Raw genomic sequence first — 57,671 nt, 5'->3', positions numbered from 1 at the left:
GACTGGCCTTGCCACAGGCGACTATCGTGGGTGATGAGGATCCTGACTACGCGGGTGGCAGCTATGTGGTGATACAGAAATACTTGCACAATATGGCCGCCTGGCGCGCACAGAAGGTGGAAACCCAGGAAGCCATTATCGGACGCACCAAGTTTGATAACGTTGAGTTGCCGGATGCGACAGAGGGACAAAAATCACATAAGACTCTGTGCACCATTGAAGACGAGCAGGGTGAACACGACATTTTGCGCGATAACATGCCCTTCGCCTCTCCGGGGCGCGGCGAATATGGCACCTATTTTATCGGCTATTCACGTCACCTCTGGGTGATTGAGAAGATGCTTGAGCGTATGTTCATTGGCAATCCAGCCCCATTGCATGACCGGATCCTTGATTTCTCCACGGCCGTCGCCGGCGTTAACTTCTTTGTTCCTGCCCGGAAATTCTTAAGCGATCTGGCTGATTGAGTTCTCAAAAGTGAGTTTTTGCGTATGAGGCATACGTCCTATATATTTATTAACAGGCCGATAGGCCGTTAGGGAATTGTGATACTTGATCCAACTAATCACCGATTACTAGGAAGCTATCATGCATAAAAGAACACTGGCGACACTGCACTACGAGAAAATGCCTTACGATGGAGTGTATTACCATATCTTGAAACGTGAGGCGCAAGGGCACACGGCGCTGCTGAAACTTGATGCTGGCAGTCATCAGTCAGCCAGAATGCATCCGGGCTGGGTCAAGCTGATGGTCCTGTCGGGTGAGCTAAAAATTGGCGATCAGACTCTACAGGCTCATGAGATGTTGATGATCCCGGCCAAAACCGCCTACACGGTGGATGCCATCACTGAAGTATTCTGTCTGGCAATTTCTGAACTCGATGGCGTGGAACTGGCCCGCCAGGGTTGACAGCAGATAAGCCAGGTTGGTGCCCACATTGGCTTATCTGGTGGAATTCCCCGTCACTCAGCGGGGAGTTCTGATTCAAAACGTATTTCCAATCCTGCCGTGACGACGTAACTTTTTTGACCATTTTCCCTCATAAGTAAAAATGTGCTGATAAAAGGGGTTAGGGCGATGGAGTAATATATACTTCCTATCCCACCTTCATTTAATCATGATTAGCATAAAATAATTTCCAAATTATCTGTCGGTTAGGACTTTTTACTTCAAATAAGTTTGACTTTATTTATAAAGAGGCCAAACTTCATCCCACAATAAAATATCAACATTAAAATAACTTGTTAACGTCACCTTGTTTATTGATTAGCATTGCAATTAATTAAATGGCATTTATTCCCTGGTGGGAATTTATTTTTGTCATTATGAAATAGTTGCAGTGCGTGGTTATCTCATGTTTAAACTGGCATGGTAAATCTTTAAATAAATTTTTGTAACGAGTTAATATTTATGACTTTTTGACTCACAACATTGAATTAATTGCACATCACCAGGCGGCCCAGGTTGATTTGCGTACAAGGTTATTTGTACGACAATCATCTTAAGCAATGCTGTTATTTGATAAGTTCTTTTTTAATTTATTTTAACGAATAGTTAAATAGAGGAAATAATATCATGGTGAATGATTCAAATTGTATATCTGAGCATGCTGATGCTGCGGTATATTTATTAGAGCAATCTATGGCTTTTACTTATCAGGGGGCGCTTAGGGCTGCAGCGGTTTTAGGCATCGCCGATTGTCTCAAGGAAGGCGCAAAGAACGCGGATGAGCTGGGGAAAATGGTCAATGTCGACGGGCAGAAGTTGTACCGTGTTCTGCGCATGCTCGCATCGAAAAAAATATTTGAAGAAACCGAAGGTGGCCAGTTCGCACTGACGCCTGCCGCAGAATTTCTGCGTTCCGATGTCCCCAACTCATTGCGCTCTGCGGTCATGATGCTGACCGATGAGACATTTTGGTTGCCGCTGGGTAACCTCGTCGATAGCTTGCGCCACGAATCCTCCTTTAAAAATCTGTACGGCTTGTCCTTCTACGAATATTGGTCAAAGGCCAGTAATCAAAGGGAAGAAGGGTATGATTTTCATACCGGCATGTCTTCCATGTCAGCAGTGGAGAACATATTCTTAACACGCAGCTATACCTTTCCTGAAAATACAACCGTCGTCGATATTGCCGGCGGCATGGGCGGACTGCTGCTGAACGTTTTACGCAGTAATCCAACGCTGCACGGTATTCTATTTGATCGCCCTGAAATATTGGCCAGAAACCGCCTTGGGGAATTGGGTGATGATTCACGCTGGGAAACTCAAGCAGGGAGCTTCTTTGAGTCCTGTCCAACGGCAGATTTTTACCTGTTAAAATATATCACTATGGACTGGCCTGACGACCAGGCGAAAGCCATATTACGCTGCTGTCGAAATGCCATGCATGAGAATTCAAAGCTGTTGATTATGGAGCCGGTGATCCCGAAAGGTAATAGCTGGCATGGCGGTAATGAACTTGACTTATTACTGCTGGCGAGTTTCGACGGTGGGCAAACACGTACTGAGGATAAATTGCGTTCGATGTTGGCCAGTGTCGATTTAAAATTAAATCGCATCATTGATACCGACTGTTACGTCTCTATCGTTGAGGTCGTCATTGCTTAAATGCGCATTCATTAATGACTTGATATATCAACGGTAATAATAGAGTTATTCCGGCGATATCCATATAGATATCACCGACTCGCCGCTTGATATTCGTCATGGTGCGGATCCTTCCCCCTCATTTTGAGTCATTTCTAACATGCTGATTAGCCGCTAAATAAACCGGTGATTAGCTATCAGGAGCACAGTATGGGCCAAATTTCAGGCAAAGTCGTTGTGATTACGGGCGCGAGCAGTGGACTGGGCGAGGCAACCGCACGCCATTTGGCCACCCTTGGAGCCACCCTGGTGTTGGCTGCCCGCCGTAAGGAACGCCTTGATCTGCTGGTGGACGAATGCATTGCCGCCGGCGGTAAAGCGCTGGCGGTCAAGGTCGATGTCACTGAGCGTGAAGAGGTTAAGGCCATGGTCGCCGCCGCCGTGGCGCAATTTGGTCGGATAGACGTATTTATCAATAATGCCGGATTGATGGCGATTGCGCCGATCACCATGACAAAAGTTGATGAATGGGAACGAATGATAGACATCAACATCAAGGGGGTACTGTACGGTATCGCCGCAGTCTTACCGGTGTTCGAGCAACAAAATGACGGGCACTTCGTCAACATTTCTTCGGTGGCGGGGGTAAAGGTTTTTAGCCCGGGTGGGACAGTTTATAGCGGGACCAAGTACGCGGTGCGGGCGATTTCTGAGGGGTTGCGGCATGAGGTTGGGGCGCATATCCGAACCACAACCATTTGTCCGGGAGCGGTGGATTCAGAATTGAAGCTTGGCAGCTCGGACGCCGAGAGTGTGCAGTTCGTGCAGGACTTTTATAAACAGGCCATTTCGGCGGATTCGGTGGCACGCGCCATCGCCTATGCAATTGAGCAACCTGCCGATGTGGATATCAATGAAATCGTGTTGCGTCCAACGCAACAGGTTTTTTAACCGTGCTTTTTCCTTTAAAGGCAGGGAGTCGTCATGACTAACAACTATACCGTTGCAGATTATCTCCTCGACCGATTGGCTCAGATCGGCATCCGTCATTTTTTCGGGGTACCTGGTGATTACACGCTACAGTTACTCGATCATGTGATCGCTCATCAACACGTCACCTGGGTTGGCTGTGCCAACGAACTTAATGCGGCCTATGCTGCTGACGGTTACGCGCGTTGCAATACGGCGGCAGCACTGCTGACGACCTTCGGCGTGGGGGAACTGAGTGCCGTGAACGGCATCGCCGGCAGCTATGCCGAATATGTACCGGTGATCCACGTGGTCGGCGCGCCGGCCCTGCGTGCACAGCAAGGCGGCCGTTTACTGCATCATTCGCTGGGCGACGGTGATTTCGGTCACTTTGCCCGTATGGCAAAAGAAGTGACCATCGCCCAGGCTTGCCTCACCGCAGACAATGCGGAAGCAGAAATCGATCGCCTGCTGACCACGGCACTCTTTGAACGTCGTCCTGTGTATTTGCTGCTTCCCTGCGATGTGGCAGAAACCCCGTTGGCTTCACGGCCCTTATCATTGAAACTGCGTCAGCCCTGCCTGTCGGAAGCGTCGCTACAGGACTTTATCGTGGCGGCAGGTGAGAAACTGCAAGCGGCTCACCGGGTTTCGGTATTGGCGGGGTTGTTGGCGGAGCGCTTCAATGTTGATGTGGCATTGGATCAATGGATGAGTGAGGTTCATTTACCGCATTCTACCTTGCTGCTGGGTAAGAGTGTGATGGACGAAACCCGCCACGGTTTTACCGGCACCTATGCCGGTGCTGCCAGTGACCCGCAGGTTAGACAAGCGATAGAACAGGCGGATGTGGTGATCAACGTCGGTGCGGTGTTCTCCGATATCGTCACGGCCGGATTCAGCCACCAGTTACCGGCGGAAAAGTGCATCAGTATTCATCCGTTTGAAGCCAGAGTTGGGCAACAAGTGTTCAGCCAGATCCCGATGCAGGAAGCGGTTAAGGCGTTGCACCAGCTCAGTTTATCTCTGGTAAAACAGTGGCAGCCGCCGGTAATTCATCGCCCGGTGCAGCCGAATGCTACCCATAGTCGGCTTGATCAACAGGTTTTCTGGCAACAGGTTCAAGACTTCCTGCGGCCCGGCGATATTATTTTTGCAGATCAAGGGACGGCTTGCTTTGGTGCGGCAGCGCTGAATTTGCCGCAGGGCTGCAAATTTATCGTTCAGTCGTTGTGGGGCTCGGTGGGCTATACGTTAGCGGCAGCTTATGGTGCTCAAACCGCTGAGCCGGAGCGGCGGGTAATCTTACTTATCGGCGACGGTTCTGCACAGTTTACCGCGCAGGAGTTGGGATCGATGCTGCGCGATGGGTTGAAACCGGTCATCTTCTTGTTGAACAACGAAGGATACACCATTGAACGAGCGATTCACGGCCCTGAGCAACGCTACAACGATATCGCGCAGTGGAATTGGACATTGTTGCCACAAGCACTGGCTGAGAGACATTCGATGCAGGCGCTGCGCGTCACTGAACCGGAACAGTTACAGCAGGCGCTGCTTGAGGTGGCCAACAGCCGCCAATTGGCCTTTATAGAAGTCGTACTGCCCAAGATGGACATTCCGGAGTTGCTGAACGCCGTCTCGCGCGCCCTTCATCGTAACAACGCGGCGGGCTAAGCTGTTGCGCTATTGTGGGGGCTGCCTGAACGGATTGCCCTCAATTTTCACTCAGGCTAACTGTTGCCGTACGTCCGGCGATCAGGGTTACGCCGCTGGGCACCTGGTCAATGGCGACACGTACCGGAATGCGCTGCGCCAAACGGATCCAGCTGAACGTCGGGTTTACGTTGGCGAGCAGGTTACCCGTGGCAGTGGTACGTTCGCTGTCGTTGATACCAGCGGAAAGTCCGTCGACGTGACCATACAGTGGTCGCCGTTCGCCCATGATACGGATAATGACCTTATCACCGTTTTGTATCTGGCCCAGTTTGGTTTCTTCGAAATAGCCGGCGATGTAGAAGCTGTTGGAGTCTACCAACGCCATGATCGGCTGACCTGCCGTTGCGTAGGCTCCCGGCCGTAAAGAGAAGTTGGTTATTACGCCATCCACTGGCGCATAGAGATCGGCGCGCTGCAGGTTGATACGCGCCAACGCCTGATCGGCCAGAGCCTGATCCAGATTGGCCTTGGCCAGTGATTGGGCGTCGCGGTGGTTGTCGCGTTCCTGCTGTGAGATTGCCGACTGTAGCGCCTGATAGCGCTGATTCTCGCGCCGGGAGGAGGCTAACTGCACGTTGGCACGTTCCACGGCAGCGTCTGCCTGTTCAAGCGCATTGCGCAGACGCACTTTATCCAGACTAAGCAGAAGCTGCCCCTTATGCACCATCTGGTTATCGTGGATATTTACGCTGTCCACTTTACCTGAGACATCCGTGGCCAAAGGCACCACGTCGGCACGGATCTTGCCGTCGCGGGTTTGAGGCGCGTAGGTGTAATAGAGATAAAGTTGCCACAGCACACCTATAGCGGCCAGCACGGCAACCAGGGTCAGTACGGGGCGTATTAGGGCGACGGTACGTTCACGAAACATGGAGTCCTCAGGGGGTGGTTAACAATTTAAGGACATGGAAAAACAGTCCGGCCAAAATGAGAAACAGGGCGGTGTCGAATAACGGGCGCTGTGCCACCAAAAGGTAAAATCCCGCCTTGTTCAATACCCAGGAAAGCGCTATACGCAGGAAAAACGCGCATATCAGGCACAACAACAGCGGCGAAATGAAAATGCCATCAATGTTGATTTCACCGATCATGTTGTGGGTTCCAGTGCAATGCCGTAGGGAAATGTAACAGCCGTAATCGGGTAAGCGGTCGCAGCGTACGTCGATCGTTCTGCCGCCAGGCCTGTTGCAGACCGGCGTCGATCTGGCTCAGAAGTACCGGTGGTGTTTCCGCCGCCAGCGAGAGTTGACGAAACACAGCAAGCAATTCGGATAGCCTTACAGCCCCATTGTTGAATTCGTTGGCCTGTTGTAACTGAATCAGGTTGATACCGGTTTTTAACCGCACCAACAGCTGCGGGCTGCAGTCAACCTGGCCAACCGTGGCCAAGCGGCTACCCAGTGCGCTAATGCGATCTAATCCCCGAGCCTGGTAGCGCTGCAAGTCAGCTTCACAAACGTGCCGATTGATAGCTAACATCTCTTGTGCATCCTTGCGAATTAGCCGCGCCACTACTTGGTCGGTGCCCCAACGCCGGAACAGCGCGGCGCATAAGAAAGCAAAATAAACGCCGATCAGCGTGGCGGTGGTGCTTTCCAGATACAGTCCCATATTGTTCGGTGCATAGTGCCCCTGAAAATTGACGTTACTGAGCGACAGCGCGATCGCCAGCGTAGCCAGCGGATTGGTTGCGGCCCAAACGCCAAGCGGTAGCAGAAAGAGGCCCATCACGATCAGGAAGCTGCCGTAATCCCCGGCCAGCGGCAGTAGCACGTAGCTGAGCAGGGCGCCAAGGGCCATGGCGACAGCAGCGAAACGGCCAAAGGTGGCAATGGTGGCACCGGGGTTGTCACCGGCACCGAAGAAAGCGATGGCTACGATCCCCATCAGCACCATGTTGGCGCCCTGTGCCCAACCGGTGAAATACCACAAACCACACAGCAGGATATAGGTCGTCAAAATACCGGCGAACATGCGTAGCGCGATGCCGACATCCGGCGGCGGCGAGAATACGCGGCAGCGCATCATCTGTGCCTGCAGTGCCGCGGGTAAAGGCTCGCCCTCCAGAAAAGCATTCAATTGTTGAACTTCAGACCACAGTTTCAGCCAGCCCTCAATCTGTTCCGACAGTTCATCGACAATCAATTTCTCCCAGGGGAAAAGCGACTCGTCGGCGGGTAGCAGGACGTTCAGGCGCGCATAGTTCAGCGTATTTTCACTGGCTTGCTGACGTACCTCATCCAACCAGGGCTGCAGCGCGGGTTGCAGGCTGGTTGGCAAGGCGCTGATGCTGCTACCGATAGAGGAGAGCAGCGGCACGATCTGCAATACTCGCTGCTGTATTGATATTGCTGCCTGACGGGTGCTTTTATCGACCGAGCTGTCATAGCCGAGGGTGGTCATCATCTGGTTGAATGAGGCGATATCGCTCAGCAAGCGAATGCGATCCGCTTCAACCTGTGCATCACCCGCCTTGCCGTCGAGGCTATCTTCCTGCCAGCGCGCCAGGTCGGATAACCAGCCCTTTAACCGTGAGCGTAATACCGGTGCCAAAGACGAGGGAAACAGTACGCTGTCTACCAGTGTCACCGTCAGGATCCCCAGGCAGATCTCCGTTACCCGAGTGACTACCATAGTAAACATGGTGTCCGGGTGATTAATATTGGCGATGGCGACCAGCATCATGGTGATCGCGCCTAACTGAAAAAAGTAAGCACGCGGCGTGCGGTCGAGATAAGAGATGGCCAGCATTAGAGAAGAAGACAATCCTGCGACAACGATCAGCAGTATCGGTGTGTTGCTGAGCAATGCTGAGATCGCCAGTGTCAATGCACCAGCGAACAGGGTGCCACAAAAACGGTAGGTAGCACGGGCGCGTACGGCGCCGCTGACCGGATTGCTCAGCACGCAGCAGGTCACCATGGCCCAATAAGGGTTCTGTAGCCCAATGCTTTCCGCCAGTGCAAAGGCCAGCATGGCGGAGATAAACATCTTCGCCGCATACAGCAGCTGCGGTTTACCTACTTTCATGGTTCATTGTCGGCCTGTTGCAGGTATTGACTGGCGCGCTCTTCAAACAGGCGCAGAACGCGCGTGGCGGTTTCTATATCTTCCAGCGGCACGTCGTGCATCAATTCGACTCGAAGTTTGTCCGCCGCGGCTTCGATCTTTTTGGCCAGTTCGGCACCGGCGGGCAGGATGAGCAAGGTTTTAAACCGGCGATCGCCCGGCAATTCCTGCCGTTCGAGAAAGCCTAACGCTGCAGCCTGATCCAACAATCGCACCAGTGCGCCCGGATTGACGCCGACTTCTTCCGCCAGATCGCGTTGATTGATACCTTGCGGATTGCGATGTACCCATACCACAACCGTAGCCAGCGACATGGAGATGCCGGTTTTAGCTATCACCAACGTCGCGGCCTGTTTCCATACCCGGCGAACCGGTTGCAAGGCGTTGGTGAGGGCATAAAGGGATTTTTCTTTCGATAACATAGAGTACCTCGGCAAATAGTGCACATAGGTTAAATGGCAATAGTTGCTTTGGCAATTGATTTTGTATGATTGCAGGCAGCAGTTAATGACCTTCAGGGTATTGTCATTTGTGCCAGGTACTATTATCTGGAGCTATTAAATATCATTTACTTGATGTATTTCATGTGCTTGAGGGTGTCAATAAGTAGAGAAAAGGCTGAGCCCGCATGGCGGCGGTGTGGATAGTAAAGATGGTACCCCGGCAAGTCGGGAGTGAACTTATCCAGGACTCGCACTAGTTGTTTGTCAGCAATTGCGGCCTGTACCTGGTCATACGGCAAATAAGCCAGTCCGTGACCATCAATGGCAGCATCCAGAATCAGATCCAGGTTATTAAACAAAAGTTGTCCTTCCATGCGAACACGGACTTCCCGTCCGCCACGGATTAATCTCCAGCGATTAGCTGTCCCTGAGGTGGGAAGAAAGAGGTTAATTGCCTGGTGATCGATCAGTTGAGCCACAGAAGTTGGCACACCACGCTTGGTGAGATAGCTCGGTGCTCCCACGATTGCCATCGGAATGTCCGGGCCAATACGTACCGCGATCATATCCTTATCCATTTCACCGCCCAGCCGAACGCCGGCATCGAAACGCTCGGACACAACATCGGTAAGGCCATAATCGATAATTATTTCTACTTTGATCTCGGGATGTGTACTGAGCAACGTACGCATGGCTGGCAGCAAAATAGTCTTTGCCGCATGTTCAACGGTAGTAATGCGTATCAAGCCAGAAGGGCGACCGCGCAGATCGCCCAATGAGGTCATGGCAGAGTCCATATCGTGCAGCATGGGGCCGAGAGTCGAAAGTAAATGTTCACCGGCTTCAGTCGGTACCACGCTGCGTGTTGTTCTGGTTAACAAACGCAATCCAAGACGCTCTTCTATACGGCGAACTATCTGGCTCAACGCTGACTGCGCCATTCCCAAACGCGCTGCTGCACGGGTAAAGCTCCGCTCTTCAGCGACGGTCACAAACACCACCAAATCCGCTATCTCATCACGCTTCATTGATACTCCAATTAATCATTTAAATGATAAGACCAATCACAATTTTGAGTCTAATCATCTTAATTGACAGCGTCTATAGTGGTATCACTCAGCACGATTACTGACAAATACACACTGATAAGGAATTTGATGATGAACCAGAAGATTAGCTTTATTAATACCAACAACCCGGCGATTTCTTTATCCGCCGTTATCTATTTCCCAATTGATTTTGACGAAAATCGTCAGTATCCGGCGATCGTCGTTTCACATCCTGGTGGGGGGGTTAAAGAGCAAACTGCCGGCACTTACGCAAGTAAATTAGCCGAGAAGGGATTTGTCACCCTTGCTTATGACGCTTCTTATCAGGGCGAAAGCGGCGGTGAACCCCGTCAACTGGAAAATCCCTACATCCGTACCGAAGACGTCAGTGCAGTGATTGATTATCTGACTACGCTGCCTTACGTCGACAATGCTCGCATCGGCGCCATGGGGATCTGCGCCGGAGCCGGTTATACCGCTAATGCTGCGATTCAGGATCGCCGTATCAAGGCGATCGGTACCGTCAGTGCGGTGAATATTGGTTCCATGTTCCGCAATGGCTGGGAGAATAACGTTAAATCCATTGACGCGTTGCCACTGGTTGACGTGGGTTCTAATGCACGCACACAGGATGCCCGCAGTAACGAAATGGGTACCATGCCGCTGGCACCGATGAAAGAGTCTGATGCACCCAATGAAGAGCTGCGTCAGGCCTGGGAGTATTACCACACGCCGCGTGCGCAGTATCCGACCGCGCCGAGCTTTGCCACCTTGCGTAGTCTGAACCAAATCATCACTTATGACGCTTATCACATGGCTGAAATCTACCTGAGCCAGCCGATGCAAATCGTGGCTGGCAGCGCGGCGGGCAGCAAATGGATGAGCGACGATCTCTACGACCGTGCAGCCAGCAATGACAAGCGTTACCACATTGTCGAAGGCGCAAACCATATGGATATGTATGATGGCGAAGGCTATGTCGCAGAAACCATTTCTGTCCTGGCACCTTTTTTTGAGGTGACACTGTAATGAAAAATGTTCAAATAAAAAACACGGATATGGCACATTGCGGCCGATAGGGACATGAGTGACATTGTCACGAACTTATGTTAAATAGCAGTCAGTAAGGCCCCAGGAATGTGGTTGGGTATCACCGTACGAACGATTTATTACGAAATTGCTCAGGTTCTGAACCCACAAGGGTCCAGATTCCGCCTTAAGGGGATCTTTAACGGTGCATTTTGGCAAAATCTGCAAGGTCATGGCAGCCAATTCATTTCAGATTTCACGTAGCGCGATCAAAAAAGGAGGGTGTTTTGACCGATTCGACACAGCTATTGGCACTAATCCAATCCATGGAAGTTACGCTGCATCAGCCGGCAACGAGAAACAACATTGCTGTGGTGAGTGAGTTGCTGCATGAAGACTTTGAAGAGATTGGGCGCTCAGGTCATTACTATGACAAACAGCAAACCCTGGCGGCACTTCAAATAGAAAGTGGTCAGACACCGATTTTTTCCGAAGGCTTTAAGTTGGCCATCATTGCCGAAGGTGCGGTGTTGCTGACATACCGTAGCTTTCATCGCAGTGATGATGGTGGTGTTACTCGGTGCACATTGCGTTCGTCGATCTGGCTGTTATCTGCAAATGACAATGGCGGTCGATGGCAGATGCGTTTTCACCAGGGCACGCCGACCAATTGTTGACGCAGGTGATGTTGAATCACAAACCAATAGTCATCAATGAACAGGCGTTAGCTGCTGAAAGAACCGGTAAAGAGAAAGGCGAGGTGAGCTATGGCCAGGATGGACAGCCTGGTGCGTAGCCATAAATGCAATTTAACATAATATACATTATGCGCACCTGGGTGGATATACGTAGAATCTGAGGTTCTGGGCTTTATCATGGCTGCAACTTGAACACGATGACTAGACCATACCGGGCTTCAGTTCGCAACCATGTCACTTTGTTCCTTGAGATTTTCTGTGATTACACATTTATATTTTTGAGAATTTTGGCTATCTGATCTAAAGCAGGCGATACTGATTCAAAAAAAGCCCTGATCCCTGGACATAAATAATTCAGCCCGAGTTCGCCATCAGGTGCCCGTACCACCCTGTTTTTTGGGCATTCTCCCCAACACAAGTTCAGATAAGGGCATTTTTTACAATACTCAGGCAGCGTATCGCGCTTTCCCATGCCAAATTGCTTTTGTCGCTCGGAGAAAACCAGATGGGCCAGTTTATGGGTTGACACGTTGCCTAATCGGTACTCGGGATACACATAATGATCACAGGAGAACACATCCCCGTTTTTTTCTATCGCTAATCCTTTTCCGCAGAATTCGGCGGTAATACACAATTGTGAAGGCAATCCCATGGTTTGAACAACAGCGGTCTCAAACAGGTTGACTTGCACCCTACCCAAATCTTTACTGACCCACTCCTGGAAAGTCGCGATCAAAAACTTTCCCCAGTCTTCGGGATCAACTGACCAGTCGGTTACAATTGAGTCTAAATCCCCCGGTTTTGCCCTGCGTGTGCCGGTGACGGGAATACTGTCATCATTCCAGAATTGAGGTGCTGTCTGTTTGAAGTCAACCGGCTCAACACAAGGATTAAACTGAATATAGGTCGCCCCAAGCTCCTGGGTCAGGAAACGATAAACTTCGAGTGGGAAGCGAGCATTAGTACGGTTTACTACGACCAGTGCATTAAAAGGAACACCGTGTTTTTTTAAGAACTCAACGCCTTTCATCACCCGGTCAAACGTGGGTTTGCCACTGCGAGTGACGCGATAACGATCGTGTAATTCACGTGGACCATCGATGGAAACACCTACCAGAAAATTATGTTTTTTTAGAAATCTGGCCCAATGATCATTGATCAATACCGCATTAGTTTGTAGGTCATTTTCTATTCGTTGGTTCTGAGGTTGATATTTTTTCTGAAATGCGACCACTTTTTCAAAGAACTCAAGTCCCATTAAGGTAGGCTCTCCGCCCTGCCAGGAAAATATAATCTCCTCACCGTCCTGACTGGAAATATATTGGCGAATAAAGCTTTCAAGAACTTCATCACTCATTCCCATATCGCGGTGCTGATGCAAGAGTTCTTCTTTATGCAGATAAAAACAGTAGCTGCAATCAAGGTTACACGTCGAACCGGAAGGTTTAGCCATAACATGATAACGACGTTTGAAATTTACCGACATTTTCTCAAAATTGAGAAGCGGGTTAAGCGGAATAGTTGTGCTATGTTTCATTGTTTTATCACACCTCTGCCTTCTGATTTCTCATAAAAAAGGGGTTCGATTCCCCTCAGGTACAACAAAATAATGCCATTATCGTTATTTGGCCTGAGCTTCTGGATATACTGACGTCCAGTCTTTTTTCATGCTGACAACAGGCCAACCTTTATCTCTCGCCACATCCAGGCCTTTATCTAATTTGCCAAAACTGGATTTGCGGTCATACGCATATTCACGTTCAGCATCATCATGATGCAGGTACAGCACCAAGTTCGGCCCTTGGCCAGATGCGACATACTGCAACATGGGTAAGTCGCCGTCTGAGTTACCGAATGCCAGAATAGGTTTTCGGCCAATAAACCGGTTGATTGCGACCGGCTTATTGTCACCATCATCAATGAAGTTGATGACACCTTGTTTAATCAGCTTTGGTTGCCCCTTTTTGTCGACTTCAAATTTAACCTTGTCGGTTGAGCCTACGACCTGTTCAGGGGGAATGCCATAGACTCTCTCTGCCCAGGGACGTATAAAATCAACCCCTCCACCAGAAACAATGTAGGTTTTAAAACCGTTTGCACGTAAGTAATTCAAGAGTTCCAGCATAGGCTGGAAAACCAGCTCGGTATAAGGACGTTTAAAACGCGGGTCTCGTGCAGTATCCAGCCATTTTAATACACTCTGCTTGAACTCATCCGTCGTTAGCCCCACATCTGCTGCGTGCTCGATGGCCATCAGGCCCTGGTTACCCGTAGCCGCAACTGCACGCATATCATTTTCAATCACCCCTTTGAAAGGCTGTTGATTTTTCCATTCAGGGTGCTGTGGTGACAATTCTTTGATGCGATCCATTAGGTAGATCAACTGAACATAAGCCGGTTGCTCGGTCCATAATGTACCGTCATTGTCAAATACGGCAATGCGCTCTTCAGGCTTCACAAAATCCGAACCATTAACGTCCGTGACTTTTTTCACGAAATCGACAATTTTTGATTTAGCTGCAGAGTCACTCCAGGATGAAAGGGCGGCATTTTGTTCTGTGGCAACACTCACCATAGGAAGAGAAAGAAAAACAAGTAAAATCAATGTAGTGACAAGGCACCAACCAGAACCAATAACCCGCTTTGGCAGTCGTGCAAAGTTATTCATCTCAATACCTTAATAGGTTTGAAAAAATCGGCCCAGTCTATGACCAGGCCATTGAATCAGAAAATCAATTGCCTGTAGGCATGCCTAATTGGAAACCGTTTTCTTTCATTTGGTCGCGAATGTTTTGGAAACGCTCGTACTGGCTGATAGTCACTGGCCCACTGTATGCCTCGCTCTGCGCTTTACGCGGCGGGTACTTAACGTAGGTTTTCATCAAATTGGTGATTGACTCATTGAAGGTCACCAGCGTCCAAGTGTGCTCAGTATAGTTGTTCATGAAAATGTCATAACGTTCCTGAGGATCCTGCCAAAGATCGAAAATTTGTGGCACGGTTGCAACGTAGGATGACGCACCTTTCCAGCCCAGGTTGCTGTCTACAGCTAGCCCCCCTGTTGACGCACCATTATCGCCGCGCAGATTGAAAACTGCTTTGTAATGACCCACGCGGGCTGCTCCTGGGGTCAGTTCATTTTCGGTAAAGTAGAACCACTCGGTGCGCGGGTCTGGGCCGGTCCCAAACAGCACGGGGGAAATGTCAAAGCTGTCGAAAATAATCGGTTTCCCAGCACGGTCATTTTTCGGTAACTCTTTAATCCCGGCGACAGAGGCGAAGGTTGCCATTAAATCCAGGCCCCCCACGATGTCGTGATTTTTCACATCGGCTTTTATTTTCCCCGGCATCCAGGCAATAGCCGGAACACGGCTGCCACCTTCCCTATCTGTCCCCTTGGTGCCTCGGAACGGAGTATAGCCGGCATCTGGATAGACGTCCTGCCAGGCACCGTTGTCCGTAGTGAAAATCACTAACGTATTTTTATCCAGGCCCAACTCACGGACTTTATCCATGATATGGCCAACACGTGAGTCCATCTCAACCATCGAATCAGCATATTTTGTCTTGGCCATCGATTTCCCTATGTAATCAGGATCCGGCATGTTGGGCTGATGGTTTTTCATGAAGTTAATGCTCATGAAGAAGGGCTTGTCTGACTTGGCGTGAGCGGCAAGGTATTCCAGCGATGCTTTTTCCACATAGCGGTCAAAGAATGGAATACCTACCACACCTTCTTTGCCATCGATTTCTGGTGTATTGACGTACTGCCCATTTACTTTGAAATCTTCAGTCGGGGTTTCGCCCGCTTTGCCTGACAATGCTCCCCGGGTTACGCGCTGGAACATTTCACGCAGTTTTGGATCCATATCGGGGAACCATGAAGGATCGGCATAGGTATAGGCATTCAGATGATAAAGTCCAACGTACCGCATCTCATCGTAGCCTTGGGCATTAGGCATCGCGTAATCGGATTCACCCAGATGCCATTTGCCGGTAAAGAAGGTGTTGTAGCCCGCTGTTTTCAACACAGAGGCCAGAGTCCATTCTTCTTTGGGTAACCCGCCACCTTGTCCCTGGAACGCTACGGTCGTCATCCCGCTGCGATTTGGAATACGACCGGTTTGCATGGCAGCACGTCCTGGCGTACTGCTTGGCTGACCATAAAAACTAAAAAACGTCATACCTTCCTGAGCCATCTTATCCAGATTTGGTGTCGGCATCCCACGGCCTTCTCCGCCGCCGTAAGCGCCGAGATCACCATAACCGGTGTCGTCCGCGACAATTAAAATGATATTAGGCTTACTCTTTGTGTTTTCAGTGCCGAGCGGGTTCTGGGCTGGATCTTCTGCTATTGCATTTCCGACAGAAAGCAAGGAGCTGGCGGCAAAAGCTAATACACCAACACCTTTATAGGTTCTTTTCATCATGTATATCCTTAGGCAGAACTGTTATAGGTTGAATACATTGATTTGAACAGATAATGGAAGATATAAGATCGTAACCTACTGGGAGATATTGCATTTTAGATGAGCGTTTCACATTACCCATCATTAGGAACATGAAAAACAAAACCTTTTCAGTATAGATAATAACGACCACGCTGCATTCTTTTTAAGAAAAAAAATCATTCAAATCCAGTCACAGCCTTTCCGATGAAGAGATAGTTATTTTAAATTGGTTTTTGTGCATCCAATAAATCAGGAGTTTGACTTTTTACATTGATTAAATACATGGTTTTATAGGATTTTTATTACTTTATCTTCCGTGTTTTAGTGCCTTATATCCAGGATCTGTGATGCATGCTCGTCGTCACTTAAACTTGTCGAGCTTCAGTGTTTTGCTATGTTTATAAACAGTTGCCATTTCATCATAAAAACCCGCCCTTTAACCTGCCATGCATGTTTCTCCGGAGGCAATATGCAGTTCAGAGTAGCATTGATTTCGTGTGTCCTATTTTCAGTTACATCACATGCAAGTGGACTTTACCTTTATGAGATCGCAACCGAGGATACCGGACTTGCAGGTGCTGGACAGGCCGCTCGAGCGCAGGATGCCTCCACTCTGGTAACGAATCCTGCGGGCATGACGCGGTTGCCCGACAGAATGCTCACCGGCGGCCTGCAGACGTTGTATGGTGACACTCCCTACCGCCTCGACAACGATGCCACACTGCAGGGGCCTAGCCCGGGTAACACCCTCGGTTGGTTTCCCGCCGCCAGTCTTTTTTATCACCAGCGCCTGAACGATGACCTGTCTGCAGGGGTCGGGGTTTATGGTAACTACGGCCTGGGGCTTGGTTTTGGCGACTGGGCCGGCGACCGGCTTATCAAAGACAGCACCTTATTGGCATTGACGATAAGCCCAGCGCTGGCCTGGAAGATAAATGACAGACTGTCATGGGGCGTAGGGCTCGGTATTAATTACGGCTTCCTTTCCTTAACACGCAACGTAGGCGGATGGGATGAAAAACAGACAGATCACGATTGGGCATTGAACTTTCGCACTGGTCTGCTGTTCGATGCAACGAAGAACACACGGGTTGGTTTGAACTATGCCAGCAAAACCGACTATCATTTCAATATTGATGGTACGGCACGTTTTCCTCAACTTCCCAACAGGACATATAACCTCCCTATTTCCGCACAGGTCAATACGCCAGCACAACTCATGCTGAGTGTGGTGCATGATATTAATGTTCGCTGGTCTGTTATGGGTGACCTCGGCTGGCAAGACTGGAGTGCTTATGGCACTAATCAAGTGTCAGTGGCCGGTTCTGAAATACCCCGTGATAACCGTCTGCGCGATACCTGGCATACGGCATTGGGCCTTCAGTTCCGGCCGGATGACAGATGGCGGTTGAATACCGGGGTGGCGTATGACAGCAGCTTCTACCGTTCACAAAATGACACCTCTATGACCATGCCTTCCGGTGCGGCTTGGCGTTTTGGGGTCGGTGCGCAATATCAGCTCACTTCCGCCAGCAACATTGGTGCCGCCTTTGAATACCTTACTATGGACTCTTCCCATGTTTCGTCGCAACCGGTGAAAGGCAGTTACGACTCTCCTGCCCTTTACTTTCTCAATGTGAACTACAGCTATCAATTCTGAGTGAATAAAACGGCAAAATACATCCGCAACCTGTGGAATAGTAAGAATACTGCCAGGTCTTCGACCAGTTATGGCTATACGTAAACTCCGACCCAAAATACCTCTGCACGCTTTGGCCATTTATGGGATAGTCAGGCCAGTTTTCACACAAGGAACTCCGTATGTGTACCACTGAGAAACATATGATTGTTATTGGTGCGGGGATTATGGGTGCATCAATAGCCTATCATTTGGCAAGTCGCGGCATAAAAGTGACGATCATCGATAAAGACCAACCCGCTTCTGGCGCTACCAGCAGCTCTTTTGGCTGGATCCACACGACAGTCAGTGATGACGCACCAGATGCATTTCTTCGCCGCGCATCGGTGGCAGATTGGCAGCGACTGGAAAAAGAAATCCCGGAGCTTTGGGTGAACTGGACTGGTGCACTGAGTTATGACGATGAATCGCTGGAAAGTCAGCCTGATGAAAACCTGCTTCGAGAACCCGAGATATCCCAGCTTGAACCCGCGTTTAACAACCCGCCACAGCGTGCATATTATGCGGTTTATGATGGTGCTGTCGACCCAATAGATGCCACATACGCCCTGCTGGAAAAGGCCTGTAGCCTGGGGGCTACGCTGAAAAGTCAAACGGCAGTCATCGGCTTTCTCCGAAATGGAAACCAGGTTACCGGCATCCAAACCCCGGAAGGCGAATTAAATGCGGATAGGGTCATCCTGGCCTGTGGAACGGGTATAACTCCCCTACTTGATACCCTTGGGATCCCGTTGCCGATCCTGGCCTCGCCGGCAATTTTGTTACGGTTCAGCTCCGAAAAACATTTAATTAACACCTTGATTTCTGGTCATGATGTAGAAGCCCGGCATGCCCGTAACGGTGATATCCTGGCTGCGGAAGACTATCCACTATCGGGCAGTACCGATAATGTCGCCGCTGAGACACTGGCAGCGATGAAGACAGGATTGAACGGCGCAGCTTCGCTGCACTTACTGAGTCAATCGGTGGGACAGCGCCCAGTGCCGGAAGATGGATGTCCGGTCATCGGATTTATCGAGGAGATGCCTGGCGTTTATGTTGCCGTCATGCATCCGGCGGTAACCTGTGCGGCTACCCTGGGCCGAATGGTCAGTGAAGAGCTGATCAGCGGTAATAACCCGGAAATACCTGCAATTTATCGTCCTGCACGCTTCACTGCTGATCAAAAACAACCTTAATAACGGCAATCGTCGCAGGATAGTGCCTGATGACGATTGCCGACGATATCCTCAAATAATATATGAAAGCAGGAAGGTCATGCCCAGCGCCAATACCGATGCGATAAAGGTGGCCGTAGTGTAGTACTTGAAGGTTTCATTCAGCGTCGCCCCACAATATTGCTTCACCAACCAGAACAGTGAATCCGTCACTATGGTGCAGCCGATAGCGCCAGAACCGATGGCAATGGTCACAATCTCCGGGCTAACATTGGGATAAAGCGACAACATCGGCGCGACTATCGCCGTGGCGCCCATCATGGCTACGGTGGCGGAACCCACGGCGGCATGCAGAATAAGTGCGACCAGCCAGGCTAGCAGGATAGGATGCATATGCAGGTTTGACAGCATCAGCGCCAGGGTATCGGCCAGGCCGCTGGTCTTCAAAATACTGTTAAATGCCCCGCCGGCACCGATGATCAACAAGATATTGGCGATGGAGGAGAAACCGGACTCAGTATGGCTCAACAGCGCGCTCATCCCCATATGACGACGGATCCCGAGAACGTAGTAAGCCACGAATACTGCAATAAACATGGCAATGATCGGGTTACCGATAAACTCCATAGCGGCAAACAAGTGCCCTTCTTTATTCAGATTCAGCTCAGCGACCGTTTTGACCAGCATCAGCACTATCGGCAGCAAAACCGTAAACAGCGTTGCCCCCAGTGATGGCAGTGAATGTTCTTCCCGCACGGCCAGGTTGGAGAACTCAGGTGGTACCGCTTTGAACGGCAAGCGTTTACCCAACAATTTCAGGAACAATGGGCCACCTACCAGCGACGCCGTCAGCCCGACCAACAGACCATAAACAATCACTGTGCCTACATCGGCTCCCAGCTTGTTGGTAACAAACAACGCAGCCGGATGAGGAGGAACTACACAGTGCACCGCCATCAGTGCGGTACACAGAGGAATGGCCAGCTTGAGCAATGAAGTCCCGGTTTTTCTGGCGATGGAAAAAGCCAATGGGATCAACAGAACTACGCCTACTTCAACAAACAGCGTGATACCGCAAACCAAGCCGACCAACACCATAATCACGTCGACAGACAACCAGCGGCAGCGTTGCAACGCAATGCCAATACGCTCTGCCGCGCCGGAGACCTCCATCATCTTGCCCAGAATGGTTCCCAGCCCAATAACCGCAGCCAAAAAACCTAGCGTACTGCCGATGCCGTTTTCGATGGCATTGACCATGTCAATCGGGCCCATGCCCATCATGCCGCCGACAAAGAAGCTCGCCAACAGTAACGCCAAAAATGGGTGAAACTTAAACTTCACGATGGTCACAATGATGATCGCGATACTGGCGATCAGCGTGCCGGCAACCCAAACTTGCGAATCCATAGCCCATACCCCCGTCATTAACTGACTGCCATTGGACAGGAAAACGACGATCGGTGACAAACGATAAAAATCCGCCCTCACATGAGTGAAACAGAATCAAACGAGTGACTTATGCCAAAAAATGGGGCAATTTAGCGACATGGGTCAACTTTACTCATCAAGTCGGTGTGTAAATCGTAGGCGTTTTTAAATTTCCAGGGGGGATTATGACGGTAAATCATTTGCCAACGGGGCCGCATCGGTCACTGAATGGCTGGCAGTTATCGCGGTTATTTACCTTTGAAGTGGCTGCACGGCATGAGTCTTTCGCCATGGCGGCCGATGAGCTTTCTGTCAGCCCCAGCGCCGTCAGCCATAATATTAACCAGCTTGAGGCCAATCTGGGTATCCAGCTGTTTGTCCGCTCTCACCGAAAGGTGGAACTCACGACCGAAGGCAAACGGGTTTTTTGGGCGCTAAAATCCTCACTCGGCACCCTGAACCAGGAGATTCTGGATATCAAGAATCAGGCGCTATCAGGTTCATTAACGATCTACTCCCGTCCCTCCATTGCCCAGTGCTGGATCGTGCCGGCGTTGGCGGATTTCTCCCGCCGATACCCCGCCATTAATCTGACCATTCTGACCGGTAACGAATATGTGAACTTCCAACGCGCCGGCATTGATCTGGCGGTTTACTTCGATGCCACGCCATCATCGCAGCTTCATTATCAATACCTGATGGATGAAGCGATCATTCCGGTATGCAGCCCGGAGTACGCCAGTCAATTTGAGCTGGCCAACTTTCCCGGCAACCTCTCCCATTGCACCCTGCTCCACGATCGACAAGCCTGGAGCTATGATTCCGGTACCGATGAGTGGCACAGTTGGGCTCAGCATTTCGATGTCAATCTGGATACCTCTCCGGGTATAGGTTTTGATCGTTCCGATCTGGCCGTAACAGCAGCCATCAATCATGTTGGCGTGGCCATGGGCCGCAAGCGGTTGATCCACAAACGACTCAGCTCCGGTGAACTGGTCGCACCCTTCCCGAAAATGGAGCTCAAATGCGACCAGCACTACTATGTATCGACACTTTCCGACCGCCAGTGGCCGAAGATTGACGCCTTCATTGTTTGGTTAAAGGCACTGGGGGAACAACCCGCGTAATCACCGATTCTAAATGGATTAAGCTCCAATACGTTGCCCCCGCCGCCACCGGCCCGGTGTCTGTCCCATGATTTTGTGAAATGCTTTACCGAAGGCCGCTTCGGATTGATACCCGACGGCCTCGCCAATATCTGCTTGACCCAGAGCGGTGTTAGACAGCAGTTCACACGCTCGCATAATCCTGATTTGGGTAAGAAATCCCCCCACCGTCATGCCAGATCTATCCTGAAACTGCCGGGCATAGGTAGCACGCGACATAGCAACCATTTTACCGAGCGATGAAATCGTCCATGGCTGCGATGGAAACTCCAGGATGGCCTGAATCGAAGGGCCTAACCTTCTGTCCGCTGCTAACGCCAGTAAGTTAGGCGATATATTTATGCCTTGGCTATAAGTCCGCAACGCAAAAATGAGAAGAACCTGCCCAAGCGTATTCACAATTGAGTGAGCACCAGGCTGAGCATCGTCGGTTTCTGTGCGTAACAGAGAGATCAAGGCTTCCAACTGATCCACCCCGGAAGAGTCACGCAAACAGACATGCAGTACTTGGGGTAATGACTGCATCAGCAGTGTCCCTGCACCACGAGTAAAAATAAATCGTCCACAAAGCAAATCCACGTCAGCCTGGTTGGCTGCATCCTGGTTGCATTTGATCGGTAGAGACTTGCCTGCTTGTATGCGTATATCGTGGGTTATCTTCCGAACTGAATGGGCATCCCTGGTTACGTTTAGTAATTCGTGGGCGGAACCATGGGGCAATAAAACAAAGTCTCCTGCATTCATCTTCAGTGTCTGGCCTTTGCCCAGGCGCAACTGGCACTTACCGGAAAGCAGGAAATGGAAAGTCGCCTCCCCAGGACGCATGATCTCATGTGGGATAGAAAATGCCCCGTCCAACAAGCAGCGTACATCTAAGCTGACCTGCGTTTGGCTAAGTGAAAGTAGTTGACTTAAAGTATCCATGAGACGAATGAGCTAAAAATATAGACTCCACATCATGCATCAGATCACGAGCAAAGACTATTATCTAGACAGGTTTTTATGCGATCTGGCTTTGCGCAATGATCGCCCCATCAAAGAAAGGAGAGACCATGTTGGATTGGAATGAGTACCGCAAGCAGTTGATGAACCGTGTCGGCGAATTGGGCAAGCTGGCCCCTGATACCGTTTCTGGCTATCAGGCGCTATCGCTAGCGGGGAAAAAAACCTCTCATCTGGATGCCAAAACTCGTGAGCTGATCGCACTGGCTGTCGCGGTTACGACACATTGCGATGGCTGTATCGCGGTACATACTGCGGAAGCAGTGAAACACGGCGCAACCAGAGAAGAGATAGCAGAAGCACTGGGCGTAGCGGTGGCTTTGAACGCGGGGGCCGCGATGGTGTACTCGGCTCGTGTGATGGATGCTTTGGCTGCAACACAGCCAAACTAAGGTGAGGCTTGAATATGATCTCCGTTTCCGCTGCCCGGTTGTCCTGGTTACCCGTAGCTTTGTTTGGTTCCGTCATGGGATTAGCCGGTTTAGGGCAGGCCTGGCGAATGGCTCATACACAGTGGGGGACACCCTTGTGGATTGCGCAAATAATTAGTGGTGCTGCGGTGATCGTATTCGTGCTGCTGGTTGTGGCTTATGCCATTAAAGCGGCGACAGGATTTGAACACGTCAAAGCCGAGTTTACTCACCCTATCGCCGGTGCGCTATTTGGGACGCCGCTCATTAGCGCATTGCTGTTGCCCGCTATACTGGCCGAAATCAGTATGCCCCTGGCTCGCGCGCTATGGATATTGGGGGCAATAGGCATGACGGTATTTGCGTGGTTAATGGCCGGTCGCTGGGTTGGTATTCGTCAACAAAGGGTTCATGCCGTTCCGGCCTGGATCGTGCCATTGGTGGGGATGCTGGATATTCCGCTGGCAGTCCCTGCATTACATTTTACCGAACCGCCACATGCATTGATGGTGTTAGGGTTGTCGGTTGGGTTATTTTTTGCAATTCCCCTGTTTACAATCATTCTTTCGCGGTTGATGTTTGAAGAGCCAATGCCTTCGACCATGAGCCCGTCACTGTTAATTATGCTGGCCCCTTTTGCTGTAGGGTTTTCTGCCTACGTGATAACCGTGGGACATGTAGATTTGTTCGCAGAAGGATTATTTGCTCTGACACTGCTGCTGCTGGCTATCCTGCTTTCACGCCTACGTGACCTCAGACGCTGCTGTCCGTTTAGGGTCTCCTGGTGGGCCGTCAGTTTTCCGCTATCCGCCGCCGCAGGCGCCGGCCTACGTTATGCCGCGTTTGCTCAGGCAATTTGGGCAGATGCCATAGCTGTTTCATTACTGGCTCTGGCAAGCGTGGTGATAGCTGCGTTATTCATCCGGACTATTACCGGGATTGTGCGTGGTGAGATGCAAAAACTGGCAGGTTGAGGTTTTTCTGGGCACTCCGGCAGACGGATTTACCCAATGTTTTTAGCCTGTCCATGATATTTACGCTGGAATATTCAGCAGTCTGGATATAACACTACCTTTACTGCCAGTATTATTTCACGGCGAGGCCAAGATATATCCTAAAGGTTAAATGAGTTGGGAATGTGAGACAAACGGCAATTCACTTTATCAATAGGCTAACTCCGGATAAAATGTTTTAACATTTGCAGCATAAAACAGTACAATTCCGTCCGTTAATTTCGCACTGTTTTAGGATATATGTGTCGTTAATCAGGACTGCTACATCGCGAAGCCGTCTCCCTGCCTGTCTGGGGATTTTTGCGATCCTGATGTTGTTCATTGCCCCGGTGATCTCCCGATCGCTGGAGCATGCGCGCGTCGGGCAGTCTGATACCGCCAGCATGGCAGACTGCGGTATGGATATGTCGGCACATAGGCATCACTCGCCACCGCCAGCACCGAGCACTAAGGCCAGCATGCCGGGCATGTCAATGGCCATGCAGACCGGCAGCCACAATATGGCGATGATGATGGATGACAGCGCCTGCGGTTACTGCGTGCTGCTGATCCATGTGCCGTTGTTGGACCTGGCCTATTCGCCGTTGTTCTGGTCTGGCTCGTTGCTGTCCCGCGCACCACCAGCGCATTATATCTTCCCGTTATTCGCCCATGTGGCCCACTCCGAAGCACAACCTCGCGCACCACCAGCATCACTTCCTCTGATATAAAAATTAATAGACTGCAGCCAAATTATTCCTGTTGAGATAATTCAATCAGGAGTTGACGTACGCCTGTCAGATTTACTGCTGCAGATCATTATTTATCGCAACTCGACTGGCGTTATTAATCCGCTATGGCGAGGACGAACCCTTATTTACGGCGGCATGATGCTCCGGGCACTACTATGCCTAAATAATAACCGGTCGCGATATAAAAATACGTTTAGCTTCAAAATTTGCATTAAGGAACGATGATGTTCGGTAAAACCAAGAATTATAAAAAACACCCTCTGTCACTGCATATTACTGCGGCGATGCCTTTGTTTGCTCTGGTGGCCTTCAATGGCCATGCCGCAGAACAACATCAGCATGATGTTGCCGTCAAAACCAACGACGGTGACGTCATTACCGTGACTGCGCCACTCTATTCACCGATGACCATAGTGACATCGCCTAAAACGCCGCGTCAGCCGGTGCCGGCCAGCGATGGCTCGGATTATCTGAAAACCATTCCGGGCTTCTCACAGATCCGTAACGGCGGTACCAATGGCGATCCGGTGTTCCGCGGCATGTTTGGCTCACGACTGAAAATTCTGACCGACGGTGGCGAAATGTTGGGTGCCTGCCCGGCAAGAATGGATGCCCCGACGTCCTATATCTCACCGGAAAGCTATGACCTGCTGACCATCACCAAAGGCCCGCAGACGGTGCTCTGGGGGCCTGGCTCCTCGGCGGGAACGGTACGTTTCGAACGTGAGCGTCCGCGCTTTGACAAGCCCGGCATCAAGGGCAATGCCAGCGTATTGGCCGGTTCTAACGGTCGCTGGGATGAAAATATCGACGCCAGTCTGGGGGGCGAACAAGGCTATTTGCGCCTGATGGGCAACAAATCGCGTTCCAACGACTATCAGGATGGCAATGGTGATCGCGTGCCATCGCGCTGGGATAAATGGAATGGGGATATGGCGCTGGGCTGGACGCCAGACAGCGATACCCTGCTGGAAGTGACCATGGGCCGGGGTAATGGCGAAGCACGTTATGCCGGGCGCAGCATGGACGGTTCACAGTTCAAGCGTGAAAGCCTGGGCATGCGGTTTGAAAAGTCCAACATTGGCGAGGTGCTGGACAAGCTCGAAGCTCAGGTTTATTACAACTATGCCAACCATGTGATGGATAACGTCACCCTTCGCTCCCCCGGTCAGGGCGGCATGGCGATGGGACATATGGGCATGGGTCATATGAATATGGGGATGACGATGCAACTGGATCGCCGCACCGTCGGCGGACGCGTCATGGGGACCTGGCTATGGCAAGATTTCAAGCTGGAAAGCGGCATGGATACGCAAACCAACACTCACCGCAATAAACAGGGCGACGGCTGGCAGAAGGATGCGCAATTTCATAACTACGGCGCTTTTGGCGAACTGACCTGGACCGCGACCGAACAAAGCAAGATTATCAGCGGTGTGCGCCTTGATCGCAGCCTGGTGGATAACTATCAATCGGCTAATGAGCGTGAACGTTCCGATACCTTGCCGAGCGGTTTTACGCGCATTGAGCATACGCTTGCCGGCATGCCGCTGATGGTTTACGCCGGGATTGGTTATACCGAACGTTTCCCTGACTACTGGGAACTGTTCTCCCCGACTCTGGGGCCGGACGGCAGTAAAAGCCCGTTTGATAGCGTGAAGAGTGAAAAGACCACGCAAATCGATATCGGCGCGCAATACACCGACAAGCGCTTTAACAGTTGGGTGTCCGCGTATCTGGGTCATGTGAATGACTTTATCCTGTTCAAATACGATCCGCACCATGTTCGTATTAGTCAGGCCGATAACGTGAATGCCACCATTATGGGCGGTGAAATGGGTATGGGGTACCAACTTGCCGAGCACTGGAAAACCGATGCCAGTCTGGCCTATGCCTGGGGTAAAAACACCACTGACCACCAGCCACTGCCCCAAATTCCGCCGCTGGAAGCGCGCCTGGGTTTAACCTACGAACGTGGCGACTGGAGCAGCACCGGCCTTTGGCGTCTGGTCAGTAGCCAGCACCGTGTGGCGATCAATCAGGGTAACGTGGTGGGTAAAGACTTTGCCGACAGCCCGGGCTTTGGCGTGCTTTCCGCCAATGTGGCCTACAAGGCCCATCCGCAGGTCAAACTCAGCACCGGCCTGGATAACATCTTCAACAAAACCTACAGCGAGCACCTCAATCTGGCAGGCAACAGCACCTTCGGTTATTCATCGAATACTTCGGTAAATGAGCCAGGGCGTACCCTCTGGGCCAAGGTCAACGTCACCTTCTAACTAACGGAGCCGGGTGGTGATTATCATCGCCCGGTCAAGCCCCTCTCGAGCCTGTTCTCATTCCCTAAGTATTATTGCTTCCCCATCCCAAACTCGCTAAGATCGCTTAAAATATTTTTGAAAATATAAACAAAATGAATAAGCCTATTTTAAACAATGCACCGCGTTTCCTCGATCTACCTGCCGGCTACTTTGGCATGGTATTGGGGATCATTGGCTCGGGTTTTGGTTGGCGTTATGCGGCTACTATCCTGCCTGTTTCCTCAATGATTGGTGAGGCACTGGTCGTTATCGCCGTCACCCTTTGGTTTTTGCTGGCCTGCGCATTTTTATACCGCCTGCTGCGGTTTCCCCACAGCGTGAAAGCAGAAATTGAGCATCCACTGATAAGCAGCTATGTCAGTTTGCTCCCGGCTACTACCATTCTGGTCGCCATTGGTGTGGTGCCCTGGTGGCGTTCACTGGCCGTCGCGATATTTGCCGTGGGGGCCGTGGCACAGCTGAGCTATGCCGCCTGGCAAAGTGCCGGTTTGTGGCGCGGGGCTCATCCTGTTGAAGCCACCACGCCCGGGCTTTATTTGCCAACGGTCGCCAACAACTTTATCAGCTGCATGGCCTGCGGTGCATTGGGCTATCAGGATCTGGGCCTGCTGTTTCTGGGGGCGGGGATCCTTTCCTGGCTAAGCCTGGAGCCGACCATTTTGCAGCGGTTGCGCAACCAGGGCGAAATGCCGGCACCGGTTCGCCTTTCTCTCGGCATCCAACTGGCTCCGGCTCTGGTGGCCTGCAGTGCCTGGCTGGCGATTAACGGGGGGGAAGCGGACGTACTGGCCAAAATGCTTTTCGGCTATGGTCTGCTGCAACTGTTGTTTATCGTGCGTCTGCTTCCCTGGTATCTGAAAGGTCCCTTCAATGTCTCGTTCTGGAGCTTCTCATTCGGACTTTCAGCCCTGGCGACCACTGCCCTGCATCTGGGGCATACAAGCCAGGAAGGAATATTGTCTGCGCTCGCATTACCCCTTTTTGTCTTCAGCAATCTACTGATTGGTCTGTTGTTTGTGCGTACGCTGATGTTGCTGCTTCAGGGTAAATTACTGAAATACAGCAGGCATCCCTGAGCCTCAGCCAACCGAGGCAACAATATGCTCACGTAGCCATTGATGTGCCGGATCGCGATGAGAACGTTCATGCCACAACATGGTCATTTCGAACCCCGGCACCTCAACCGGCGGTTCGACCACCTGCAGCGCACCGTTGTTGCGTACCAGCCGCGATGGCAGCATCGCCACCAGATCTGAATTTGCCAGCACCGAGATCACAAACAGAAAGTGTGGTACGGAAAGCACCACCCGCCGGGTTAAACCGGCTTCTGCCAGTACTTTGTCGGTGATACCGAAAAAACCTCCGCCGTCCGGCGATACCATCACATGTTCCAACTCGCAAAACTGGCTCAACGATGGCGGATTTTGCAACCCAGGGTGCCCCGTACGCCCGACCAGCACATAGCGTTCACTAAACAAAATACGCTGACGCAAGTTGGGCGGTGACCCTTCGCGGGTATGAAAAGCCAGGTCTATCTCGCCTTGTTCGGCCTGTTTGGCAATACGTGAGGGTACGGTTTCTATCACTGCCAGTCGGCTATGCGGTGCCGCAGTTCGTAACCCCATCAGCGCCGGTTGAACAATGGTCGACTCACCGTAGTCGAATGCCGCCACACGCCAGGTATTATCCGCCACCCTGGGATCAAAAGGTTCTGATGGCGATACCGCAAGCTCCAACGCCTCAAGTGCCAGGCGCAGAGGTTCACGTAACTCGTCACCCCGTGCGGTCGGTCGCATGCCGCGCGGCCCCGGCATCAGCAGAGGGTCGTGAAAGATATCCCTGAGTTTGGCAAGATGCACACTGACCGCCGGCTGCGACAGATTTAAACGCTGTGCCGTCCTGGTCACATTGTGCTCGGCCAGCAAGGTGTCCAGCGTTACCAGCAGATTGAGATCCAGTCGTCTGATATTATTCACAGTAATACCTGTAATATTGGAAATTCATTTCTAGTATACCTGATAAGCGCCTACCCTGACTTCCATCAACCCATGGAGGTCCTGTTATGAATGTTTTATTGGTCTATGCTCACCCTGAACCGCAGTCGTTAAATGGTTCACTCAAGGATTTTTCGGTCCAACGTTTGGAGGCTGCCGGGCATCAGGTACAGGTTTCCGACCTGTATGCCATGCAGTGGAAAGCCACGCTCGATGCCAATGACAGCAGGGTTTCCCCGCCAGGCACTCGCTTTGATCCCTCACTCGATTCCCGGCATGCCTTTGCCAACGGGCTACAGAGCCAGGACATTGAGCTGGAGCAGGAAAAGCTGCTTTGGGCAGATACGGTCATTTTGCAGTTTCCCCTGTGGTGGTTTTCGATGCCGGCAATCCTTAAAGGCTGGGTTGAACGCGTCTATGCCTACGGATTTGCCTATGGCGTGGGGGAACACTCTGACTTGCGTTGGGGAGATCGTTATGGCGAAGGTACCCTGGCAGGGAAACGGGCGATGCTGATTGTCACTACAGGTGGCTGGGAGTCGCATTACACCGAGCGGGGTATCAATGGCCCGATCGATGACATCCTGTTCCCTATCCAGCATGGTATCCTGCATTACCCCGGTTTCGAGGTGCTGCCGCCCTTCGTCATTTATCGTACCGGCCGGGTGGATGAAACAAAATTTGTCGAGATCAGCGCCCGCCTCGGGCAGCGGCTTGATGACCTGGCGCACACTGCACCGATCCCCTTCCGACGGCAGAATGCAGGGGACTATGAGATCCCGGCATTAACCCTCAAACCCGATATTGCCCCCGGACGGAGCGGTTTTGGTGCACATATCGAATAGTTAATATGTACAACTGCGACGATGGTCTGGCAGCACCCGGAAACAAATATCACTCGATAGCATCATCGTGAAAATTTCCTCACGGGCGTTTACTGCCTGAATGTAAAAGGGCCAGTCGTATTGACTGGCCCTGACAACGCGTGATTGAGGATAAATTGCCTATTTCACCGCTTTTACTTCCGGCGCTTTCCATGAACCATTCAGGATGGATTTATCGGGGCCGTAGGTACGCATGACAGTCCAGAATGGACCTTCTGGCGCCGGTAACCAGTTCACCGATTTATCATCCGGCTTTTTGCTGGAAACATAGAACGTGACTGAACCGTCATCACCTTTAACCAGCCCTGGCGTGGTGTTGCTGAAAGAGTAACGGTTATCGCTGTTTGCTACCAGGAGACGTTGTGGCAGGCTGTACAGCGTCAGGGACCAGAAATATTTGACCGGTGGCAACTGAGCTTTGGCCATTTTGATGACATAGTCATGCTTTGACGCATCCAGCATCTGTCCGTTCTGGTCTTTGAGCAGTGAGTAATAGAAAGACTGGTCGGTGGTATTCCCGAAAATCCCCAGATAGACCCCCATTGCCCGGGTCAGGTAATCCTGTTTCAACTTCTCGCGGGTGCCGAAGAGTTTGCTGGCATCCTTCGTTTTATCACCAACGTCTTTCATCTCTTTCTGCGCAAGCGTTATGCCCTGTTCCAGCGCCGTTTTTTGCTCAGCACTCAGTGAGGCCCTATCCAGCTTACCGTCAGTGCCGATACCCAGTTGCTTCAGGGCGTCATACATTTTCTGGTCTGCTGGATTATGCTTCACGTGCTGCAGCATGAACGCCACATACTCCCAGTACTGCGGGGTTATCTCAGCACCTTCTTTCCACTCGGGGAAATCGAGTTTTGCTGCCGGAGCCGGTTTGGCCGTACCGAGATATTCGCTCAACGGCTGCACTTTATATTCTTGCTGGATCTTCTTCACGTTATTGAGGTCACTCATGTCCCCCATCAACTGAGTACGGGTGAGCGAGCCGAGGAAATCACTTTCACCACGAATAACACGCTTGATCCCTTTCGGTGTTTCACCTTTCCAGTCAGGGCCCGCCAGCAGGACGCTGACACCGTCGTTGCCGTCATTGACCGACCCCGGATTCCCCAGCACGTAGCCCCACATGTCGTCCCATTGGCTGGTATAGAAGCGGCTTTTCTCAATTTTTGGCATCGTCAGTACCCACGGCTCACTGCGAACATCCAGCCAGACGTAAGAATACGGCGAGTCGACATTTGGGGTAACGATATCCGTATCTTTCGGGCTGGACACCCCCAGATGTAACCACTGACCAAAGTCACCTGATTTGATGGACTGTGCGTACATGGTGCGATAATTCATCACCAGCGGGTAAGTGAAGATATAGGCTTTCTGCGCCAGTTCGTTCATCTGTTGCTGTGTCAGATGCCGGGCAGAAGTGAGCGTGGTGGTACTTCCTGTCACCGTAGAACTCTGTGCCAGAGCTGGCAATCCGGCTGATGCCAGAGAGGCGGCAACCAGCATGGCGACAGTTTTAATGGTAAGTTTCATGACTATTCCTCAAAAAGCGTGAGCAGTTACCGCCCGAGATAATTAGTTCAGACGCTGGAAATCGCCCAGCTTGAATGATTTGTCGAAGAAGGCCTGTTCCGGGGCATACAGACGGAAATAGACGAACCATCCATCCGTTCCCACGGTTTTCATATGATTTTTCTCAAATCCTTTCGCCGCGGTTGGTCCGATATACAAATCTACCGAACCGTCAGCATTTTTAACCAGGTCCTGCATACGACTATCCAGGCTTGCACTACGAATAGTCCCTTCACCACTGTCATAAGCACGGCGGGTATTTTCACTGTACAGTGTCAGCGACCAGAACTGGCCGACCGGTACATCTTTTGGCACATGCAGTTTGTAGTTTTTATCCGCCCGCAGCAGGTCACCATGACTGTCACGTTTGGTCGTCATATAGACCTGTCCGGCACCGACCTGCGGCTGAACCATCCCTTTAGTACTCGATACCGCTTCATAGAACCAGGTAGCCCGCTCATCAAGCTGTATTTTGGTATCGGTTTCCTGTGACAGGTTGAAGTCGAAGCTCTTGTACCACTGTGTACCGGGCCAGTATACCGAGGTATAGCGCGGATTAATCTGTAGGTTACGGGTCATCAGTTCGCCCAGTGCCGCCCCTTTTTCCAGCAGCATTTTCTGGCGCGCATCCGGATTAAAAGGCTTGCCTTTCACGATACCCAGTGGCTCGAGCATCGCCAGCCAGGCTTTATCCTGCTCGCGAACCGGCTCCTGATTGATAATATCGCTCAGCATTTTCCAGTAGGCCAGACCCCGCGGAGCAGTAGCCGACCACTTTTTGTCCACACCTTCAACAAAACGAATATCGGCTTTTTTGCCATCGACCGAACTCATTGTCAGCTGCGATTTGAATGTTTCTTTCGCATCTGCGGCGGTATCAAGAATACGCGTTCCGACCATGATGTTGTTGGTCGCAGACTGAAAAACGAAGGTGTCATCAGCCTTGTATTTACTGACATCGTCCTCGGGACCCACAATGATGTATTTACCCCCTTTACCGCCATCCGGACCGGTTAAGCCGAGGTCCGCGACCGGGCGTTGCCAGAAATCCAGAATGCCACCAGCGGTTTTTCCTGCCGGATAATTGATAACCAGTGGGCCTTTTGATAAATCAGAAAATGAGAAAATATACGGCGTGGTCAGGTTGGCAGTGACAATGCCCAGCTTCTCGTTATAGCTGCTGAGTACGGCGAATACGCCAGCCTGACCAGTGCCAAACACCTTATTCTGGTTATCACGCCAGGACGTCATACTGACGTAGGGGGTAGACCAGATGTAGGCCTGAGAGGCTCGCTGCAAATCCATTTCATCAAACAGTAACTGAGAACTTTTATCTGAGATATGAGAGTTAATGAGCTCAACGTTACCGCCGGGCGTAGCAATAGTTTCATTGCCATGAAGAGCCGCTTTTTCGAGCGACGCTGGCGTGTTGGCGAATGAAGCCGTACTGATGAATGCTGACATCAGGGAAAAAGCAATCAGGGATTTACGCATTGCATACTCACTTATTTATGAGGGTAAAATGCACCAAGGGTAATCATAGACTAAACCCTGATTACTATCAGAGAGATGCCGTTTTATTTTAAATAAAACACTCGCTCACGGTGTTGTGCCAACAATCATAGATATGCTGTGTACCTGGGGGGAAAAACATCGCGGGAACTTGCAGACCACCGAGGAGGCCCGGTAAACCGGGCCAGTTGCAAGATTACTTCTCCAGCGGATAAATGGTGCCGGTGTTCATAATGCCGTTGGGATCGTAAACCTCTTTCAACGCTTTCAGGATGTAATAAGCACTGCCGTGCTCGTCTTTGGTCCAGTGTGTGCGATGCTTGCCGATACCATGGTGATGCACCATAGATCCGCCCTGTTTAAGGGTTTCCTCGACGATAATCTTGTTCAACGGATTGTGGTACTTGTCGATCTCCTCCTCTGGCTTGCAGCCCACTACGTTGTAGTCGTAAACGAAGTACATATTGGTGCCATTGATATAGCTGTGGGAAGAGTGGCCACCCAGCATGGTGATGTCCGCGACATGGGGGAATTCGGTACGTATCCGGTGGATCACGTTTTCATAGATGGTGTTGATACTCGCCCAGTCACCAGAAACCTCGGTGGTGAACCCCATATTATTGGTTTTCATAATCTGTACGCGTTCTGCCTCTACTTTCTCCGGCCCCCAGTTCAGATTATTGAACCACTGTTCGATCAGTTTGCTGTCCACTTTATGGCACTCAGCATGGCGCTGTACGATCGCCTCAATACCGGCACCGGTCGCCTGCGCAATGCCTTTTGCCCCTTCAGCCATAAAGATCAGCACGCATTTCCCTTTGGCAAAATGAGTAAAGTGCTGAGTGCCGTCTTCCGCATCATAGAGTCGGGCGATGGATGGACGGTAGCCATCGACCATCACTTCACGCAGGATGTCGAAACCGGTTTGCATGTTGTCGAGGGTATAGCCATAAAACAGGTTGTTCTCCGGCGTGTATTTGAAAATTTTGACTGTCACTTCGGTGATGTAGCACAGCGCCCCTTCGTTGCCGATAATCACATGGCGAATATCTGGCCCGGCCGCACGGCGCGGCACATTTTTGATCCGGGTAATGGTGCCATTGGGGAACACCGCCTCCAGCCCCACCACCATGTCTTCAATCGCTCCGTATAACGTAGACAGTTGACCGATGCTGCGGGTTGCCACCAGCCCACCCATTTGTGCCAGCGGCTTGGACTGTGGCGAATGTCCGGTGGTGTACCCCTGCGCCCGCAATTGATTCTCCAGCACTTCCAGCGGCACACCGCACTGGGCCGTAGCTTGCATATTGCGGATATCGATGCTGATCACCTGGTTCAATCCCGAGCCATCCAGCACCACCGAGTTTTTTACCACCGTCTCCAGCCCCCCCTCGGTGGCAGACGCGCCGGTACGGGGCACGCAGTTGATGCGATTTTCGTTCATAAACTTCAATACGTCAGCCACCTGTTGGGTATTCTCCAGCTTGACGACCGCCGCAGGTAACGGCTGGGTGAACACACCGTGGATATCGGCATATTTGCGGAACCGATCGACGCTGTTTTTTTTCAGCACTTCTTCATCAGTAATAACCCGTGCCGGGCCAACGATTTCTTTTAAATGAGTGACAATAGCTTCGCGAGTCAGAGACATGGTTATTCCTTCCTGATAATAGAATATAAAATTTGTTGCCTGAGATAAAACGGGTTTTCCCCGTTTATTTAACGAACCAGATAACCACCATCGACCACCAGCAAGTGGCCATTAACATAATTTGATGCCTTACTGGCTAAAAATACCATCGCCCCCATTAAATCCTGAGTATCACCCCAACGGTTGGCGGGAATATGTTCCAGCACGCGGCGATTGGTTTCCGGATTACTGCGTGTCTCTGCAGTGATATCGGTGGCATAATACCCAGGCGCAATACCATTGACCTGAATATTATATTGACCCAGTTCATCACAATAAGCTTTGGTAAAACCGGCCAGCGCATGTTTGGTCGCGGAATAAGCCGGTGACCATTGCCCACCGAGATACGAGAAAAGTGAGCAGATATTAATGATCTTGCCCTGCTGGTTGGGGATCATCACCTTGGCGGCTTCGTAGCTCATTTCAAAGGCGGCGGTCAGATTGATGTCTATCATCGGATCCCAGTCCGCCCGGCCGAAATCCAGCACCTTGTTCAGTTTGCAGATCCCTGCGTTGTTCACCAGGATATCCACGCTGCCGAAGTCCGCCATACATTGCGCGATGACCCGAGCCGGTGCCCCTTTTTCGGTGATATCCACCTGCATAAACTCAACGCGAACGCCCTGCTGCTCAATGATTTCGCGGGTTTGCCCCTTGTCCATCGCAAAGCTGGGAATAAACAGGTTGGCACCGGCCTTGGCCAGGGCAACGGCAAACGCCTGTCCCAGACCGCTGTTGCCACCGGTGACAATGGCCGTCTTGCCCTTCAGTGAAAAGAAATCCAGTGAGAACGCATTCAATGCATCTAGTGACATGTGCTAACTCCTTAGCCTGAAAAAAATGCAAAAAAAATGAGAAAAGTAAGCTCCTCTGCGGGTGGGCAGAGAAGTTACTTTTCTCATCGGCTCTAGTAACTGAGGAGTAAGCTAACATGCCGAACCAATGCCATTCCGTGATTTGAATCACAAAATTATTTCATGCCTAAAAATACGCTAATAATCCCTGTTTTTAACAATCAACCCCGCCGTTGTTATTTTAATCTTTTGTGATAGGAGTCACTTTTAATATTATCAGTGGCATGCTATTTGTTAGTACAGTTACTGAATGAGCCGAAGAGAAAAGTAACTTCCCGCTATGCGGGGAGCTTGCTTTTCTCTTTTTTTGTTTGACATTTTTACGGGAATGCCGCATGAAAAAATCCAATTTCCACCGCTGGTTAACGCTGGCGATAATAAGTATAAGCGGCGGCGTGAGTTTTGATTTGGCCTACCTGCGTTATATTTATCAAATACCCATGGCGAAATTTATGGGTTTTTCCAATACCGAAATAGGGTTAATAATGAGTACCTTTGGTATTGCCGCCATTATTCTCTATGCCCCCAGTGGTATTATTGCCGATAAATTCTCCCATCGTAAAACAATGACTTTTGCCATGATCGCCACCGGACTACTGGGCGGGCTGATGGCACTCTACCCCCCTTTCTGGATGATGATCCTGATCCAGGTGGCGTTCGCCATTACCACTATTCTGCTGTTGTGGTCCGTTTCCATCAAGGCGGCATCGCTGCTGGGCGACCATGATGAACAGGGAAAAATAATGGGCTGGATGGAGGGCTTACGCGGCGTTGGCGTTATGGCGCTGGCGGTGTTCACCATGTGGGTGTTCTCATTGTTCGCCACCGAAGATCCTAACAGCCTTAAGGCGGTGATCCTGATTTACAGCGGCGTGTATATTCTGCTCGGCATTCTTTGTTGGTTTTTTGTCACTGACGGGATCAACAATGCGGCGGACAACGCGGAACCCTCGCGCCAATTTAACCTTGGCGATATCCTCAGAGTGCTGAAAGTCAGTACCACCTGGTATTGCAGCATGATCATTTTCGGCGTTTACACCATCTATGCCATCCTGAGTTATTCCACCAATTATCTGACTGAAATGTATGGCATGACGTTGGTGGCCGCCAGTTATATGGGCATTGTCATCAATAAAATTTTCCGCGCCATGTGCGGCCCGCTCGGCGGCTTGATCACCAGCCACAGCCGGCTGAAATCCCCCACCCGGGTGATCCAGTTGCTGGCGGTGGTCAGCCTGATCACGCTGGTGGCCCTGTTACTCACCAATCGGCAACCCGCGTCGGTCGCCGTCGGTATCGGCCTGATCCTGCTGCTGGCGTTTACCTGTTATGCCTCACGCGGGCTGTATTTCGCCTGCATAGGTGAAGCCCGCACGCCCAAATTCATTATGGGGACGACCGTCGGCATCTGCTCGGTGATTGGTTTCCTGCCGGACGTGTTTGTTTATCCGCTGGTCGGACACTGGCAAGACACCCTGCCCGCCGCCGAGGCCTACCGCAACATGTGGCTGATGGGCCTGGTCGCCACCGGTTTGGTGGTGGTATTTACTTATCTGTTGTTCAACAAGATCAAAACTGCCGACGCTAAAACCATAACCCCAAAACCGGCCGTCGGGTAAGGCATTTTTCTTAAGGAGCGATCGCATGAAGAAGAAGTATCTGATGGGTGTGGACGTTGGCACCCAAAGCGCAAAAGTGGTGATTTTTGATTTGGACGGCAAGGTCATTTGCGAAGGCAAGCAGCAACTGCGCAAACTGGATATTCCCGCACCGCTGTTGGCAGAGCATCCTGATGACGACCTGTGGAATGCGTTAAAAGTGGCTTTCCGCCGTGTGATGCAGCGTTTTGCCGACCATGGCGGACAGCCGCAGGACATTGTGTCGATGGGCGTCTGCATCATTCGCTGTTGCCGGGCGTTACTGAAAGAAAATGGTGAACTGGCCTATCCGGTCATCAACTGGATGGATAAGCGCATGAATAAGCCCTATGAGTATATCGAGGCTTACCGGGGCGTGCGCTATGTCACCACCACTTCCGGCTATATCACGCACCGGTTGACCGGTGAGTTTAAAGATACCTGCGCCAACTATATCGGCTGGTGGCCGATGGACAATGACACTCTGGACTGGAGCACCGACCCGCAAGTCTGGCAAAGCTGCAACCTGACGCGCGATCAGGTTTTTGATGTGGTGAAGCCGGGGGAAATTCTCGGTCATCTCAGCGAACGCGCGGCGCAACAAATCGGCTTGCCTGCCGGTATTCCGGTCGTGGCGACCGCACACGATAAGGCAGTAGAAGCCCTCGGGGCCGGCTCGCTGGATGAGGGAGTGGCGTTAATCTCGCTGGGGACCTATATCGGCGCCATGGTGCATGGCCATACCAATGTGAAAAATGCACAGAATTTCTGGCCGTTTCAGGCCTCGATCCCCGGTCGTTATTTGTATGAATGCATGGGCGTGCGGCGTGGCATGTGGACAGTCAGCTGGTTTCGCGACCAATTCGGTGCCGCAGCGCTATCCGCTGCCCATGACGCCGGGGTGAGCATAGAAGAGTTGCTGAACCATGAGGCAGAACGGGTGCCTGCCGGGTGCGAAGGATTAATCACCGTGCATGACTGGGCACCGCCGCCGGAAGCGGAATTCCGCAAAGGCGCGATGATAGGTTTCGACGGGCGTCACACCCGGGCGCATATGTATCGTTCAATTCTGGAAGGCATTGCCTTCACCATGAAAAACCACATGGACAAGATGGCGCAGGAACTGAATACGCCATTCCGCAGCCTGATTATTTCCGGCGGTGGTGCCAACAGCGACCTGTTTATGCAGATTTTTGCCGACGTGTTTGGTATCCCGACCCGGCGTAATTTGATGAGCGGTTCTGCTGCGGTGGGTTGCGCCATCAACGCCGGTATGGCGGTAGGCGCATTCGACAGTTATCAGCAGGCCACCGACAAACTGGTGAAGGTAGGCGAAAGCTTTACGCCGGATACCCGCAACCACAGCTTTTACCAGCAACTCAATCAGCAGGTTTATCAGCGGGTGAGCACCCATCTCGATCCCCTGTTACGTGCGCTCAGCCCCCTGGTGGATTAGTTAAAGCTTTAATTTCCACACGTCATGGTTGGTGGTGGAGACGGCAATAGCCCCGGCTTTTAGTGCCGTCTGGGCGTCGTCTTCATCACAGACCAAACCACCGGCAATGATCGGCAGATCAATCTTGTCTGCCACCCATCCCAACACTTTCGGCATACAGCCCGGCAGGATCTCAATACAGTCCGGCGTGGACTGCGCCACCTGTTTGTCGACGTTATTAAAGGAGATGGAGTCGAGGATAAACAACCGGTGAATGGCATAGAACCCTTGCTGCCGCGCGGCTTTCACCATTGAGGTTTTGGTACTGATGATGCCGTCGGCGGCCGTCACGATCTTCAGAAAGTTAATCACGATTTCTTTGTTGGAACTGCCTTCCAGCAGATCAACGTGCACAAAGGCGTATTTGCCGGCTTCTTTAATCTGCTGCACGATGCGCCCGATATTACAGATGTTGCCGTAGAGCACCGAAATAATCCGGCAATCCGACTTCACTGCGGCCTGCAGGCTTTCATTATCTTTTACTGCGGCAATCACCGGATGCAGTTTTAACAACTCAACAATTGAAGACACGTCTTTCCCCAGTCAGGCCCGTCCGGATGGATAACGGGCAATGTTCATTAACAATAAGGTAACACACCCACACACCGGTATCTCCACGTCTGCTCAAACCACCGCCATCATGCCCGACATTGGTTCAGGAAGCTGTGATAGCTGCACAATTTCCTCCTGCAGCCAGTCATGAAAGTAACCTACCCGCGGTAAATCGCGCTTGCCGGCAGGAATTTCCAACCAGTAGCCGTTGCGACTTTTCAGCTCCAGCGGTGACAGTAACACCAACAGCCCGCTTTGCAGCTCATTACGGATCATCAATCGATCCAGTACCGCATAGCCGGCACCGGTAATACAGGCGTTAATCACCTGATCCTGAGTACTGAACTCCAACCCGCTCTGCTGACCGGCAATCACTTGCCCCGCCGCCGCCAGCCAGCACGCCCAGTTATCCAGCCGGATATCGCCGTTCAGAATGTGCAACTGCGTCTGGGTATGCAACGGCGGGAAGACCTCATTGACCATCAATAAAGGGCTACCGACCAGTACCAGGCGTTCATGGCATAGCCATTCCCCACTGATGGCGCAATCGGCCGGTTCACCAAAACGAATGGCACAGTCAAAATCGCAGTATTTTTGTCGGGTCTCGCTGATCAGCGCGATCTGCAACTGGCTGTTGCGGCGACGTAACGCCACCAGTCGCGGTGCCAACCAGCGGGTAGCGAAGGTCGGCGCTACCTGTAACCGCAGATGCTGCAACGGATTGTGCAACTGTACCTGTTGGATCCCTTCTTCGAGGATATCCAACGATTGGCGTACCCGCGGCAACAACAAAATTGCATCCTGGGTCAACGCCAGGCCGCTGTAGCTGCGGATAAACAGCAATTTCCCCAGAAACGCCTCAAGCTGTTTGATCTGACGACTGGCCGCACTTTGAGTAATAAACAACGCCTCTGCCGCCTTGCTGAAACTCAGCGTACGGCAGGTTTCTTCAAATACACGCAACATACTGAGTGACGGAAGTTTTCTCACGATCCACAGCGCCTCTGTTCAGCAACCTGCCTGTTAACTATATGTTGCTAATTTGCAGTTATTCGCCAGTCTCTGTGGCGCTTATTTCTGTAAAACCAGAAGCCGATCACATGCATTTTCCACCTGAGGGTATGACTAAAACGCACTCGCCGAATACCCCGTTCTGCTGCCACATTGTTCACGCATTCAAAACAAAAATCTAACAATAACCCTACACCGCTCCTACCGGAGGACAGGTCAATGCAAAATCTGACATCGCAACAAATTCGTATGGATGACGTCCCTTTAAACCGATTCCATCTCAAAATCGCCGGGCTGACATTTGGTGCCCACTTCACTGACGGATACGTACTGGGCGTCATTGGTTTCGCCCTGGCACAAATCAAACCACAAATGGGGATCTCCGCCTTTTGGGAAGGCATGCTCGGCAGCTCAGCGTTGATCGGGCTGTTTATCGGCAGCCTGGCCCTCGGCTGGATCGCCGATCACATTGGACGGCAAAAAATATTCTGCTTCAGCTTTGTGGTGATCACCCTCGCCTCAGCGCTGCAATTCTTTGCCACTACGCCGGAGCAACTGTTCCTGCTGCGGGTCATGGTGGGCATCGGGCTCGGCGGTGACTTTTCTGTCGGGCATACCATGCTTGCCGAGTTCTCCCCGCGTAAACACCGTGGCGTGCTGCTCGGATCCTTCAGCGTGATTTGGACCTTCGGCTATGTCGCGGCCGGATTTGCCGGTCACTTCCTGACGGCGATGGGCCCGGATGCCTGGCGTTGGCTACTTTCGTCTTCCGCAGTGCCGGCATTCATCATTCTGATCATGCGTATCGGCACGCCGGAATCCCCCCGCTGGCTGCTGGGCAAAGGCCGTCGCGATCAGGCCATGGCGATTGTTCATCGCTATTTCGGCCCGAATGTGATGCTGGTCGGTGAAGCGCCGACCCTCAGCAAACCACGCTTTATGTCGCTGTTTGGCCCCCTTTATCGTCGCCGTACCGCGTTCAACAGCCTGTTCTTTGTCTGTCTGGTGATCCCGTACTTCGCAATTTATACCTTCTTGCCGTCGATTTTGCAGGTGATGGGCCTGGATCAAAACTTCTCTACTGACCTGTTGCTCAATGGTCTGCTGATCGTCGGCGCACTGCTGGGCATTGTGCTGACGATGTTCTGTTCACGACGGGGTTTCCTGATTGGCGCCTTCGTGTTCCTGGCCGCCTGTCTGATTCTGCTGAGCCTCATTCCCGCCAGCCAAACGGCCTGGCTGATTGCCCTGTTTGCCGCCTTTACGTTGGTGATGTCGGCGGTCAGCAATCTGGTCGGCGTTTTCCCGGCGGAAAGCTTCCCGACGGAAGTGCGATCGATGGGCGTCGGCTTCGCCACCTCAATGAGCCGTTTGGGATCGGCTATCGGCACCGGTCTGTTGCCGTTGGCAATTGTCCACTATGGCATGCCCGCCACCACCGGCATTTTGGCGGTGATTTTAATTATTGGCGCATTGGTCTCCATCGCCTGGGCGCCGGAAACCAAAGGATTAACCCTGGTGGATGCCAGCCAGGATCCAGCGCAGCGCGCAGAAAATGCTTTGCTGACATCAGCTAAATAACACCATCTTATTGAAAACAGGAGTAATGACGTGGAAATGTATATCGGTGAAGGCTTTGAGGGGAATGGCGTAAACGCCTCGCACATCAATATTATGATTGGACCGCGTGATGGTGTGGTCGGTCAGGCATTTTCTTCCAGCCTGGCGTCCCCCAGCCAGGGCCACTGCCCGTTTATGGTGGTGGTAAAACCCAACGTGCCGACCAAGCCAATGACCCTGTATGTCAACAAGGCTGAAATCAGCGGCGAACTGCATGGCAACGCCACCTGGGGAGCTTCTCAGGCGGCGATCGCCAAAGCGGTGGCCGAAGCCTTGCTCGAAGGTATTCTGCCGCCGGAGGCCGAAGACCAGTGGTGTATCGTGACTGCCAACTGGGTCAACCCGGCCTGCGACAATCTGGACGAGGTGTATCGCAATAACTATCGCGCCTGCCGTCAGGCGATCCACGCCGCGATGAATCGCTTGCCCAACCGCAGCCAGTTGGCCGACGCCCTGCCGCAATTGGCTAACCCCTTCTATACGCCGCGTGCCTGAGGAAAACCCCATGGAATACATCAATCTTGGTAATTGTGGGCTGAAAGTCTCCCGTTTGTGTCTCGGCACCATGAACATGGGTAGCAAACAGTGGAAACCCTGGATCTTCGACGAACAGCAAAGTGAGCCGCTGATCCGCCATGCGCTGGAACAAGGTATCAATTTTATCGATCTGGCGGATTTCTACTCCAGCGGTGCGGGCGAAGAAGTGGTGGGCAATATCATTGGGCGTTTGGCCCAGCGCGACGAACTGGTGTTGGCCACCAAAGTCGGTTATCCGATTGGTGGCGGCTCCAATAATCAGGGGCATTCACGCAAGCACATCATGGCCAGCATTGACGCCAGCCTGCGCCGCCTGGGTACCGATTATGTCGACATTTACATGCTGCACTATTTCGATGTGAATACGCCGATTGAAGAAACCTGGTCGGCGATGAACGATATCGTCCGCTCCGGCAAAGCCCGCTATGTCGGCGTATCGACCATGTATGCCTGGCAGTTGGCCAAAATTCTATGGATATGTGAGCGCCACGGCTTCGTCAAACCCATCAACATGCAATTGCAACTCAACTGCGCCTACCGCGAAGAGGAACGGGAGATGATCCCTTTATGCCGCGATCAGGGGCTGGGCGTATCGGTATTCAGCCCACTGGCGCGCGGTTTATTAAGCTGCGATTTCAACTCGGTGCGTAACCAGACAGATTTCTTCACTCAGGAAATGTACGCCGACGCCACTTCGCGCAACGTGGCTCAATCGGTCAGCCTGGTGGCATCGCTACGGGGCATCCCTCCGGCGCAGGTTGCCCAGGCCTGGGTGCTCAGCCACCCGGGGGTCGATTGCATGCTGGTCGGGGCCGATACGGTGCAGCAAATAGACAGCGCCGTCAGTGCGTTGTCTACCACGCTCAGTGAGGATGAGCGCTACGAACTGGAACGCCACTATACCCCATGCGATGTCATCAATGATTACACCGCCGGTAAGCGTATAACGCGTGAGAGCCGCCCCGCCAACGGGCTATTTGCCATGGATAATATCGACACAAGGAACATTGCATGACTGACTATTCTTCTTTACTGCGCAACGGTTGGTACTGTGACGGCCAATGGCGCACCAGTACGCAGCACTATCAGGTCAGTAATCCCGCCACCGGTGAATCGGTAGCCGAGGTCGCTTCGGTCGGCAGCGCAGACACCAACGAGGCCATCGCCGCGGCGGCTGCGGCCCTACCGGCGTGGCGTGCCTTGCCCGTCAAGGCACGAGCACAAATCCTGCAACGCTGGTTTCAACTGATCATGGAAAATCAGGCTGCACTGGCTGAGCTGATGGTGACCGAGCAAGGCAAGATATTGAGCGAAGCCCAGGGCGAAGTCGCTTACGCCGCCAGCTTTATCGAATGGTTTGCCGAAGAGGCCAAACGCGCTTATGGGCAGACCATTCCGGCGACCAAGACCGGTAACCAAATCATCACCTTTAAAGAGCCGGTCGGCGTGATTGCTGCTATCACGCCGTGGAATTTCCCTCTGGCGATGCTGACGCGCAAATTAGGCCCCGCACTGGCAGCCGGTTGCACCGCCGTGATCAAGCCCGCTAACGAGACGCCACTTTCCGCCTTCGCGCTGATCGTACTTGCCGAACAGGCCGGAGTGCCACCAGGGGTGATTAACGCCGTATCCGGAGATACCCCGGCCATCGGTGCCGCACTGATGGCCAGCCCGTTGGTGCGCAAAGTGTCGTTTACCGGCTCCACGCCGGTCGGCAAACTGCTGATGCGCCAGGCGGCGGATACGGTGAAAAAACTGTCGCTGGAGTTGGGCGGTAATGCGCCGTTTATCGTGTTCGACGATGCCGACATAGATGCTGCGGTGGCGGGCGCAATGGCGGCCAAATTCCGGAACAGTGGCCAAACCTGCGTGTGCGTCAATCGCTTCTACATTCAGGACGGCATTTACGACCGCTTTGTCCAGCGGCTGACCGATGCCGCGCGGGCATTGAAAGTGGCTCCCGGCATGACGCCAGGCGCGCAGCAAGGCCCGTTAATCCACCTGAAAGCGGTAGAAAAAGTGGAGGCTCATCTGCAGGACGCTATAAACCAGGGGGCGCGACTGATGTGCGGCGGAGAACGTCACCCGCTTGGTGGATCCTTCTTCCAGCCAACGGTGTTGGCCGATGCCGACGAACGGATGCAGTTGGCGCATGAAGAAACTTTCGGCCCGCTGGCCGCCTGTTTCCGCTTCCACGATGAAGATGAGGCGATCCGCCGCGCCAATGATACGCCCTTTGGACTGGCGGCTTACCTGTATACCCGCGATTTGGCACGCGCATTTCGTGTGACACGTCAGCTCGAAAGCGGCATGGTTGGCATCAACGAAGGTATTATTTCGACCGAGGTCGCTCCCTTTGGCGGTGTCAAAGAATCCGGGCTGGGTCGTGAAGGCGCCGCCATCGGGCTTGATGAGTATCTCGAAACCAAATACGTCAACCTCGGGCAACTTGAGGGCGAATAAATAGCTGTTCGGTCATCAATTGACCCCATTGTGTGCCCGGCTGCTCTTCTGCCAGCGTGAAACCGACGCTTTCATACAGATGCCGGGCCGCATCCAGCCCTTTGAAGGTCCACAAATGGGTTTCATCAAAGCCCTGTTCATCACAAAAACTAACCGCCCGGTTCAGCAGTTGACGGCCTACGCCTCTGCCACGCACACTGTCATCGATGATAAAGGTACGCAGGTGGGCGCGATTTTCCCCCAGGGTTTCCCCATCAATTGAAACCGATCCGACAATGCGGCCATCGCTCAATGCAGACCAGGTCTGGTTTAGCGGATGCGACAGCCTCCCGGCGAGATCGGCCAGCGCTGCGCCGACGGCAGCTTCAAAAAAGGCACCAAACCCCACCGTGCGCGAATAATATTGCATGTGCATTTCCAGCGTTCTACCGGTAAACCCAGGCAGATAACCGCTGACAATCTCGATGGCTGGCGCAGAAACTGATACTTCACCCAAACGGTGAGCGCGTAACGCCGCAGCATAATTCTGCAGGCCTCCGGCAATACCTGCGCTGGCGCCAGCTGGCAGTTGTTGCAGCGCGTTAAGAACCTGATGATCGGCATACCGGTTAATCCCTGCCAGAGTCTGTTGCCCTTTATCCGTTAACCGCAGGATTTTTTCCCTGGCATCTCGCTCACTGGGCAAAGTCACCAATTCTCCGGCTTTGATCAGTTTATTCAGCATGCGGCTAACGCTGGATTTTTCCAGATTGAGCAAGTTGCAAAGCTCAGCCGCGGTATCAACATGCCGATCGCCGATTTCAATCAATGCGTGTACCGCAGACGGCGGCAAATCTGTGCCGGCAAGGGTATTGCCCATAAAGCCCAGCTCTCGCACCAGATGGCGTGACGCATCCCTGATCGGTTGTAAAAACGGGCTTGGTTGGGTGGTCGACATGATGAGGGCTCCGATGTGGTTGTATTGAACAACTATATCGGAGCCATTCAGAAATTCAAACGATCTTTTGGGGTAGTATCAAATGATACGACTTATCTGAGATAAATTAAAATCAGTCACCTTCTACTGAGTGGAAAAATAAAATCATTAATATAATTCCATCAAATAAATAGGAAAACTCCATCGAATTGGTAAATAAAATTATTTTTAGTTATAAGCTTATATCCTATTAATATATTTAAATAAAACAGCACCTTCACCATGTTGAAATTTAGTCATTAACGCCAATTCGAATTTACACATGGCTTATTATCATTAAACTGTGCGAATACTTGCATTTAACCTCACTGCTGATTTAAGTCACCCATTCCACTATGAAGGTGTGAGGTGACATTAAATACCCGCATATTTTATATGAGAAGAACCGTATGTCTCTGCTTAAATCCTTGCCGAAACAGATATCTTTGTGGCATTTGAATCTGTTTCTCCTGGTTGCCAAGTGGCTTAGCTTCAACCGGGCTGCACAGGAGCTCGGTATCAGCCCGGGATACGTGACAAAGTGTATCCATTCCCTTGAGAAAGCATTGGATACCAAGCTGTTTGTTCGCACTACCCGTCAAGTGATGTTGAGTAAAAGCGGCGAATTCTTTTTTATTAAAGTTAAAGAGATCCTGGGTGATGTTGAAGATGCCATCCTGGGCATCAATGCCTTGCAGGACGTTGCCAGCGGCAATCTGCGGATCAGCTGTAATGCCTACTTTGGGCTGCATCATCTGGCACCGGTCTTGTCTTTGATGCAGCGACAGAGCCCAGGGTTAAACATCTGGCTGGATCTGACCAACCAACAAAATGACCTGATTGCCGACGATATTGATATCGATATCCGCATCGGCAGTGCAAAAGAACCCCATCTGGTGGCTTATAAAATAGCCAGCAGCTTTCGGGTCCTTTGCGCCTCGCCGCTGTATCTCAAACGCCAGGGTACCCCACAGGAACTTGATGAACTCAATAACCATAATTGCATACTGTATCGCCCCCGCGAGGAAAGTATGGGGCTATGGCGGCTCACAGACAGCCGCAACGCATCGGAAAGCAAGCTTAAGGTGAAAGGCTCACTTTCCAGCAGCCACAGCGACGTTGTGAAAACCTGGGCCGTCAAAAATCACGGGATTGCCCTGCTGCCGGTCTGGAGCGTTGCGTCAGAGCTGGCATCTGGGGTTTTGGTCAGAGTGTTGCCTCAATATCAGCAATCGGCAGATATTATCGCGGTGATCAAAAACCAGGAGAAAAAAACGCAACTTATTCGTACCTGCGTGGACTTTATCAAAACTCATTTACAGGCCAGTTTACCTCAGATGAACAGCTACGACTAAAACAGTGTCAACCCTTATTAACCCGGTTCCACCATCAAGAGAAATGCAATGAATAACGAGATGGATTACAAACTCTATGGCCTTTTTGGAAGCAACAAAGATATCAACGGTGAGGTTTACCGAATATTAGGCGAGTGCCTTGTTCATTTAACATTGGCTAAAAAAACCGTCACCCCATCAACGATCATGACCCATTTGGTTTCAGTCATAGAGTTTCAACCCTGTGATCATCAGAGAAAGTTTTATCGTGTAGCGATAGAGATAATCGGCATGGCACAAAAAAATTAACGATCGCTGCTGTAAATTCAGCATAAAAAAGGAGTCATGCCTGACCGACATTTACTTCCCAGTGGTGAATTCACTCTTTACTTAATGAGAGTTTACAGCCTGGCAGCCTATGACTAGATTTTTTAATCGTGAAAGCCAATAAAAAATCAGCACTAAATTTATTTCGCCATTATCAATGCCAAGGGAATAACAGGGCTTAACGTTACAGTGCGTCAATGGATTTACTTAACTCGAGGGCATGACCAAATGACTAAACAAAATTATATCTACAGCCAATATGATAAGTCTGTATGGGCCGATAGAGATGATTCTGGAGTTTATAGCAGCATTGATCTGTTCTGGCATTATCAGGAACGTGGTGATTACACTCTGAATGGCCGCCCCTCCGACAGCGCACTGGCGGCCGGTGAGAACCTGGCCCGCAACCTGCAATCCTGGAATGGCGTTGGTTCTGATGCACACCTGGGGAAAGGCGCTACCCTGACTTACGCCTTCCCTACCTGGCGCGAACATCAGTTCAATACTGAGGGTGACGGTGGTTTAAGCGGGCTGGATGCTAAACAGCAAGCCTATGCCAAAGCTTCGTTGCAGGCCTGGGCCGATGTCGCCAATCTGACGTTTAAAGCATTGCCGGCCAATCAAAGCCAGGATGCGCAGATCAAATTCGGCAACTTCACCGCAACACCTAAAAGCGACAGTAACTACGGCTTCTTTCCCCACACGCTTGATGACAATGGCGAGCCTTTGGTTGACGATTGGGGACACGATGCCTCGGGCCAGGTGTGGTTTGTTGATCTTCCCGAAAACCGCGAACCGGGTTCTGGCGGCGGTTATGGTGCTCAAGTCTTTACCCATGAACTTGGCCATGCTCTGGGGCTTGATCACCCAGGAACCTATAATGGCGATGGAGCTACCTATCAAAAGGATGCCAAGTATGTGGAAGACACCAATCAGTTTTCGATCATGAGCTATTTTTCCGAACTCAACCCAGCGGGTAAACCGGCCATTGGTGACTTCAACGGTCATTACGCGTCCGGCCCGCTGATGGATGACATTGCGGCCATGCAATACCTGTACGGTGCCAACACCCATGCATTTTCTGGCGATACCGTTTACGGTTTTAACTCCAATACCCAGCGTGACTACCTCTCCGCCAACAGTAATGCCACCAAAGTGATCTTCAGCGCCTGGGATACCGGTGGTAATGACACCTTTGATTTCTCCGGCTACAGCGCCAATCAACGTATTAACCTAAATCAAGGGGCATTTTCTGACGTCGGCGGTTTGAAAGGTAACGTGTCGATCACTCAGGGCACCAATATTGAAAATGCCATCGGCGGCAGCGGCAACGATGTCCTGGTGGGTAATGCGTTGAACAACGTATTGAAGGGCGGTGCCGGCAATGACTTTATCTTTGGTGGCGCAGGGGCCGACACTTTGTGGGGCGGCGCAGGTAAAGATATCTTCGCTTTTGCCGCGGCGTCTGACTCCACCGTCAAAGCACCGGACAAGATCATGGATTTCACCACCGGCGTCGACAAGATTGATTTGAGCGCTTTCGCCACCGATATCCAGTTCGTCGGGGGCTTTAGCGGCAACAGCAACGAGGCGACGATAAGCAGCAGCGGCAACAATAGCGTTCTGGCCTTGGATCTGCACGGACACGACGTCGGGAATCACGGCTGGCAGCCTGATTTCCTGGTGAATATCGTGGGGCAAGTCAACGCTCAAACCGACTTTATCGTTTAGACCCTTTTAGGTAGACCCGGGCAGGTTCTGCCACTTTTTGGCGAGGGCTTCTTAGGGGGCGCCCTCGCCCTTTTTTGACTTTCCGATCCTACTCAGCCTCTTGGCCAGCCTGGTAATACACATAGTCTTCCCGCGCCAGGCTGTTTTTGATCCTGAAGCGCCAAACTATCGCCAGGGCGATAAACCACAGCGGCATACTGCACAGCGCTATCAACGTATCCCGGTCAAAGACCATCAGCACCAGCGTGAAAGCGAAGAACGCCAACGTCAGCCAGGTCATGATCACCCCGCCCGGCATTTTGAAGGTAGAACGGGCGTGCAGTTCGGGCTGTTGTTTGCGATAAACCAGATAGGCCACCAGGATCATACCCCAGCTGTAAACCACCAGTATCGCCGCCACGGTAGAAACAATGGTAAACAGCGTCATCACATTCGGCATCAGGATCAACAGCATGGTGCCCACCACCATACAGAAGCAGGAGAACATCAGGCTGCGGATCGGAATTGCCGTGGTGCGTGACAGGATTTTGAACTGTCCGTGCGCGTGTTTCTCCATCGACAGGCCATACAGCATGCGGGTACTGGAATAAACCCCGCTGTTGGCCGAAGACATGGCGGAGGTCAAGGCGACAAAGTTAATCACTGCTGCGGCGGCGGGCAAACCAGCCTGGTCGAATAACATAACGAACGGGCTGCTGTCCGGCGAAACGTGGCTCCATGAGGTCACGGCGATAATCGCCAGCATCGAGAATACATAGAAAATGATGATCCGCACCGGGATCACGTTGATCGCCTTGGGCAGCACCTTCTGCGGATCCTTGGTCTCGGCCGACATGGTGCCCAGCAGCTCGATACCCGTGCAGGAGAAAATGGCAATCTGGAAGCCGGCAAAGAAGCCGAATATGCCGTGCGGCATAAAGATATTGGGGTCGGTGATATTACTCACCGAGGCCTTAACCCCATCCGGTGAGGTCCAGCCAATAAACACCATCCAGGCACCGGTCAGGATCAGCGCGATAATGGCAATCACTTTGATGATGGCAAACCAGAACTCTGCTTCACCAAACATCTTCACCGACAGCATATTGAACAGGCACAGCAGCCCCAGGGTCAGCAAGGCCGGCAGCCAGGGCGAAACCTCCGGGTACCAGTACTGTATGTAACCGCCGCACACCACTACGTCGGCAATGCAGGTTACCACCCAACTCAACCAGTAAGACCAACCGAGAAAAAAACTGGCTTTGGGGCCCAGGTATTCGGAGACGAAATCGGCAAACGAGCGATAGTCGAGCTTGGTCAGCAATAATTCGCCCATCGCCCGCATCACCATAAACATAAAGAAGCCGACAATCACGTAGGTCAAAACAATAGAAGTGCCGGAAAGCGCGATGGTTTTACCCGAGCCCATAAACAACCCGGTGCCTATGGCCCCGCCGATGGAAATAAGCTGAATATGCCGTTCGCTCAGACCCCGTTGCAATGTTTGGGCGCAGTCGTGCCCCTCGGTTGAATGGGTATTCAACCGATGTTGCTTACTTTTTGTCATGGTGTTACCTGTCCGTCATTAAGGCGATTAAGCAGCTTTCACCGCTGCAGCAGGAGTGAAACGCCGTTGGCGTTCTACCGGCAAAAAAGAAATTCAGGCCAAACGCTGCCCGCCCTTTTGTTAAAGGGAAGTAAATATCTGTCCGTCTCAGAAAACGACTGTTCGAACTGAGCGCCAGCCCACATTTTGCATGCGAAGCATGAGCGTGGAGGATAAAGACCTTGATATCAGTGGGTTGTGATTATTCCCATTCAAGAAAAAAACGCGACCAACCAAGATTTAACATGAATTTAACTCTGGCGTCAGGAAACGGCATTGTCAACACGACACTTAAATAAAATGAAACTTTTTGATCACATTCAAGGTTCTGAAAAATAGATAAAAACGGGTTTTATGCATTTTTTATGCATAAAGTATGAGTAGTCGACTACCCTCTCCTGAAAAAGTAATTAACTATTCATTTTTGCGTCGAAAAACCCGCTGGAAACCGCTCCGCAGCCCGCCAAGGGGGGGCTAACAAGCCGTGCTTTTAATGGTAAATTTGGCGTCGCAAAAGTGTTATGCACTTAGTAATCCACGGTTAAACAAAATAAACACCTCTATATAAAAAAGGTTGGTTATGGAAAAGCTATCCTACGCTTCAGAAAGCAGCACAACGGCCTGGGCCACCTATCTGCAACAAATCGACCGCGTTGCGCCTTACCTGGGTGATCTGTCGCGTTGGGTTGATACCCTGCGTCACCCGAAGCGTGCGCTGATCGTTGATATCCCACTGCAGATGGACGACGGTTCAATCCGCCATTTCGAAGGTTTCCGCGTTCAGCACAACCTGTCGCGCGGCCCGGGTAAAGGCGGCATCCGTTATCACCCGGACGTTGATCTCGATGAAGTCATGGCGCTGTCAGCCTGGATGACCATCAAATGTGCGGCAGTCAACCTGCCCTACGGTGGCGCCAAGGGGGGGATCCGCGTCGATCCTTTCAAACTGTCTGAAGGCGAGCTGGAAAGATTGACCCGTCGCTACACCAGCGAAATCGGTTTTATCATCGGGCCACAGAAAGATATCCCGGCACCGGACGTCGGCACCAACTCCAAAGTGATGGCCTGGATGATGGATACCTACTCCATGAACCACGGCACGACCATCACTGGCGTGGTTACCGGCAAGCCTATCCACCTGGGTGGCTCTCTGGGTCGTGAGAAAGCTACCGGTCGCGGCGTATTCGTTACCGGCTGTGAAGTGGCGAAACGTCTGGGCGTGCAAATCGAAGGTGCCAAGGTTGCGGTTCAGGGCTTTGGTAACGTGGGCAGCGAAGCCGCCCGCCTGTTCGTTGGTATCGGTGCGCGTGTGGTGGTGATTCAGGACCACTCCGCTACCCTGTTCAACGCCAACGGCATCGATCTGGCAGCGCTGACCGAATGGCAGGCCAAGAACAAGCAAATTGCCGGTTTCCCTGGCGCCAGCGAAATCGAAAGCGAAGCTTTCTGGTCCGTAGACATGGATATCCTGATCCCAGCTGCGCTGGAAGGCCAGATTACCCGTCAACGTGCAGAAATCCTCAGCGCCAAACTGGTTCTGGAAGGCGCTAACGGCCCAACCTACCCAGATGCGGACGACGTGCTGCGTTCACGCAACATCACCGTAGTACCTGACGTTATCTGTAACGCCGGCGGCGTAACAGTCAGCTACTTCGAATGGGTGCAGGACATGGCCAGCTACTTCTGGAGCGAGAGCGAAATCAACGAGCGTATGGACAAGATCATGACCGACGCCATGATTCACGTTTGGAACAAGTCCGAAGAGAAAGAGTGCAGCCTGCGCACAGCGGCATATATCGTCGCCTGTGAGCGTATCCTGACCGCACGTAAAGAGCGTGGCATTTACCCAGGTTAATGCATTACCTCTCCCGGCTTGCGCTGCAGGCCGGGATTATTTCAAAGAGCTTCCTTCAACGCAGCAACCGTTTCATCACCTTGCCGGTGCTGGTCATCGGTAACCGTTCCACAAACTCAACGACGCGTGGGTATTTAAACGCCGCCAGCCGCTCTTTGGTCCAGGCGATCAGCTGTTCTTCACTCACCGGCTCGTCCACATCCTTCAACACCACCACCGCTTTTATCTCTTCGCCCAACGACGGATGCGGTACGCCAATCACTGCCACCAATGACACCGCCGGATGACGGATCATCAGTTCTTCAACTTCACGCGGATAGACGTTAAATCCGCCGCGGATAATCACATCTTTTGACCGGTCGACGATAAAATAGAAGCCGTCGGCATCACGGCGCGCCAGATCTCCGGTTCTGAACCAGCCGTTTTCCAGTACCTCGGCCGTGGCTTCCGGACGGTTAAAGTAGCCCTTCATCACATTGTAGCCACGCACCGCAATCTCGCCGACCTGATCTGTGCCCTCTACCGTTTTACCGATGACATCGACCAATCGGACTTCAACCCCCCAGATGGGCTGGCCAATAGAGCCGACTTTATTGACCCGGCCCGGATGGTTAAAGGTAGCCACCGGGCTGGTTTCTGATAAGCCATAGCCCTCAAGAATATTAACGCCGAAGCGCCGGGCAAAGTCCTCGATGATTTGTACGGGCAAACTGGCGCCGCCGGAGACCGCCATGCGCAGGTTTTTACGTAACAGGGCAAGATCCGCCGTATCATCCAGCGCGTTCAGCAATGCCCAGTACATGGTGGGTACCCCGGCAAAGAAGGTGATGGCGTGCTTTTGCATCAGCGCAATGATCTGCTTCGCATCAAAACGCGGCACCATGACCAGCGTTGCCGCCAAAGCAAAACCGGCATTCATCTGTACGGTGGAACCAAAAGTATGAAATAGCGGCAGCGTCACCAAATGACGATCGGGATGTTCTACCGAACTATTGAACAGCTGCACCGAGCCCAGGGCGTTCAATACCAAATTGGAATGGGTCAATTCCGCCCCTTTGGCGCGGCCGGTGGTACCACTGGTGTAAAGGATCACGGCAGTATCCGATTCCAGCGTGGTGACGCTGTCAAAAGCGGTGGGTTGGGTGCGGATGGCCTGGCTGAAGCGATCCCCCGCCAGCGGCAGGCTGTCGCCGATAATAATAAAATCACGACAATGCTCTGCAGTATCAAAGGCACGTCGCGCCTCTTCCCCCAGCGTCAATCCGGCGTGGCCCTCAAAACAAAAGAAACTCACCGCCTGCGAGTCTTGCAGGTAATATTCAAACTCCCCCGCTTTTAACAAGGTGTTCAAAGGGACTACCACCGCACCGACTTTGAGGATGCCATAGTAAATAGCGGGAAATTCCCAACTGTTCGGGCAAGCCAGCGCCACCCTTTCACCGGGCTGCACTCCACGGGCAATCAGTAAATTAGCGACCTGATTGGCACGTTGATTCAACGTGGTGTAGCTAAACTGAACATCCTCCTGCACCAGCGCCAGACGATCGGCAAATGAACGCGCACTCTCTTCAAGCAATGTAGCCAGATTTAACATGGGACTTTCTCGAAAGCAGAGACCGGAAGCACCCGGTGGGTCAATGGATGAGATACTGCGCTACCTCGCTGAGGTTGCTCTCCCTGAACAGCCTGCGGCGAAAAATGACCACGGCAAAAATCAGTATAGAAGAGGTCACACCAGTGTAAAGGTCTCACCCCATCTCCCGATTAGAGAGTGAAAGCATAAGTTATGGCGGCGGTGACCGTGGGCTGATCGCGCTGGTATACAATCGGACTATTCGCCGCATGGTCGCCAAGCCAGGTGTAACCGACACTAAGAGCGCCCCCCCATTGCGGGGTGAATTGATGGCTCCAGCTTAATTCACTTTCTACCCCGAAGAGGCCACCGGCAGCGTGGTAACGATGATAGCCTGAGCGCATGCTTTGATTATCACTCACGCCATAAAAAGTGTTCATATAACGGCTGTCTCCAAACAGGGCCGACACTTGAAACGCGATGCTGTCATTGGCATTTTGCACAGGAATAGCGGTGACGGAGGTTCTATAGTGAACCCCCTGTCCATCACTGAGCGGAAGTGTTGCCAGCCCTTCCAGAGATAACCACGGCTCCACCATCCACCCTGCTGCAATTGATGTATTGACAGTCGCTTTAATATTGCCCATGCCTTTCAGTTTGTCAGAACCGGCACGCCAGGAGCTGTCCTGATCCGCACGCCCCAGATCATAGCCAAGGGTGTGTTCCAGGTAGAACCCATTGTCACTGCGCAGGTCATACCCAACCCCTTTTAAAGTGTCAAAGAAATACATGCCATCCCGCACTTGCAATGCCGGTGCAACTTGCGTATGCCATTCATCTGACCCACTGTAGCTAGGGGAATAGCGTGCTCCCAGCCCCATTATTACGCTCTTCTGGGAAGAGCCAGTATTATCGGCGTGTGCACCTGCAGCCGTGATGGAACCCAACAGACATGCCATTTGCCAAATCAATTTCCTGCTTTTCATTTCTTGCCTCTTCAACGAACCCTTCAACCATGTCCAAGATTCATGGCCATATTCCAAGTCCGCACTATGAATAGGCTGCATCAATAAACCGTGAGTGTTTTATGAATAACCTGTCAAGCAGGCTCAACAATGCATTTTTACGAGGTGTGAGTTCGCGATCCACGTTCCGATGGGCTATATGTTAGGGATCATTTCCCCTCCCGGAGAGCCCCTGATGAGCAAGAAAAAGATCCTGATGCTGGTCGGCGATTACGCCGAAGATTATGAAACCATGGTGCCGTTTCAGGCGTTACAAATGATAGGTCATCAGGTGGATGCCGTGTGCCCCGATAAGGCCATAGGCGACTACATCATGACGGCGATCCATGATTTTGACGGCGCGCAAACCTACAGCGAAAAACCCGGCCACCGTTTCACCCTGAACGCCGATTTTTCGGCCGCCAAAGAAGCAGACTATGACGCCCTGTTGATCCCCGGAGGCCGAGCGCCAGAGTATCTGCGACTGAATCCGCAGGTCATCAAACTGGTGCAGGCTTTTGACGCCGCACGCAAGCCCATCGCAGCCGTCTGTCATGGCCCGCAGCTGCTGGCCGCCGCCGGCGTGTTGAAAGGCAGAACCTGCAGTGCCTACCCGGCCTGCGCGCCAGAAGTACAGCTGGCTGGCGGACACTTTGCCGACATCGGCATCGATCAGGCCCATGTTGATGGCAATCTGGTGACCGCCCCGGCATGGCCGGCACATCCGCAATGGCTGGCGAAATTTGCCGAACTGCTGGCGGAATAAGGCAATAAAAAGGCCCGCAACACAGCTGCGGGCCATATTTTATTTTGACTTTTCGTGGGTTAATTATTCCGCCAACCACCCAAGATTACTTTAATTGTTCAATCAGAAAGTGAATGTCATAGAGCCAACGTTTTGCGCGGGCGGATCGCACCAGCATATAAACATACAAGGGCCGGATCCTTTCCATCTCAAGATCCCAATGATTACTACGTCGGGATGATGGGGAAAATAATGACACTGATTTAGACTCCTGACGAAAATAGAGCTCATGATTGTAATTACTGCAGTCTATTTGGAAGGCAACGAAGTAGCCATGCATCAGCGTCTCCGACATCGGCAACGACAGGTTTAGCTCTTTGTTTATTTCGGTATTGAGAGTCACGTCGATGCCCCTTTTGAGAAGGCCCGGTGCGTTATAGCGATCGACCACTGAAATGACCTGCTGCTGAATATCACTTTCCATTTCAACCTCAAACTATTTGGCCGCGAGAATGATGCGATAATATTCAGACCTTTCTTAAGGTAGCGAGTTCTGTAAGGCAAAGTGATTTTCCTTTTCTTTACACTTTCACCACAGAGTGGATATAAAAATACGCGGAATGTTGTCGGCATCCTGCGTATTAGCATTGTTGCTTGCAGTAAATTTTATTGGGTCAGGGAGCCATTATTGGCAATAACTCCATCGCCCTGCTTCTCTGCGCTAATACCACCCCCAAGCACTTTATACAGCGTGATCAGGTTCTGATATTCGGTTTGCTGGGTGGTAATCAACGACTGCCGAGCGCTATACAAGGTGCGCTGCGCGTCAAGCATCGTCAGATAGGTATCCACCCCGTGGCGATAACGCAGCTCTGCCAGGCGATAATATTCCTGCGAAGCCGCCACATAGCCGGTTTGCGCCGCTAACTGTTCCTGAATAGTGCCTTTACGCGCCAGGGCATCGGCGGTCTCCTGGAATGCCGTCTGCACCGCTTTCTCGTAGGTGGCAACGTACAGGTCTTTCTGCGCCTTGGTGTAATTCAACTGGGCGGTGTTATAGCCGCCGGTGAAGATCGGCAGGCTGATACTCGGTGCAAATGACCAGACACCCGCCCCCTTGCTGAACAGTGATGACAACTCCCCGCTGCCTATGCCACCGCTGGCCGTCAGACTGATAGACGGGAAAAATGCCGCGCGGGCAGAACCGATATTGGCGTTGGCCGCCTTCAGGTTATGCTCGGCCTCCAGTACATCCGGGCGGTTCAGCAGCACCTGTGAAGACAGATTCGCCGGGATATCTTTCATTATGCCGGACAATGCTGCGATATCCGTCGGCAACAGGCTCTCAGGTACGCTTTGCCCCACCACCAGATCCAGCGCGTTTTTCGCCTGTGCGGCGCTGGTGGTGTAGCTGGCCACGTCCGAACGCGCCTGCTGATACACGGTGTCTGCGGTAGCGACATCAACCATCGACAGAATGCCGTTTTGCTGGTTTTTGCGCGTCACCGCCAGCGACAATCTGGCGCTTTCCATGGTGCTTTTGGCCGCAGCCAGATTGCTGCGTTCCGCCGCCAGGTTTACCCAGTCGGTGACGATATCGGCGATCAACGTCAGGCGAGTGCTTTTGGCCGCTTCCGACTCCGCCAAATAGGTTTCAAAGGTCGAGCGTGACAAACTGCGGTTCTTGCCGAACAGATCCAGCTCAAATGCACTGGTGCCGGCCGTGGCTTCGTAGCTCTGGCTGATTGCGGTGGCGTTACCGTTACCGGTCAGTGCCCGCCCACGGCTGCCGTCC

50 protein-coding genes (2 of these 50 running past the window's edge) are annotated in these 57,671 nt (G+C 51.9%); 27 read left to right on the top strand and 23 right to left on the bottom strand.

Translation table 11 applies throughout. The annotated features are described in order from the left end of the window. The 5 genes from FCL49_RS02415 to FCL49_RS02395 form a co-directional block, all read left to right on the top strand. Positions 1 to 467, top strand: the 3' portion of a protein-coding gene (locus tag FCL49_RS02415) for a Dyp-type peroxidase (RefSeq protein WP_174352267.1). 508 nt of this gene lie to the left of the window's left edge; the window shows 467 of its 975 coding nt (coding positions 509-975); its start codon lies off the left edge, out of view; its stop codon occupies positions 465 to 467. Between the two features lie 121 nt (positions 468 to 588). Then, positions 589 to 912 (top strand): cupin domain-containing protein, encoded by a 324-nt coding sequence (locus FCL49_RS02410; RefSeq protein ID WP_174352266.1) that lies wholly within the window; start codon positions 589 to 591, stop codon positions 910 to 912. A gap of 666 nt (positions 913 to 1,578) precedes the next feature. Continuing rightward, complete coding sequence (locus FCL49_RS02405) at positions 1,579 to 2,613, top strand: methyltransferase (RefSeq protein ID WP_174352265.1); 1,035 nt, start codon at positions 1,579 to 1,581, stop codon at positions 2,611 to 2,613. A 189-nt stretch (positions 2,614 to 2,802) separates the two neighbouring features. Continuing rightward, positions 2,803 to 3,543, top strand: coding sequence for an SDR family oxidoreductase (locus FCL49_RS02400; protein WP_174352264.1), 741 nt, complete (start codon positions 2,803 to 2,805; stop codon positions 3,541 to 3,543). A gap of 33 nt (positions 3,544 to 3,576) precedes the next feature. Next, positions 3,577 to 5,238 (top strand): alpha-keto acid decarboxylase family protein, encoded by a 1,662-nt coding sequence (locus FCL49_RS02395; protein WP_174352263.1) that lies wholly within the window; start codon positions 3,577 to 3,579, stop codon positions 5,236 to 5,238. A 40-nt stretch (positions 5,239 to 5,278) separates the two neighbouring features. On the opposite strand, the gene FCL49_RS02390 is transcribed toward FCL49_RS02395, so the two are convergent. The 5 genes from FCL49_RS02390 to FCL49_RS02370 form a co-directional block, all read right to left on the bottom strand. Further along, positions 5,279 to 6,151 carry an efflux RND transporter periplasmic adaptor subunit gene (locus FCL49_RS02390; RefSeq protein ID WP_174352262.1) on the bottom strand — a complete coding sequence of 291 codons (873 nt, stop codon included), beginning with the start codon at positions 6,149 to 6,151 and terminating at the stop codon, positions 5,279 to 5,281. Positions 6,152 to 6,158: 7 nt separating this feature from the next. Then, the gene (locus FCL49_RS02385; RefSeq protein WP_174352261.1) at positions 6,159 to 6,371 is read right to left on the bottom strand and encodes a DUF1656 domain-containing protein; all 213 of its coding nucleotides are present in this window, start codon (positions 6,369 to 6,371) and stop codon (positions 6,159 to 6,161) included. Beyond that, positions 6,361 to 8,310 carry an FUSC family protein gene (locus FCL49_RS02380; RefSeq protein ID WP_174352260.1) on the bottom strand — a complete coding sequence of 650 codons (1,950 nt, stop codon included), beginning with the start codon at positions 8,308 to 8,310 and terminating at the stop codon, positions 6,361 to 6,363. The genes FCL49_RS02385 and FCL49_RS02380 overlap by 11 nt, the downstream gene beginning before the upstream one ends. Continuing rightward, positions 8,307 to 8,771 (bottom strand): MarR family winged helix-turn-helix transcriptional regulator, encoded by a 465-nt coding sequence (locus FCL49_RS02375; protein ID WP_174352259.1) that lies wholly within the window; start codon positions 8,769 to 8,771, stop codon positions 8,307 to 8,309. Before FCL49_RS02375 ends, FCL49_RS02380 begins: the two co-directional genes overlap by 4 nt. Before the next feature lie 146 nt (positions 8,772 to 8,917). After that, positions 8,918 to 9,820 (bottom strand): LysR family transcriptional regulator, encoded by a 903-nt coding sequence (locus FCL49_RS02370; RefSeq protein WP_174352258.1) that lies wholly within the window; start codon positions 9,818 to 9,820, stop codon positions 8,918 to 8,920. Positions 9,821 to 9,949: 129 nt separating this feature from the next. Here FCL49_RS02370 and FCL49_RS02365 point away from each other — a divergent pair, with 129 nt between their 5' ends. Together FCL49_RS02365 and FCL49_RS02360 are read left to right on the top strand one after the other, a co-directional pair. Further along, positions 9,950 to 10,870, top strand: a complete 921-nt coding sequence (locus FCL49_RS02365; protein ID WP_174352257.1) for an alpha/beta hydrolase — start codon at positions 9,950 to 9,952, stop codon at positions 10,868 to 10,870. A 287-nt stretch (positions 10,871 to 11,157) separates the two neighbouring features. Next, on the top strand, positions 11,158 to 11,547 hold the full coding sequence (locus tag FCL49_RS02360; RefSeq protein WP_254611026.1) for a DUF4440 domain-containing protein: 390 nt from the start codon (positions 11,158 to 11,160) through the stop codon (positions 11,545 to 11,547). 283 nt (positions 11,548 to 11,830) lie between these two features. Here FCL49_RS02360 and FCL49_RS02355 read toward each other — a convergent pair whose 3' ends face one another. The 3 genes from FCL49_RS02355 to FCL49_RS02345 all read right to left on the bottom strand — a co-directional run bounded on the left by FCL49_RS02355 (position 11,831) and on the right by FCL49_RS02345 (position 15,998). After that, positions 11,831 to 13,105 carry an anaerobic sulfatase maturase gene (locus tag FCL49_RS02355; protein ID WP_174352256.1) on the bottom strand — a complete coding sequence of 425 codons (1,275 nt, stop codon included), beginning with the start codon at positions 13,103 to 13,105 and terminating at the stop codon, positions 11,831 to 11,833. Positions 13,106 to 13,189: 84 nt separating this feature from the next. Then, the gene (locus FCL49_RS02350; RefSeq protein WP_174352255.1) at positions 13,190 to 14,236 is read right to left on the bottom strand and encodes an HAD family hydrolase; all 1,047 of its coding nucleotides are present in this window, start codon (positions 14,234 to 14,236) and stop codon (positions 13,190 to 13,192) included. A 64-nt stretch (positions 14,237 to 14,300) separates the two neighbouring features. After that, positions 14,301 to 15,998: an arylsulfatase gene (locus FCL49_RS02345; RefSeq protein WP_254611027.1), complete on the bottom strand. Its 1,698-nt coding sequence runs from the start codon at positions 15,996 to 15,998 to the stop codon at positions 14,301 to 14,303. 490 nt (positions 15,999 to 16,488) lie between these two features. Between FCL49_RS02345 and FCL49_RS02340 the strand changes: the two genes are divergently transcribed. Both FCL49_RS02340 and FCL49_RS02335 read left to right on the top strand, forming a co-directional pair. Further along, positions 16,489 to 17,679 carry an OmpP1/FadL family transporter gene (locus tag FCL49_RS02340; protein WP_174352254.1) on the top strand — a complete coding sequence of 397 codons (1,191 nt, stop codon included), beginning with the start codon at positions 16,489 to 16,491 and terminating at the stop codon, positions 17,677 to 17,679. Positions 17,680 to 17,840: 161 nt separating this feature from the next. Then, a complete protein-coding gene (locus FCL49_RS02335) occupies positions 17,841 to 18,896 on the top strand; it encodes an NAD(P)/FAD-dependent oxidoreductase (RefSeq protein WP_174352253.1) in 1,056 nt (351 codons plus the stop codon). A gap of 51 nt (positions 18,897 to 18,947) precedes the next feature. Here FCL49_RS02335 and dsdX read toward each other — a convergent pair whose 3' ends face one another. Further along, entirely contained in the window at positions 18,948 to 20,285 is a 1,338-nt protein-coding gene (gene dsdX, locus FCL49_RS02330) for a D-serine transporter DsdX (RefSeq protein ID WP_174352252.1), read from the bottom strand. A gap of 206 nt (positions 20,286 to 20,491) precedes the next feature. Here dsdX and dsdC point away from each other — a divergent pair, with 206 nt between their 5' ends. Next, positions 20,492 to 21,433 carry a DNA-binding transcriptional regulator DsdC gene (dsdC, locus tag FCL49_RS02325; RefSeq protein WP_174352251.1) on the top strand — a complete coding sequence of 314 codons (942 nt, stop codon included), beginning with the start codon at positions 20,492 to 20,494 and terminating at the stop codon, positions 21,431 to 21,433. A gap of 18 nt (positions 21,434 to 21,451) precedes the next feature. Here the strand turns inward: dsdC and FCL49_RS02320 are convergent, their stop codons facing one another. Next, on the bottom strand, positions 21,452 to 22,396 hold the full coding sequence (locus FCL49_RS02320; RefSeq protein WP_174352250.1) for a cupin domain-containing protein: 945 nt from the start codon (positions 22,394 to 22,396) through the stop codon (positions 21,452 to 21,454). 128 nt (positions 22,397 to 22,524) lie between these two features. Between FCL49_RS02320 and FCL49_RS02315 the strand changes: the two genes are divergently transcribed. The 5 genes from FCL49_RS02315 (at position 22,525) to tehA (ending at position 28,025) form a co-directional block, all read left to right on the top strand. Next, positions 22,525 to 22,866 carry a carboxymuconolactone decarboxylase family protein gene (locus FCL49_RS02315; RefSeq protein WP_174352249.1) on the top strand — a complete coding sequence of 114 codons (342 nt, stop codon included), beginning with the start codon at positions 22,525 to 22,527 and terminating at the stop codon, positions 22,864 to 22,866. Positions 22,867 to 22,880: 14 nt separating this feature from the next. Then, positions 22,881 to 23,858: an SLAC1 anion channel family protein gene (locus tag FCL49_RS02310; protein ID WP_174352248.1), complete on the top strand. Its 978-nt coding sequence runs from the start codon at positions 22,881 to 22,883 to the stop codon at positions 23,856 to 23,858. A 350-nt stretch (positions 23,859 to 24,208) separates the two neighbouring features. After that, entirely contained in the window at positions 24,209 to 24,607 is a 399-nt protein-coding gene (locus FCL49_RS02305; RefSeq protein WP_254611028.1) for a DUF2946 domain-containing protein, read from the top strand. Between the two features lie 242 nt (positions 24,608 to 24,849). Then, a complete protein-coding gene (locus FCL49_RS02300; RefSeq protein WP_368040102.1) occupies positions 24,850 to 26,907 on the top strand; it encodes a TonB-dependent copper receptor in 2,058 nt (685 codons plus the stop codon). Between the two features lie 134 nt (positions 26,908 to 27,041). After that, positions 27,042 to 28,025: a dicarboxylate transporter/tellurite-resistance protein TehA gene (gene tehA, locus FCL49_RS02295; RefSeq protein WP_174352245.1), complete on the top strand. Its 984-nt coding sequence runs from the start codon at positions 27,042 to 27,044 to the stop codon at positions 28,023 to 28,025. Between the two features lie 3 nt (positions 28,026 to 28,028). Here tehA and FCL49_RS02290 read toward each other — a convergent pair whose 3' ends face one another. Then, the gene (locus FCL49_RS02290) at positions 28,029 to 28,925 is read right to left on the bottom strand and encodes a LysR family transcriptional regulator (RefSeq protein WP_174352244.1); all 897 of its coding nucleotides are present in this window, start codon (positions 28,923 to 28,925) and stop codon (positions 28,029 to 28,031) included. A gap of 86 nt (positions 28,926 to 29,011) precedes the next feature. On the opposite strand from FCL49_RS02290, the gene FCL49_RS02285 reads away from it, so the two are divergent. Continuing rightward, a complete protein-coding gene (locus FCL49_RS02285) occupies positions 29,012 to 29,788 on the top strand; it encodes an NAD(P)H-dependent oxidoreductase (RefSeq protein ID WP_174352243.1) in 777 nt (258 codons plus the stop codon). Positions 29,789 to 29,947: 159 nt separating this feature from the next. Here FCL49_RS02285 and FCL49_RS02280 read toward each other — a convergent pair whose 3' ends face one another. From FCL49_RS02280 to FCL49_RS02265, 4 genes are all read right to left on the bottom strand, one after another. Further along, on the bottom strand, positions 29,948 to 31,357 hold the full coding sequence (locus FCL49_RS02280; RefSeq protein ID WP_174352242.1) for a DUF1254 domain-containing protein: 1,410 nt from the start codon (positions 31,355 to 31,357) through the stop codon (positions 29,948 to 29,950). Between the two features lie 42 nt (positions 31,358 to 31,399). Further along, positions 31,400 to 32,890 (bottom strand): DUF1254 domain-containing protein, encoded by a 1,491-nt coding sequence (locus tag FCL49_RS02275; RefSeq protein WP_174352241.1) that lies wholly within the window; start codon positions 32,888 to 32,890, stop codon positions 31,400 to 31,402. Positions 32,891 to 33,104: 214 nt separating this feature from the next. Then, a complete protein-coding gene (locus FCL49_RS02270) occupies positions 33,105 to 34,559 on the bottom strand; it encodes an FAD-binding oxidoreductase (RefSeq protein ID WP_174352240.1) in 1,455 nt (484 codons plus the stop codon). A gap of 68 nt (positions 34,560 to 34,627) precedes the next feature. Next, complete coding sequence (locus FCL49_RS02265) at positions 34,628 to 35,413, bottom strand: SDR family oxidoreductase (protein ID WP_135316605.1); 786 nt, start codon at positions 35,411 to 35,413, stop codon at positions 34,628 to 34,630. A gap of 374 nt (positions 35,414 to 35,787) precedes the next feature. On the opposite strand from FCL49_RS02265, the gene FCL49_RS02260 reads away from it, so the two are divergent. Both FCL49_RS02260 and FCL49_RS02255 read left to right on the top strand, forming a co-directional pair. Then, the gene (locus tag FCL49_RS02260; protein ID WP_174352239.1) at positions 35,788 to 37,071 is read left to right on the top strand and encodes an MFS transporter; all 1,284 of its coding nucleotides are present in this window, start codon (positions 35,788 to 35,790) and stop codon (positions 37,069 to 37,071) included. Between the two features lie 25 nt (positions 37,072 to 37,096). Then, a complete protein-coding gene (locus FCL49_RS02255) occupies positions 37,097 to 38,545 on the top strand; it encodes an FGGY-family carbohydrate kinase (protein ID WP_174352238.1) in 1,449 nt (482 codons plus the stop codon). Here FCL49_RS02255 and FCL49_RS02250 read toward each other — a convergent pair whose 3' ends face one another. Both FCL49_RS02250 and FCL49_RS02245 read right to left on the bottom strand, forming a co-directional pair. Beyond that, a complete protein-coding gene (locus tag FCL49_RS02250; RefSeq protein ID WP_012145193.1) occupies positions 38,546 to 39,115 on the bottom strand; it encodes a glycerol-3-phosphate responsive antiterminator in 570 nt (189 codons plus the stop codon). A gap of 93 nt (positions 39,116 to 39,208) precedes the next feature. Beyond that, complete coding sequence (locus FCL49_RS02245; protein WP_174352237.1) at positions 39,209 to 40,126, bottom strand: LysR substrate-binding domain-containing protein; 918 nt, start codon at positions 40,124 to 40,126, stop codon at positions 39,209 to 39,211. 240 nt (positions 40,127 to 40,366) lie between these two features. Between FCL49_RS02245 and FCL49_RS02240 the strand changes: the two genes are divergently transcribed. From FCL49_RS02240 to FCL49_RS02225, 4 genes are read left to right on the top strand one after another with little or no spacing between them, the layout of a single operon-like run. Continuing rightward, positions 40,367 to 41,728, top strand: coding sequence for an MFS transporter (locus FCL49_RS02240; protein WP_174352236.1), 1,362 nt, complete (start codon positions 40,367 to 40,369; stop codon positions 41,726 to 41,728). 30 nt (positions 41,729 to 41,758) lie between these two features. Next, the gene (gene fae, locus FCL49_RS02235; protein ID WP_174352235.1) at positions 41,759 to 42,262 is read left to right on the top strand and encodes a formaldehyde-activating enzyme; all 504 of its coding nucleotides are present in this window, start codon (positions 41,759 to 41,761) and stop codon (positions 42,260 to 42,262) included. A gap of 10 nt (positions 42,263 to 42,272) precedes the next feature. Next, positions 42,273 to 43,319: an aldo/keto reductase gene (locus FCL49_RS02230; RefSeq protein WP_174352234.1), complete on the top strand. Its 1,047-nt coding sequence runs from the start codon at positions 42,273 to 42,275 to the stop codon at positions 43,317 to 43,319. Continuing rightward, positions 43,316 to 44,767 (top strand): NAD-dependent succinate-semialdehyde dehydrogenase, encoded by a 1,452-nt coding sequence (locus FCL49_RS02225; protein WP_174352233.1) that lies wholly within the window; start codon positions 43,316 to 43,318, stop codon positions 44,765 to 44,767. The genes FCL49_RS02230 and FCL49_RS02225 overlap by 4 nt, the downstream gene beginning before the upstream one ends. On the opposite strand, the gene FCL49_RS02220 is transcribed toward FCL49_RS02225, so the two are convergent. Beyond that, entirely contained in the window at positions 44,739 to 45,704 is a 966-nt protein-coding gene (locus FCL49_RS02220; RefSeq protein ID WP_174352232.1) for a bifunctional helix-turn-helix transcriptional regulator/GNAT family N-acetyltransferase, read from the bottom strand. The genes FCL49_RS02225 and FCL49_RS02220 overlap by 29 nt on opposite strands. Positions 45,705 to 46,132: 428 nt before the next feature. Here FCL49_RS02220 and FCL49_RS02215 point away from each other — a divergent pair, with 428 nt between their 5' ends. The 3 genes from FCL49_RS02215 (at position 46,133) to FCL49_RS02205 (ending at position 49,114) form a co-directional block, all read left to right on the top strand. Further along, on the top strand, positions 46,133 to 47,077 hold the full coding sequence (locus FCL49_RS02215; protein WP_174352231.1) for a LysR family transcriptional regulator: 945 nt from the start codon (positions 46,133 to 46,135) through the stop codon (positions 47,075 to 47,077). Positions 47,078 to 47,125: 48 nt separating this feature from the next. Then, positions 47,126 to 47,365, top strand: coding sequence for a hypothetical protein (locus FCL49_RS02210; RefSeq protein WP_174352230.1), 240 nt, complete (start codon positions 47,126 to 47,128; stop codon positions 47,363 to 47,365). A gap of 246 nt (positions 47,366 to 47,611) precedes the next feature. Beyond that, on the top strand, positions 47,612 to 49,114 hold the full coding sequence (locus FCL49_RS02205; protein ID WP_174352229.1) for a serralysin family metalloprotease: 1,503 nt from the start codon (positions 47,612 to 47,614) through the stop codon (positions 49,112 to 49,114). An 88-nt stretch (positions 49,115 to 49,202) separates the two neighbouring features. On the opposite strand, the gene FCL49_RS02200 is transcribed toward FCL49_RS02205, so the two are convergent. After that, the gene (locus FCL49_RS02200; protein WP_174352228.1) at positions 49,203 to 50,660 is read right to left on the bottom strand and encodes an amino acid permease; all 1,458 of its coding nucleotides are present in this window, start codon (positions 50,658 to 50,660) and stop codon (positions 49,203 to 49,205) included. Between the two features lie 619 nt (positions 50,661 to 51,279). On the opposite strand from FCL49_RS02200, the gene FCL49_RS02195 reads away from it, so the two are divergent. After that, positions 51,280 to 52,554, top strand: coding sequence for a Glu/Leu/Phe/Val family dehydrogenase (locus FCL49_RS02195; RefSeq protein ID WP_153860393.1), 1,275 nt, complete (start codon positions 51,280 to 51,282; stop codon positions 52,552 to 52,554). Positions 52,555 to 52,609: 55 nt separating this feature from the next. Here the strand turns inward: FCL49_RS02195 and FCL49_RS02190 are convergent, their stop codons facing one another. After that, positions 52,610 to 54,148, bottom strand: coding sequence for a long-chain-fatty-acid--CoA ligase (locus tag FCL49_RS02190; RefSeq protein WP_174352227.1), 1,539 nt, complete (start codon positions 54,146 to 54,148; stop codon positions 52,610 to 52,612). A gap of 170 nt (positions 54,149 to 54,318) precedes the next feature. Beyond that, positions 54,319 to 55,113 (bottom strand): MipA/OmpV family protein, encoded by a 795-nt coding sequence (locus tag FCL49_RS02185; RefSeq protein WP_174352226.1) that lies wholly within the window; start codon positions 55,111 to 55,113, stop codon positions 54,319 to 54,321. 214 nt (positions 55,114 to 55,327) lie between these two features. Here FCL49_RS02185 and FCL49_RS02180 point away from each other — a divergent pair, with 214 nt between their 5' ends. Beyond that, a complete protein-coding gene (locus FCL49_RS02180; protein ID WP_017892877.1) occupies positions 55,328 to 55,897 on the top strand; it encodes a DJ-1/PfpI family protein in 570 nt (189 codons plus the stop codon). Between the two features lie 85 nt (positions 55,898 to 55,982). Here FCL49_RS02180 and FCL49_RS02175 read toward each other — a convergent pair whose 3' ends face one another. After that, on the bottom strand, positions 55,983 to 56,360 hold the full coding sequence (locus FCL49_RS02175; RefSeq protein WP_174352225.1) for a DUF1493 family protein: 378 nt from the start codon (positions 56,358 to 56,360) through the stop codon (positions 55,983 to 55,985). A gap of 182 nt (positions 56,361 to 56,542) precedes the next feature. Further along, positions 56,543 to 57,671 carry the 3' portion of an efflux transporter outer membrane subunit gene (locus FCL49_RS02170; RefSeq protein ID WP_368040101.1) on the bottom strand. It continues 326 nt past the right edge of the window, so the window shows 1,129 of its 1,455 coding nt (coding positions 327-1,455); its start codon lies off the right edge, out of view; its stop codon occupies positions 56,543 to 56,545.

Origin of the sequence: Serratia proteamaculans (genome assembly GCF_013337185.1) — a bacterium.
Taxonomy (GTDB): domain Bacteria; phylum Pseudomonadota; class Gammaproteobacteria; order Enterobacterales; family Enterobacteriaceae; genus Serratia; species Serratia proteamaculans_D.
This window is presented reverse-complemented; position numbering and strand designations above follow the sequence as displayed.

Excerpts from the sequence above, each read along its gene's own strand:
- FCL49_RS02410 (WP_174352266.1), top strand. The coding sequence starts at position 589 with ATGCATAAAAGAACACTGGCGACACTGCACTACGAGAAAATGCCTTAC.
- FCL49_RS02405 (WP_174352265.1), top strand. The coding sequence starts at position 1,579 with ATGGTGAATGATTCAAATTGTATATCTGAGCATGCTGATGCTGCGGTA.
- FCL49_RS02400 (WP_174352264.1), top strand. The coding sequence starts at position 2,803 with ATGGGCCAAATTTCAGGCAAAGTCGTTGTGATTACGGGCGCGAGCAGT.
- FCL49_RS02395 (WP_174352263.1), top strand. The coding sequence starts at position 3,577 with ATGACTAACAACTATACCGTTGCAGATTATCTCCTCGACCGATTGGCT.
- FCL49_RS02390 (WP_174352262.1), bottom strand. The coding sequence starts at position 6,151 with ATGTTTCGTGAACGTACCGTCGCCCTAATACGCCCCGTACTGACCCTG.
- FCL49_RS02385 (WP_174352261.1), bottom strand. The coding sequence starts at position 6,371 with ATGATCGGTGAAATCAACATTGATGGCATTTTCATTTCGCCGCTGTTG.
- FCL49_RS02380 (WP_174352260.1), bottom strand. The coding sequence starts at position 8,310 with ATGAAAGTAGGTAAACCGCAGCTGCTGTATGCGGCGAAGATGTTTATC.
- FCL49_RS02375 (WP_174352259.1), bottom strand. The coding sequence starts at position 8,771 with ATGTTATCGAAAGAAAAATCCCTTTATGCCCTCACCAACGCCTTGCAA.
- FCL49_RS02370 (WP_174352258.1), bottom strand. The coding sequence starts at position 9,820 with ATGAAGCGTGATGAGATAGCGGATTTGGTGGTGTTTGTGACCGTCGCT.
- FCL49_RS02365 (WP_174352257.1), top strand. The coding sequence starts at position 9,950 with ATGATGAACCAGAAGATTAGCTTTATTAATACCAACAACCCGGCGATT.
- FCL49_RS02355 (WP_174352256.1), bottom strand. The coding sequence starts at position 13,105 with ATGAAACATAGCACAACTATTCCGCTTAACCCGCTTCTCAATTTTGAG.
- FCL49_RS02350 (WP_174352255.1), bottom strand. The coding sequence starts at position 14,236 with ATGAATAACTTTGCACGACTGCCAAAGCGGGTTATTGGTTCTGGTTGG.
- FCL49_RS02345 (WP_254611027.1), bottom strand. The coding sequence starts at position 15,998 with ATGATGAAAAGAACCTATAAAGGTGTTGGTGTATTAGCTTTTGCCGCC.
- FCL49_RS02340 (WP_174352254.1), top strand. The coding sequence starts at position 16,489 with ATGCAGTTCAGAGTAGCATTGATTTCGTGTGTCCTATTTTCAGTTACA.
- FCL49_RS02335 (WP_174352253.1), top strand. The coding sequence starts at position 17,841 with ATGTGTACCACTGAGAAACATATGATTGTTATTGGTGCGGGGATTATG.
- dsdX (WP_174352252.1), bottom strand. The coding sequence starts at position 20,285 with ATGGATTCGCAAGTTTGGGTTGCCGGCACGCTGATCGCCAGTATCGCG.
- dsdC (WP_174352251.1), top strand. The coding sequence starts at position 20,492 with ATGACGGTAAATCATTTGCCAACGGGGCCGCATCGGTCACTGAATGGC.
- FCL49_RS02320 (WP_174352250.1), bottom strand. The coding sequence starts at position 22,396 with ATGGATACTTTAAGTCAACTACTTTCACTTAGCCAAACGCAGGTCAGC.
- FCL49_RS02315 (WP_174352249.1), top strand. The coding sequence starts at position 22,525 with ATGTTGGATTGGAATGAGTACCGCAAGCAGTTGATGAACCGTGTCGGC.
- FCL49_RS02310 (WP_174352248.1), top strand. The coding sequence starts at position 22,881 with ATGATCTCCGTTTCCGCTGCCCGGTTGTCCTGGTTACCCGTAGCTTTG.
- FCL49_RS02305 (WP_254611028.1), top strand. The coding sequence starts at position 24,209 with ATGTTGTTCATTGCCCCGGTGATCTCCCGATCGCTGGAGCATGCGCGC.
- FCL49_RS02300 (WP_368040102.1), top strand. The coding sequence starts at position 24,850 with ATGATGTTCGGTAAAACCAAGAATTATAAAAAACACCCTCTGTCACTG.
- tehA (WP_174352245.1), top strand. The coding sequence starts at position 27,042 with ATGAATAAGCCTATTTTAAACAATGCACCGCGTTTCCTCGATCTACCT.
- FCL49_RS02285 (WP_174352243.1), top strand. The coding sequence starts at position 29,012 with ATGAATGTTTTATTGGTCTATGCTCACCCTGAACCGCAGTCGTTAAAT.
- FCL49_RS02280 (WP_174352242.1), bottom strand. The coding sequence starts at position 31,357 with ATGAAACTTACCATTAAAACTGTCGCCATGCTGGTTGCCGCCTCTCTG.
- FCL49_RS02275 (WP_174352241.1), bottom strand. The coding sequence starts at position 32,890 with ATGCGTAAATCCCTGATTGCTTTTTCCCTGATGTCAGCATTCATCAGT.
- FCL49_RS02270 (WP_174352240.1), bottom strand. The coding sequence starts at position 34,559 with ATGTCTCTGACTCGCGAAGCTATTGTCACTCATTTAAAAGAAATCGTT.
- FCL49_RS02265 (WP_135316605.1), bottom strand. The coding sequence starts at position 35,413 with ATGTCACTAGATGCATTGAATGCGTTCTCACTGGATTTCTTTTCACTG.
- FCL49_RS02260 (WP_174352239.1), top strand. The coding sequence starts at position 35,788 with ATGAAAAAATCCAATTTCCACCGCTGGTTAACGCTGGCGATAATAAGT.
- FCL49_RS02255 (WP_174352238.1), top strand. The coding sequence starts at position 37,097 with ATGAAGAAGAAGTATCTGATGGGTGTGGACGTTGGCACCCAAAGCGCA.
- FCL49_RS02240 (WP_174352236.1), top strand. The coding sequence starts at position 40,367 with ATGCAAAATCTGACATCGCAACAAATTCGTATGGATGACGTCCCTTTA.
- FCL49_RS02230 (WP_174352234.1), top strand. The coding sequence starts at position 42,273 with ATGGAATACATCAATCTTGGTAATTGTGGGCTGAAAGTCTCCCGTTTG.
- FCL49_RS02225 (WP_174352233.1), top strand. The coding sequence starts at position 43,316 with ATGACTGACTATTCTTCTTTACTGCGCAACGGTTGGTACTGTGACGGC.
- FCL49_RS02220 (WP_174352232.1), bottom strand. The coding sequence starts at position 45,704 with ATGTCGACCACCCAACCAAGCCCGTTTTTACAACCGATCAGGGATGCG.
- FCL49_RS02215 (WP_174352231.1), top strand. The coding sequence starts at position 46,133 with ATGTCTCTGCTTAAATCCTTGCCGAAACAGATATCTTTGTGGCATTTG.
- FCL49_RS02210 (WP_174352230.1), top strand. The coding sequence starts at position 47,126 with ATGAATAACGAGATGGATTACAAACTCTATGGCCTTTTTGGAAGCAAC.
- FCL49_RS02205 (WP_174352229.1), top strand. The coding sequence starts at position 47,612 with ATGACTAAACAAAATTATATCTACAGCCAATATGATAAGTCTGTATGG.
- FCL49_RS02200 (WP_174352228.1), bottom strand. The coding sequence starts at position 50,660 with ATGACAAAAAGTAAGCAACATCGGTTGAATACCCATTCAACCGAGGGG.
- FCL49_RS02195 (WP_153860393.1), top strand. The coding sequence starts at position 51,280 with ATGGAAAAGCTATCCTACGCTTCAGAAAGCAGCACAACGGCCTGGGCC.
- FCL49_RS02190 (WP_174352227.1), bottom strand. The coding sequence starts at position 54,148 with ATGTTAAATCTGGCTACATTGCTTGAAGAGAGTGCGCGTTCATTTGCC.
- FCL49_RS02185 (WP_174352226.1), bottom strand. The coding sequence starts at position 55,113 with ATGAAAAGCAGGAAATTGATTTGGCAAATGGCATGTCTGTTGGGTTCC.
- FCL49_RS02180 (WP_017892877.1), top strand. The coding sequence starts at position 55,328 with ATGAGCAAGAAAAAGATCCTGATGCTGGTCGGCGATTACGCCGAAGAT.
- FCL49_RS02175 (WP_174352225.1), bottom strand. The coding sequence starts at position 56,360 with ATGGAAAGTGATATTCAGCAGCAGGTCATTTCAGTGGTCGATCGCTAT.